Origin of the sequence: Pantoea sp. Ap-967 (assembly GCF_011752565.1) — a bacterium.
GTDB lineage: Bacteria > Pseudomonadota > Gammaproteobacteria > Pseudomonadales > Pseudomonadaceae > Aquipseudomonas.
Genome location: NZ_VWXK01000019.1, coordinates 1 through 57,671, shown reverse-complemented (window position 1 = coordinate 57,671; position 57,671 = coordinate 1). Strand labels below are relative to the sequence as shown.

The 57,671-nt window shown below is 65.2% G+C and carries 44 protein-coding genes (1 of these 44 running past the window's edge); 22 read left to right on the top strand and 22 right to left on the bottom strand.

Annotated elements, in window-relative coordinates:
• The 3 genes in view from pqqD to F3J45_RS30540 are tightly spaced (each overlapping or abutting the next) and all read left to right on the top strand, a layout consistent with a single transcriptional unit that may run on beyond the window.
• Positions 1-41, top strand: partial view of a pyrroloquinoline quinone biosynthesis peptide chaperone PqqD gene (gene pqqD, locus F3J45_RS19505; RefSeq protein WP_167066463.1) — the 3' portion only. It extends 235 nt beyond the left edge of the window; 41 of the gene's 276 nt are visible here — the last part of the coding sequence; its start codon lies beyond the left edge, outside the window; its stop codon occupies positions 39-41.
• Complete coding sequence (gene pqqE / locus F3J45_RS19500; RefSeq protein ID WP_167066460.1) at positions 13-1,161, top strand: pyrroloquinoline quinone biosynthesis protein PqqE; 1,149 nt, start codon at positions 13-15, stop codon at positions 1,159-1,161. The genes pqqD and pqqE overlap by 29 nt, the downstream gene beginning before the upstream one ends.
• A complete protein-coding gene (locus tag F3J45_RS30540; protein ID WP_205300604.1) occupies positions 1,142-2,950 on the top strand; it encodes a S9 family peptidase in 1,809 nt (602 codons plus the stop codon). Before pqqE ends, F3J45_RS30540 begins: the two co-directional genes overlap by 20 nt.
• A 102-nt stretch (positions 2,951-3,052) precedes the next feature.
• Here F3J45_RS30540 and F3J45_RS19490 read toward each other — a convergent pair whose 3' ends face one another.
• Together F3J45_RS19490 and F3J45_RS19485 are read right to left on the bottom strand one after the other, a co-directional pair.
• Complete coding sequence (locus tag F3J45_RS19490; protein ID WP_009681539.1) at positions 3,053-3,211, bottom strand: YqaE/Pmp3 family membrane protein; 159 nt, start codon at positions 3,209-3,211, stop codon at positions 3,053-3,055.
• Between the two features lie 194 nt (positions 3,212-3,405).
• Positions 3,406-4,683, bottom strand: coding sequence for an aspartate aminotransferase family protein (locus F3J45_RS19485; RefSeq protein WP_167066454.1), 1,278 nt, complete (start codon positions 4,681-4,683; stop codon positions 3,406-3,408).
• Between the two features lie 211 nt (positions 4,684-4,894).
• Between F3J45_RS19485 and F3J45_RS19480 the strand changes: the two genes are divergently transcribed.
• Positions 4,895-5,797, top strand: a complete 903-nt coding sequence (locus F3J45_RS19480) for a LysR family transcriptional regulator (RefSeq protein WP_167066451.1) — start codon at positions 4,895-4,897, stop codon at positions 5,795-5,797.
• A 312-nt stretch (positions 5,798-6,109) separates the two neighbouring features.
• Here the strand turns inward: F3J45_RS19480 and F3J45_RS19475 are convergent, their stop codons facing one another.
• From F3J45_RS19475 to bioB, 10 genes are all read right to left on the bottom strand, one after another.
• Positions 6,110-7,888, bottom strand: a complete 1,779-nt coding sequence (locus F3J45_RS19475) for an acyl-CoA dehydrogenase C-terminal domain-containing protein (protein WP_167066448.1) — start codon at positions 7,886-7,888, stop codon at positions 6,110-6,112.
• Positions 7,889-8,012: 124 nt separating this feature from the next.
• Complete coding sequence (locus F3J45_RS19470; RefSeq protein WP_167066445.1) at positions 8,013-9,296, bottom strand: diguanylate cyclase; 1,284 nt, start codon at positions 9,294-9,296, stop codon at positions 8,013-8,015.
• A 299-nt stretch (positions 9,297-9,595) separates the two neighbouring features.
• Positions 9,596-11,674 carry a cytochrome-c peroxidase gene (locus tag F3J45_RS19465; protein ID WP_205300603.1) on the bottom strand — a complete coding sequence of 693 codons (2,079 nt, stop codon included), beginning with the start codon at positions 11,672-11,674 and terminating at the stop codon, positions 9,596-9,598.
• 563 nt (positions 11,675-12,237) lie between these two features.
• A complete protein-coding gene (locus tag F3J45_RS19460) occupies positions 12,238-14,043 on the bottom strand; it encodes a phenylacyl-CoA dehydrogenase (RefSeq protein ID WP_167066438.1) in 1,806 nt (601 codons plus the stop codon).
• A 298-nt stretch (positions 14,044-14,341) separates the two neighbouring features.
• Complete coding sequence (locus F3J45_RS19455) at positions 14,342-14,638, bottom strand: pyrroloquinoline quinone biosynthesis protein PqqE (RefSeq protein WP_167066433.1); 297 nt, start codon at positions 14,636-14,638, stop codon at positions 14,342-14,344.
• Positions 14,639-14,805: 167 nt separating this feature from the next.
• Positions 14,806-15,486, bottom strand: a complete 681-nt coding sequence (gene bioD, locus F3J45_RS19450; protein WP_167066430.1) for a dethiobiotin synthase — start codon at positions 15,484-15,486, stop codon at positions 14,806-14,808.
• Positions 15,487-15,496: 10 nt separating this feature from the next.
• Positions 15,497-16,315: a malonyl-ACP O-methyltransferase BioC gene (gene bioC / locus F3J45_RS19445; protein ID WP_167066427.1), complete on the bottom strand. Its 819-nt coding sequence runs from the start codon at positions 16,313-16,315 to the stop codon at positions 15,497-15,499.
• Positions 16,308-17,039, bottom strand: coding sequence for an alpha/beta fold hydrolase (locus tag F3J45_RS19440; protein WP_167066424.1), 732 nt, complete (start codon positions 17,037-17,039; stop codon positions 16,308-16,310). Before F3J45_RS19440 ends, bioC begins: the two co-directional genes overlap by 8 nt.
• The gene (gene bioF / locus F3J45_RS19435) at positions 17,032-18,204 is read right to left on the bottom strand and encodes an 8-amino-7-oxononanoate synthase (RefSeq protein ID WP_167066421.1); all 1,173 of its coding nucleotides are present in this window, start codon (positions 18,202-18,204) and stop codon (positions 17,032-17,034) included. The genes F3J45_RS19440 and bioF overlap by 8 nt, the downstream gene beginning before the upstream one ends.
• Positions 18,204-19,262 (bottom strand): biotin synthase BioB, encoded by a 1,059-nt coding sequence (bioB, locus tag F3J45_RS19430; RefSeq protein WP_167066418.1) that lies wholly within the window; start codon positions 19,260-19,262, stop codon positions 18,204-18,206. The genes bioF and bioB overlap by 1 nt, the downstream gene beginning before the upstream one ends.
• 152 nt (positions 19,263-19,414) lie before the next feature.
• On the opposite strand from bioB, the gene F3J45_RS19425 reads away from it, so the two are divergent.
• From F3J45_RS19425 to rarD, 4 genes are all read left to right on the top strand, one after another.
• Positions 19,415-20,089, top strand: a complete 675-nt coding sequence (locus tag F3J45_RS19425; protein WP_205300602.1) for a ComF family protein — start codon at positions 19,415-19,417, stop codon at positions 20,087-20,089.
• 26 nt (positions 20,090-20,115) lie between these two features.
• On the top strand, positions 20,116-20,880 hold the full coding sequence (locus tag F3J45_RS19420) for a TOBE domain-containing protein (RefSeq protein ID WP_167066412.1): 765 nt from the start codon (positions 20,116-20,118) through the stop codon (positions 20,878-20,880).
• A gap of 126 nt (positions 20,881-21,006) precedes the next feature.
• The gene (locus tag F3J45_RS19415) at positions 21,007-21,981 is read left to right on the top strand and encodes a serine/threonine protein kinase (protein WP_167066409.1); all 975 of its coding nucleotides are present in this window, start codon (positions 21,007-21,009) and stop codon (positions 21,979-21,981) included.
• Between the two features lie 55 nt (positions 21,982-22,036).
• A complete protein-coding gene (gene rarD / locus F3J45_RS19410) occupies positions 22,037-22,924 on the top strand; it encodes an EamA family transporter RarD (RefSeq protein WP_167066406.1) in 888 nt (295 codons plus the stop codon).
• Positions 22,925-23,057: 133 nt separating this feature from the next.
• Here the strand turns inward: rarD and F3J45_RS19405 are convergent, their stop codons facing one another.
• Positions 23,058-23,576, bottom strand: a complete 519-nt coding sequence (locus F3J45_RS19405; RefSeq protein ID WP_167066403.1) for an ACT domain-containing protein — start codon at positions 23,574-23,576, stop codon at positions 23,058-23,060.
• Positions 23,577-24,028: 452 nt separating this feature from the next.
• Between F3J45_RS19405 and F3J45_RS19400 the strand changes: the two genes are divergently transcribed.
• The gene (locus F3J45_RS19400) at positions 24,029-26,206 is read left to right on the top strand and encodes a malate synthase G (protein WP_167066400.1); all 2,178 of its coding nucleotides are present in this window, start codon (positions 24,029-24,031) and stop codon (positions 26,204-26,206) included.
• Between the two features lie 80 nt (positions 26,207-26,286).
• Here the strand turns inward: F3J45_RS19400 and F3J45_RS19395 are convergent, their stop codons facing one another.
• Positions 26,287-26,730 (bottom strand): response regulator, encoded by a 444-nt coding sequence (locus F3J45_RS19395; protein WP_205300601.1) that lies wholly within the window; start codon positions 26,728-26,730, stop codon positions 26,287-26,289.
• A gap of 213 nt (positions 26,731-26,943) precedes the next feature.
• Here F3J45_RS19395 and F3J45_RS19390 point away from each other — a divergent pair, with 213 nt between their 5' ends.
• The 8 genes from F3J45_RS19390 to F3J45_RS19355 all read left to right on the top strand — a co-directional run bounded on the left by F3J45_RS19390 (position 26,944) and on the right by F3J45_RS19355 (position 38,364).
• Positions 26,944-28,881: a DUF294 nucleotidyltransferase-like domain-containing protein gene (locus F3J45_RS19390; RefSeq protein ID WP_167066394.1), complete on the top strand. Its 1,938-nt coding sequence runs from the start codon at positions 26,944-26,946 to the stop codon at positions 28,879-28,881.
• Positions 28,878-29,588 carry a PolC-type DNA polymerase III gene (locus tag F3J45_RS19385; RefSeq protein ID WP_167066378.1) on the top strand — a complete coding sequence of 237 codons (711 nt, stop codon included), beginning with the start codon at positions 28,878-28,880 and terminating at the stop codon, positions 29,586-29,588. Before F3J45_RS19390 ends, F3J45_RS19385 begins: the two co-directional genes overlap by 4 nt.
• A gap of 384 nt (positions 29,589-29,972) precedes the next feature.
• Positions 29,973-30,491, top strand: a complete 519-nt coding sequence (locus F3J45_RS19380; protein WP_167066375.1) for an RNA polymerase sigma factor — start codon at positions 29,973-29,975, stop codon at positions 30,489-30,491.
• Positions 30,488-31,444, top strand: a complete 957-nt coding sequence (locus tag F3J45_RS19375) for a FecR family protein (RefSeq protein WP_167066372.1) — start codon at positions 30,488-30,490, stop codon at positions 31,442-31,444. Before F3J45_RS19380 ends, F3J45_RS19375 begins: the two co-directional genes overlap by 4 nt.
• A 185-nt stretch (positions 31,445-31,629) precedes the next feature.
• Positions 31,630-34,071 carry a TonB-dependent siderophore receptor gene (locus F3J45_RS19370; protein ID WP_167066369.1) on the top strand — a complete coding sequence of 814 codons (2,442 nt, stop codon included), beginning with the start codon at positions 31,630-31,632 and terminating at the stop codon, positions 34,069-34,071.
• Positions 34,072-34,217: 146 nt separating this feature from the next.
• A complete protein-coding gene (locus tag F3J45_RS19365; RefSeq protein WP_167066366.1) occupies positions 34,218-35,330 on the top strand; it encodes a PepSY domain-containing protein in 1,113 nt (370 codons plus the stop codon).
• Positions 35,327-35,500, top strand: coding sequence for a hypothetical protein (locus F3J45_RS19360; protein ID WP_167066363.1), 174 nt, complete (start codon positions 35,327-35,329; stop codon positions 35,498-35,500). The genes F3J45_RS19365 and F3J45_RS19360 overlap by 4 nt, the downstream gene beginning before the upstream one ends.
• Positions 35,501-35,571: 71 nt before the next feature.
• Complete coding sequence (locus tag F3J45_RS19355) at positions 35,572-38,364, top strand: dermonecrotic toxin domain-containing protein (RefSeq protein WP_167066360.1); 2,793 nt, start codon at positions 35,572-35,574, stop codon at positions 38,362-38,364.
• Here F3J45_RS19355 and F3J45_RS19350 read toward each other — a convergent pair.
• The 8 genes from F3J45_RS19350 to glnE form a co-directional block, all read right to left on the bottom strand.
• Entirely contained in the window at positions 38,325-39,767 is a 1,443-nt protein-coding gene (locus F3J45_RS19350) for a lipopolysaccharide kinase InaA family protein (RefSeq protein WP_167066358.1), read from the bottom strand. The genes F3J45_RS19355 and F3J45_RS19350 overlap by 40 nt on opposite strands.
• Positions 39,767-40,519 (bottom strand): lipopolysaccharide kinase InaA family protein, encoded by a 753-nt coding sequence (locus F3J45_RS19345; RefSeq protein WP_167066355.1) that lies wholly within the window; start codon positions 40,517-40,519, stop codon positions 39,767-39,769. The genes F3J45_RS19350 and F3J45_RS19345 overlap by 1 nt, the downstream gene beginning before the upstream one ends.
• Positions 40,516-41,250, bottom strand: coding sequence for a lipopolysaccharide kinase InaA family protein (locus F3J45_RS19340; RefSeq protein WP_167066352.1), 735 nt, complete (start codon positions 41,248-41,250; stop codon positions 40,516-40,518). The genes F3J45_RS19345 and F3J45_RS19340 overlap by 4 nt, the downstream gene beginning before the upstream one ends.
• Entirely contained in the window at positions 41,250-42,056 is an 807-nt protein-coding gene (gene rfaP, locus F3J45_RS19335) for a lipopolysaccharide core heptose(I) kinase RfaP (RefSeq protein WP_167066349.1), read from the bottom strand. The genes F3J45_RS19340 and rfaP overlap by 1 nt, the downstream gene beginning before the upstream one ends.
• Positions 42,053-43,177 (bottom strand): glycosyltransferase family 4 protein, encoded by a 1,125-nt coding sequence (locus tag F3J45_RS19330; protein WP_167066346.1) that lies wholly within the window; start codon positions 43,175-43,177, stop codon positions 42,053-42,055. The genes rfaP and F3J45_RS19330 overlap by 4 nt, the downstream gene beginning before the upstream one ends.
• The gene (gene waaC, locus F3J45_RS19325) at positions 43,177-44,235 is read right to left on the bottom strand and encodes a lipopolysaccharide heptosyltransferase I (protein ID WP_167066343.1); all 1,059 of its coding nucleotides are present in this window, start codon (positions 44,233-44,235) and stop codon (positions 43,177-43,179) included. Before waaC ends, F3J45_RS19330 begins: the two co-directional genes overlap by 1 nt.
• Positions 44,236-45,285, bottom strand: a complete 1,050-nt coding sequence (gene waaF, locus F3J45_RS19320; protein ID WP_167066340.1) for a lipopolysaccharide heptosyltransferase II — start codon at positions 45,283-45,285, stop codon at positions 44,236-44,238.
• 184 nt (positions 45,286-45,469) lie between these two features.
• Entirely contained in the window at positions 45,470-48,403 is a 2,934-nt protein-coding gene (glnE, locus tag F3J45_RS19315; RefSeq protein ID WP_167066337.1) for a bifunctional [glutamate--ammonia ligase]-adenylyl-L-tyrosine phosphorylase/[glutamate--ammonia-ligase] adenylyltransferase, read from the bottom strand.
• Positions 48,404-48,786: 383 nt separating this feature from the next.
• On the opposite strand from glnE, the gene aceE reads away from it, so the two are divergent.
• The 5 genes from aceE (at position 48,787) to F3J45_RS19290 (ending at position 57,543) form a co-directional block, all read left to right on the top strand.
• On the top strand, positions 48,787-51,432 hold the full coding sequence (gene aceE, locus F3J45_RS19310) for a pyruvate dehydrogenase (acetyl-transferring), homodimeric type (protein WP_167066334.1): 2,646 nt from the start codon (positions 48,787-48,789) through the stop codon (positions 51,430-51,432).
• Positions 51,433-51,445: 13 nt separating this feature from the next.
• Positions 51,446-53,086, top strand: a complete 1,641-nt coding sequence (aceF, locus tag F3J45_RS19305; RefSeq protein WP_167066330.1) for a dihydrolipoyllysine-residue acetyltransferase — start codon at positions 51,446-51,448, stop codon at positions 53,084-53,086.
• A 339-nt stretch (positions 53,087-53,425) separates the two neighbouring features.
• On the top strand, positions 53,426-56,110 hold the full coding sequence (locus F3J45_RS19300; RefSeq protein WP_167066326.1) for a bifunctional diguanylate cyclase/phosphodiesterase: 2,685 nt from the start codon (positions 53,426-53,428) through the stop codon (positions 56,108-56,110).
• A 137-nt stretch (positions 56,111-56,247) separates the two neighbouring features.
• The gene (msrA, locus tag F3J45_RS19295; protein ID WP_167066324.1) at positions 56,248-56,916 is read left to right on the top strand and encodes a peptide-methionine (S)-S-oxide reductase MsrA; all 669 of its coding nucleotides are present in this window, start codon (positions 56,248-56,250) and stop codon (positions 56,914-56,916) included.
• 3 nt (positions 56,917-56,919) lie between these two features.
• Positions 56,920-57,543, top strand: coding sequence for a glutathione S-transferase (locus tag F3J45_RS19290; RefSeq protein WP_167066320.1), 624 nt, complete (start codon positions 56,920-56,922; stop codon positions 57,541-57,543).
• The last annotated feature ends 128 nt before the right edge of the window (positions 57,544-57,671 follow it).

The window sequence follows — 57,671 nt, the reverse complement described above, 5'->3', positions numbered from 1 at the left end:
TGGAGGTGGCCCGTGCCGAGCACTGGATCGTCCTCGCCTGAGGTACCGGTCGGCCTGCCGCTGTGGCTGTTGGCCGAGTTGACCTACCGCTGCCCGTTGCAGTGCCCGTACTGCTCCAACCCACTGGACTTCGCCGCCCAGGGCAAGGAGCTGAGCACCGAGCAGTGGTTCAAGGTGATGGCCGAGGCCCGCGAAATGGGCGCGGCGCAAATCGGCTTCTCCGGTGGTGAGCCATTGGTGCGCCAGGACCTCGCCGAACTGATCGGCGAAGCCCGCCGTCTGGGCTACTACACCAACCTGATTACCTCCGGCATCGGCCTGACCGAAGCGCGCATTGCCGCCTTCAAGGCTGCCGGGCTGGACCATATCCAGATCAGCTTCCAGGCCAGCGACGAGCAGGTGAACAACCTGCTGGCCGGCTCGAAGAAAGCCTTCGCGCAGAAACTGGAGATGGCCCGGGCAGTGAAGGCCCACGGCTACCCGATGGTGCTCAACTTCGTGACCCACCGGCACAACATCGACAAGATCGACCGCATCATCGAGCTGTGCATCGCCCTGCAGGCCGACTTCGTCGAGCTCGCCACCTGCCAGTTCTACGGCTGGGCCCACCTCAACCGCCTGGGCCTGCTGCCCACCCGCGAACAGCTGGAACGGGCCGAACGTATCACCAACCAATACCGGGAAAAGCTCAAGGCCGAGGGCAACCCGTGCAAGCTGATCTTCGTCACCCCGGACTATTATGAGGAACGCCCCAAGGCCTGCATGAACGGCTGGGGCAGCCTGTTCCTGACCATTACCCCGGACGGCACCGCCCTGCCCTGCCATGGCGCGCGCCAGCTGCCGGTGCAGTTCCCCAACGTGCGTGACCACGACCTGCACCACATCTGGTACGACTCGTTTGGCTTCAACCGCTTCCGTGGTTACGACTGGATGCCAGAGCCCTGCCGCTCGTGCGACGAGAAGGAAAAGGACTTTGGCGGCTGCCGTTGCCAGGCCTTCATGCTCACCGGCGATGCCAGCAAGGCCGACCCGGTGTGCGCCAAGTCGGCCGACCACGGCATCATTCTCAAGGCCCGCGAGGAGGCGCAAACCGCCACTCTCGCCATTGAACAGATGACCTTCCGCAATGAACGAAACTCCCGTGTCATCGTCCGCGGCTGACTTCAGCGCCGCCCAGGCCGTCGCCGCCGGCACCGACTTCGCCGAGCTCAAGGTCAGCGCGGCGGGGTTGTTCTGGAACGAGTTTCGCCCCGCCGACGGCGCTTGTCGCCTCTGGCACTGGCACGCCCACCAGGCGCGCTGCCTGACCCCAGACGGGTTCAGCGTGCGCAGCCGGGTGTACGAATACGGCGGCGGCAGCTTCTGCCTGGGCGGCGATGGCGTGCTGTTCGTCAACGAGAAAGACCAGCAGGTGTACACCCAGGCCCTCGACGCCAGCCCACCCCGCGCCCTCACAGCTGATGGCGCCTGCCGCTACGGCGACCTGCAGTGGCACGCAGGCCTGGTGCTGGCGGTCGAGGAGCGCCACGCCGAGGGCGCCGAGCACCGCCTGGTCGCGTTGGCCGAGGGCACCCGCCAGGTACTGGCCGAAGGCGCCGACTTCTATGCCTCGCCCGTACTCAGTGACGATGGCCGGCGCCTGGCCTGGGTCGAATGGGACCGCCCGGCCCAGCCCTGGACCCGCACCCGGCTGATGTGCCGCGAGCGCGACGCCAATGGCAACTGGTCCCAGGCACGCTGCATGGCGGGTGCGGACGAGTCGCTGCAACAGCCGCGCTTCGATGCCGAAGGCCGCTTGTATTGCCTGAGCGACCGCGATGGCTTCTGGCAGCCCTGGGGCGAGGTCGACGGCCATTGGCAAGCGCTGCCGGCCGAGCCGGCCGATCACGCGCCCGCCCCTTGGCAGCTTGGCGCCAGTACCTGGTTGCCGTCAGGCCCGCAGGGCTACCTGGCCACCTGGTTCGAAAACGGCTTCGGGCAACTGGGCCTGCGCGGGGAAGATGGCCGGGTCGAGCGCTTTGCCAGTGCCTATACCCGTTTTCGCAGCCTGGCGATGGACGCCGAGCACATTTATGCCGTGGCCGCCTCACCCATCAGCCCACCCGCCGTCATCGCCATTGCCCGCAGCCACCACGAAGTCAGTGTGCTGGCCGGGGGCGCCGAAGTGCTGCCCGCCGAGCGCATCAGCCTGCCGCAGCCGATTCACTACGGCAGCGGTGACACCACCGCACACGGGTTCTTCTACCCGGCACCGGGCAGCAAGCTGCCGCCGCCGTTGGTGGTGTTCATCCACGGCGGCCCTACTTCGGCCTGCTACCCGGTACTCGACCCGCGCATCCAGTACTGGACCCAGCGCGGCTTCGCCGTGGCTGATTTGAACTACCGTGGCAGCACCGGCTATGGCCGCGCTTATCGCCAGGCACTGCACCTGAGCTGGGGCGAGAGCGATGTGCAGGACGCCTGCGCCGCAGTCCGGCACCTGGCCGAGCAGGGCCTGATCGACCGCAGCAAGGCCTTCATTCGCGGCGGCAGTGCCGGTGGCTATACCGCGCTGTGCGCATTGGCCTTCCAGAACATCTTCCGTGCCGGCGCCAGCCTGTACGGTGTCAGCGACCCGGTCGCCCTGGGCAAAGCCACCCACAAGTTCGAAGCGGACTACCTGGATTGGCTGATTGGCGACCCACTGCACGACGCCGAGCGCTATCGCCAGCGCACGCCGCTGTTGCATGCCGGGCAGATCAAGGTGCCGGTGATTTTCTTCCAGGGCGAGCTGGATGCAGTGGTGGTGCCTGCGCAGACACGTTCCATGCTGGAAGCGCTGCAGGCCAATGGCATCGAAGCCGTCGGGCATTTCTACCCTGAAGAGCGGCATGGCTTTCGCAAAGCCGAGAACCTGGCGCATGCGCTTGAAGAGGAATGGAAGTTCTATTGCCGCGTGCTGGAGGGCTGATGCCCAAGCCCTTTCGCGGCGCAAGGCCGCCCCTACAGGAGATCGCGGTCCCTTGTAGGAGCGGGCTTGACCCGCGAAGGGCTGCAGAGCAGCCCCGGGCCCTCAACGCTTGGCAATGATATACACCGCATGCACGATCCCAGGAATGTACCCCAGCAGGGTCAGCAGAATATTCAGCCAGAACGCCCCGCCAAATCCTACCTGCAGAAATACGCCCAGCGGCGGCAGGATGATGGCGATGATGATACGAATGAAGTCCATGCGAAGTTCTCCTGAAGGGGTTACAAGAGTGACCCGCTTCGCTTGGCAGAGGTTCCGCGGGCCAATCGCAAATCGCGAGCTACGCTCGCTACGGGCGTTCCGCAGGTTTGGCGCATAGGCAAAAAAAACGCCCCGGGCCAAAATCAGGCCAGGGGCGATGCGCAGAAACGCCAGACGGTTCGTTGAATTCCAGATCAGGCCGGCATCACGCGGCGGGCCTGTTGTTGCGCATGCAGCCGGGCAAAGGCCCGGGCCAGGCGCAGCAGCATCTCGTCGATATTGCCCTTGCTCACGGTCAGCGCCGGCGAGAAGCGCACCACGTCAGCCTGCGGCGCGTTGATCAGCAGCCCCTCCTGCAAGGCAGCCTCGACCAGCTCCCGGGCCAGGTGTTCCTGCAACTGCAGCGCCCAGAGCAAACCCTGCCCGCGCACCTGGCCCTGGCCATAGCGGCCAGCCAGGCGGCTCAAGCCATCGCGTAAATGGCGGCCACTGTCCTGCACCTGCTCGAAAAAGCCCGGCTCCAGCACGGTGTCCAGTACGGCCAGGCCTGCGGCGCTCATCAGCGCATTGCCATGGTGGCTACCATCGAGCTCACCCGGCTCGGCGCAGCACGCCGTGCCACGGGCCAGCAGCGCCGCCAGCGGCACACCGCCGCCCAGGCCCTTGCCCAGGGTGACGATGTCGGCGCGCACGCCATAGGTTTCTTCGGCCAGCAACGCGCCGCAGCGGCCAATGCCTGTCTGCACCTCGTCAAGAATCAGCAGGATGCCCAGCTCGCGGCACAGTTTCTGTACACCTTGCAGGTACTCGCGGGTGGCCGGAATCACCCCGGCCTCACCTTGAATCGGTTCGAGCATGATCGCCACGGTGCGCGAGTCGACTTCGGCATGCAGCGCCGCCAGGTCGTTGAACGGCACCTTGCTGAAGCCTGGCAAACCCGGTTCGCAGCGGTTGCACGGCAACGGGTCGGAGGCCGACAACGCCCCCAGGCTGCGGCCATGGCAAGCCTGGCTGGCGGTAATGATGTGGTAGGCGCCATTGCGATGCAGTTGGCCCCACTTGCGCGCCAGCTTGATCGCCCCTTCACAGGCTTCGGCGCCGCTGTTCAGCAGGTAGGCCTGGTCGCTGCCAGTGCTCTGGCACAGGCGCTCTACCAGGGCCAGCAACCCCCGGCTGAGGTAGCCAGCACCGGGGTTGATCAATGCCTGCGCCTGGTTGCCCAGCGCCTTGGCCAGTGCACTCGGGCTATGCCCAAGGCTATTGACCGCCCCACCCTGGGTGAAGTCCAGGTAGGCATGCCCGGCGTTGTCCCATAGCCACGAGCCCTGGCCCCTGACGAACACTTGGGCCGCACGCTCGCTGCCGGCCATCAGCCGCTCACGCGCCAACGGCGCATCCGCCTCCAGCACAGGCGCAGGCTTGCGCTCGGCAACCGCGGCGGGGGCCGAACGGCGCAGGTTGAACAGGTTCATCGGGGCTCCAACCAATCACGGTAAGGGGGGGCCAGGGGTCCGGTCTTGTTGCCGGCGCTGGATATTTTGTCTTGCCTATCAAAAGTGTTTCTCAAACGCGGTAACAATGCACCGATCGGCTGCTGTAACCCGTTGGAATACGGCGATAGACTAGGCGTCGGCGGCTATGCCGGCCATTTCGTTTTCCCAGCTTTTTCGATAAGTGTTACTTATGGATTTTCGCCAACTGCGTTATTTCGTCGCGGTGTATGAAGAAGGCCATGTGGGCCGCGCCGCCGAGCGCCTTTCCCTGTCCCAGCCTGCGCTTTCCCAGCAGATCCGCCAGCTGGAGCACAGCCTGGACCTGAGCCTGTTCGAGCGCAGCAACAAGCGCCTGTTGCCCACCCTGGCCGCGCACACGCTGTACAACCACGCCCTGCCCCTGCTCGACGGCCTGCAGCGCGCCCACGAGGCTATGCGCAACTTCAAGGGCCAGTCACTGCGCACCTTGGCCATCGGCGTGCTGCAGACCGTGCGCCCGAGCCTGGTGCCGCAATTGCTTGAACGCCTGCGCAAGGCCCAGCCGCACCTGGTGGTGCAGATCTACGAACTGTCGGGGCTGGAGATCGAACGGCGGCTGCTCAACGGCAACCTGGATATCGGCATCAGCTACCTGCCCCCGCGCCAGCCGGGGCTGCACGGGTTGCTGCTGTACGAAGATGAACTGCAGGTTGTCATCCCCGATACCCACCCCCTGAAGGAATTCAAGAAGGTTTCCATCAAGCAGGCGGCCGAATTGCCCATGCTGATGCTGGGTGAGGAGTTTCAGATCCGCCAGATCTGGAAAGAGCAGTTGGCCGCCCAAGGGCGCCGGCCCCAGGTGCAGGCCGAGATGAACAACATGGCGGGGATTCTCGACAGCCTGGCGCACACCTCGCTGGCCACCATCCTGCCGGGCCGGGCCAAGGATGCCGCCGAGGACGACCAGGGGCTGCTGTGGAAGCCGCTGAGCGAGCCGCGGGTGCCGTTGAAGGTGGGCCTGGTGTTTCGCGATGCCCAGCGCCAGCAGGCATCGGTGGAGTTGCTGCGCACGCTGCTCGAAGAGGAAACCGATGCTCGCCTGCCGGGCAGCTGAAACACGCGCACAAAGAAAACCCCGCCGAAGCGGGGTTCTCTAGACTGTTTCCCTGTGACATCCCTATCGCCCCGCCGTCCTGGCAGGAAATCCTTCGTTGTCCCTGTTCTGTCCTTTGCGCTTCCTGCGCAACGTCCATGTACAAAGATTAACCGTGGATCCAATCTGACACCAGTGGCGAAAAAGCACCGCGTCATGTAGGAAAAAGCTTACAAGGGGTAATCATTCTCAGATACCCCAGGAAAGCCCGTTCGCGCTAAACCGCGCCCTGTAGGAGCGGGCTTGCCCCGCGAACGGCCCACCCCCGACCTATCAGAACTGCTCCGCATCCAGCAAATACAGCGACTCACTGCCCGCCTTCACCGACGCCACCAGCGAGTTCACCCGTGGCAGCAGCCGCGCAAAGTAGAACCGCGCCGTGCCCAGCTTGGCCGAGTAGAACGCCTCATCCCCCTCCCCCGCTTGCGCCGCGCGCGCCATCAGCGCCCACATGTAGGCGTAGGCCACATAGCCGAAGGCATGCAGGTACTCCACCGACGCCGCACCAATCTCGTTGGGGTTGCCCTTGGCCTGCTGCAGCACCCATTCAGTCAGCCCATCGAGCTGGTCCAGCGCAGCCCCCAGGGGTTTGCTGAACTCGGCCAGCTGGCTGCCGGCGCCACCGATGAACTGGCGAATCTCGTCGGAGAACAGCTTGTAGTAAGCCCCGCCGCTGGCCACCACCTTGCGGCCCATGAGGTCCAGGGCCTGAATGCCATTGGTGCCCTCGTAAATCTGGGTGATACGCACATCGCGCACCAACTGCTCCTGGCCCCACTCACGAATGTAGCCATGGCCACCGAAGACCTGCTGGCCATGCACCGTGCACTCCAGGCCCAGGTCGGTGAGAAACGCCTTGGCCACCGGCGTCAGCAACGCTACCAGCTCTTCGCTGCGCTTGCGGGTCGCCGGTTCTTCGCTGTACTTGGCGCTGTCGAGCTGCATCGCCACATAGGTGGAGAACGCCCGGCCACCTTCGATCAGCGCCTTCATGGTCAGCAGCATGCGCCGCACGTCCGGGTGCACGATGATCGGGTCGGCAGCCTTGTCCTTGGCCTGCGGGCCGACTGGGGCACGGCTCTGCAGGCGGTCGCGGGCGTACTCCACGGCGTTCTGGTAGGAGCGCTCGGCCGAGGCCAGGCCCTGGATGCCAACGCCCAGGCGCTCGTAGTTCATCATGGTGAACATCGCCGCCAGGCCTTTGTTCGGCTCGCCGACGATGTAGCCCACGGCCTCGTCGAAGTTCATTACGCAGGTGGCCGAGGCCTGGATGCCCATCTTGTGCTCGATCGAGCCGCAGGTGGCGGGGTTGCGCGCACCCAGGCTGCCGTCAGGGTTCACCAGGAACTTCGGCACCAGGAACAGCGAGATGCCTTTTGGCCCCGCCGGGGCATCTGGCAGCTTGGCCAGCACCAGGTGAATGATGTTCTCGGTCAGGTCGTGTTCACCGCCGGTGATGAAAATCTTCGTACCGCTGACCTTGTAGCTGCCATCGGCCTGTGGCTCGGCCTTGGTGCGGATGATGCCCAGGTCGGTGCCGGCATGGGGCTCGGTCAGGCACATGGAGCCGGCCCATACACCGGCGTACATGTTCGGCAGGTAACGCGCCTTCAGCGCTTCGCTGGCGTGGGCATTGATCGACAGGCAGGCACCGGCGGTCAGCATCGGGTACAGGCCGAAGGCAAGGCTGGAAGCGTTGACCATCTCTTCGACCTGGGCCGAAATCGCCTTGGGCATGCCCATGCCGCCGAACAGCGGGTCACCGCCCACCCCTACCCAGCCGCCTTCGGCGTAGGTGTTGTAAGCCTCGATGAACCCGGCCGGGGTGCGCACTGCGCCTTTGTCCCAGCGGCAGCCTTCTTCATCGGCGGTGCGGCTGAGCGGGGCGATGGTCTTGCTGGTGACCTTGCCGGCTTCTTCCAGCACGGCCAAGGCGGTGTCCGCATCCACGGCCTCGGCCAGCTCGGGCAGTTGCGCCCACAACTCGGCCACCTTGAAGACTTCATTCAGAACGAAGCGCATATCGCGCAGGGGCGCTTTATAGTCAGCCATCACAACCTCTCGCTAATCGGGTCGGGGCGGCCACCAGGGGCCGCGGCACGGGGGTTGAATCCAGTGTAACCGAACAACTTTTGCGAGACATAGGGTCATCACGCGACCGTATGGTCTAATATGGTCACGCCATCCGCACCGCCCCGCGTCGTGATTGTTGACCATAGACCATGACGCAATTGCGCCCGGCGCCTTTGGCGCTGTAAAGCGCCTGGTCGGCAGACTTGAGCACTTCCTCGGGGTTGCGGTGGTCGACCTGGCGCTCGGCCACGCCGATGCTGATGGTCACCGAAACGGTGGCCGCAGCGCTGCCAGTACGGCGCTGGCGCCCGGCCGTATCGTCCTGGGGGCGATTGTTCTGGTCACGCAGGTGCATGGTGTAGTTGGCGATCATCTCGCGCACGGCCTCCACGTGGGGCACGCACTCTTCGGCCGTCTTGCCGGCGAACACCAGGGCGAACTCCTCGCCGCCGTAGCGGTAGGCTCGCCCACCGCCGGTCACCTTGGACAAGCGGCTGGCCACCAGCCGCAGTACCTGGTCACCAACATCGTGGCCGTGGGTATCGTTGAATTTCTTGAAGTGGTCGACGTCGGTCATGGCGATCACATAGTTGCGCCCCAGGCGCTGCATGCGCTCGTTGAGCGCACGGCGCCCCGGCAGGCCGGTAAGCTCATCGCGAAAGGCCATCTGGTAGGCCTCGTGGGAAACCGCCGCTGCGATCATCAGCATCACCTGGCTGCACATGATGTTCAGCGTGAAAGGCAGGATGAAGGTCTTGGGCAGCATCCAGAAAATGCCGATCAGGCCGATCAGCTGGGCGGCATGCAAGGGCCGCGGCTCGCGCAGGTACTGCACCACCAGCAGGATCAGCACCAGCAGGAACACCGGGTACACCATCTGGATCAGGCTCATCCACTGGCCATGCAGCGCCGGCCAGCGGATTTCCGCCAGCCAGCTCAGCAGCGCCTGGGGAAAGCTCTGCTCCAGGGCCACGGCCACACTGCCGACGGCGAACAGCACGGCAAAGCGCGCCAGCAGGTCCTGGGCCAGGTGGGTTCGCTCCTGCCAGGCGCCGAACAGGCCATACAGCGTGGGCAGCAGCAGGCACACGAGGTGGAAGATCACCGCCGCGTCCTCGCGCACGCGGCCGTTGTCACGGTAGTAGTCGGTCTGGGTGTCCAGCAGGAAGTAGGCGATGTACACCGTCACCATCAGGAACAGCTCGCGCTGGCGACGATACACGGCGCAGTAGGCCCCGCCCAGCAGCAGTACCAGGGTGGGCAGGACATTGAACAGGGATGTGAAAAAGACACTGAGGTCTCTTACATAAGCCGCCGCAAGCCCTGCCAGCAACAGTAACAGCGAGGGCAGGAAGTGGCTCGTGCGTACAGCGTTTAAACGAAACAAGGGTAATCTCCGACCCGGCAGATCAATAGTAGCATTGTGCCTTCACTGCATCGGCAGCACACGTGAATAGATGAATACACGGGAGGGTTAACGGCAGCTGGGGGGCAGGGCTTGAGCTTTTCTTACGCCCAAGGGAGCAGTTCAGAACCCCGTAGGAGCGAGCAAAGCTCGCGATGGGACGCGCAGCGGCCCCAGGGTTTCAGCTTCGCGGCTGATAACGCCGGGGCTGCTTTGCAGCCCATCGCGAGCTGCGCTCGCTCCTACAGGGAGATCGCGGCGCGACAGCGCGGTGATGACCGCTACAGGTCGTTGTTGAACGGCTGCAGCGGCCCTTGCTGGGCGGAGCGGCCTTCGGCCCCCACCGCATTGAGCTGGAACGTGGCATCCAGTGCCTGGCGCGAGCCGGCTTTCTGCGCCACGGCATTTTCATCGCCCTTCTGCCCCTGCGGCAGCATCAGTGACGGGTGATCGAACGGCGCCCGTTCCCAGGCGACACGCGGGTCGGTCAGGCTGACCTCCATGAATTTCACCAACGCATCCACTTCATCGCTGGTGAGATTCAACGCCGTCATGTCCGGGTCCAGGTTCGAACTGTTGTGCTGGTTGACGGCCGGGTGGTCGAAGCCGCTGGTGTTGCTGGCATCCTCGCCACGCCGGTCACCGCCGCGGTTGTAGAACTCCATCACCTGTTGCAGCGTGGCCCGGCTGCCGTTGTGGAAGTACGGCCCGGTCAACGCGATGTTGCGCAGGGTCGGCGTTTTGAAGGCACCATCGACCGCGTCGCGGAAACCGATACTGGGCTTGAGTGAAGGGTCGCAAGGAACCGCTGCGCTCAGCGGCACTTCGAAGGTGCAGACATCCACATCCAGCGGGTCGGGAATATTCCCCCCTTGCAGCAGGGTGTTGTACTGGCGGGTGAAGGACAGCGGATTGCCCCAGGCATCCGAGCCACCCAGCGCCAGGTCTTCGGACGTCGGGCGCACGCCGGTGTTGTAGAAGCCGTTGTCGTAGAGGGTGGTCAGCCCGTCGGCCATCACCATGCGCTCGATGCGTTCACGGGGCTGGAACAGCAGCCGGCTACCGGCATTGGTCAACTCCGCGCCACCATGGCAGGCGATGCACTTGCCCTTGCCCAGGAACAGTTCCATGCCTTGCACCTGCTGGGCGTTCATGGCGCTGTGGTCACCCTGCAGGTAGGCATCCAGCGGCGCCTGGTCGGAGATCAGCGTGGCCTCGTACATCTGGATCGCCAAGCCGAAGAACAGCGGGAAGTTCGCCTCCATCTGGCTGTAGGGCTCGCCGCCCAGGGCAACCTGCTGGGTGGCGTTCCACAGGCGCGGCTGGAAGGCATTCTTGATCAGCTCGCGGTAGGTGGGCCGGCGGGCGCTGGAGACAGGCCCGAGTACCGAGTCGGTCGGTGAAATCTTCTGCCCCTTGAGCATCATGGTGTCGAGCATGCGCCGACCAATGTCGGCGAAGGTACGCCCACCGCAGGACATCTCCACCGTGCTGCCGGGTGGGCCGACCGCTTGCGAGGCCGCCGAGGCATCCCTGAGGGCCAGGCGCACCTTCACCGCCACGCCGCTACGGTCGTTGGTCACGAAGATCCCCGCATCCGGGTCACGATTGCCGAACGGCGAGAAACCGTTGAACACGTTGTTGGCCCGGCCATCCCAGAAGTTGCGCACGTTGAAGGCGGCGTTGATCACCGACGGCGCGTTGCGGCCGGTGCCGCGGCGCACGTTGATGCCGCCCACCTGGAAAATGCCGTCCGGTTGCTGGGTGCACTTGTCGTACCGCGACTGGTGGGGTTTGACGAAGTTGGCATCGAACACGCCCTGGGAGCCGATGACGTCATCGCTCGAATAGACGATCGCCGAGTTGCGGTCCAGGGGGTTGGCCAGTACGTGGGTCGGGAAGTCGCCCTTGAGCAGGGTGTAGTTCGGGCCACCTTTGCCCCCGGAGCGGGTGGCGTAGCTCGGCACGTCACCGGGGATGTCGCCGGCCATGAAGGGCTTGTTGAAAATCGACGCCACATTGGCATTGGTGTTGGCCTGGCCAGGGTTGATCTGGTTGGTGACCCGGTGATCGACACCGGCATGGTAATGGCAAGAAGCGCAGGCGGTGGCACCGTCGCTGCCGATGGCCATGTCCCAGAACAGCGCCTTGCCCAGCAGCACTGCCGCCACGCGGTTGGTGACGTAGTCCGACATCAGGTCGACCTTGCGCCCACCCTCGGTGCCTGAGGGGTCTGGCGGCGTCATGCCGCGCAGCGAATTCAGTGTGGGCACCTCCGGCACCACCGGTTCAGTGCCGGCCGGGTCTGCGGCCCGGGCACCGGTGAACGGCAACCCGACGGCGCAGAGGGCCACGGCCATCGCACAGACCAGGCGGGGTATTCGCAAAGCACTCCAATACGTAACCATGATGGACTTCCCGATTCAGTACGGAGTAGCCAGGCTCCGTAGTTGCCCTGTTACGAGATGTTGATCCTGCAGTTCACATGGCCATGCACTTCTGGTTGAAGTTGCGCGGGCACGGCAAGCCCTCACTGGCAAAGCAATCTCTTGGCTCAGGTTTTCAAACTGATTGGTCGCGCAGTTAGGTGCGCTTAATGCCACCATAGCTGTAACAAAGCATTTCAACAGTAGAGGAAGGGGATTTTTTTATACCGGTTTATTTAGGGAGGCATACCGATAAATACTGAGCTGGGGAATTCCTCAGTGTTGGTGGCGAGGTGGGCCCATTAGTGGGTTTTATGGCCCGAAAGCATTGCTTTAGGGAGGCTGAAAGCTGGCAGGGTGTTTGCTGATAGAATTTTTATTTGGCTGAAAGTGCATCGCGAGCTTTGCTCGCTCCTACCGGTGAAGTTGTGTTTTTGCGCGCGTACAAAAACGCCGCTCACTGGGGAGCGGCGCTTTGTCAAACTTCTTACTCGGTATCAATAACCCAGGGAGAAGTCTTCTTCTTTCATGTCCATCAGGTTGTTTGCGCCCGACAGCATGGTAGCCACATGGGTACGGGTGCGCGGCAGAATGCGCTGGAAGTAGAAGCGCGCCGTTTGCAACTTGGCGTTGTAGAAAGCTTCCTCGCTGGTGCCAGCGGCCAGTTTCTCGGCGGCCAGGCGGGCGATGTCGGCCCAGAAGTAGGCCAGGCAGGCATAACCGGAGTACATCAGGTAATCCACCGAAGCAGCGCCCACTTCCTCGCGGTCCTTCATGGCGGCCATGCCCACTTTCATGGTCAGTTCGCCCCATTCCTTGTTGATGGCGGCCAGCGGCTCGACGAATTCCTTGAGCGCATCGACACCCTCCTGCGCCTGGCAGAACTTGTGCACGATCTTGGTGAAGCCCTTGAGCGCTTCGCCCTGGGTCATCAGCACCTTGCGGCCCAGCAGGTCGAGGGCCTGGATGCCAGTGGTGCCTTCGTACAGCATCGAGATACGGCTGTCGCGCACGTTCTGCTCCATGCCCCACTCGGCGATGAAGCCATGGCCACCGTAGATCTGCACGCCGTGGTTGGCGGCCTCGAAACCGACTTCGGTCATGAACGCCTTGGCAATCGGGGTCAGGAACGCCAGCAAGGCGTCGGCCTTCTTGCGCTCTTCTTCGTCCTGGCTGTACTTGACGATGTCGACCTGCTTGGCGGTGAAGTAGACCATGGCGCGGTTGCCTTCGGCGAAGGCCTTCATGGTCAGCAGCATGCGGCGCACGTCTGGGTGGACGATGATCGGGTCAGCCGCCTTGTCCGGTGCTTTCGGGCCGGTCAGCGAGCGCATTTGCAGGCGGTCGCGGGCGTATTTCAGGCCACCCTGGAACGCCACTTCGGCATGGGCCAGGCCTTGCAGCGCGGTCCCCAGGCGAGCGGTGTTCATGAAGGTGAACATGCAGTTCAGGCCTTTGTTGGCCGGGCCGATCAGGTAGCCGGTGGCGCCGTCGAAGTTCATCACGCAGGTGGCGTTGCCGTGAATGCCCATCTTGTGTTCGATCGAACCGCAGGTCACGCCATTGCGCTCGCCTACGCCGCCTTCGGCGTTGGGCAGGAACTTCGGCACGATGAACAACGAGATACCTTTGGTGCCGGCCGGTGCATCCGGCAGGCGGGCCAGGACGATATGGACGATGTTGTCGGCCATGTCGTGCTCACCGGCCGAGATGAAGATCTTGGTGCCAGACACCTTGTAGCTGCCATCGGCCTGTGGCTCGGCCTTGGTACGCAGCATGCCCAGGTCGGTGCCGCAGTGCGGCTCGGTCAGGCACATGGTGCCGGTCCACTCACCAGACACCAGCTTGGTCAGGTAGGTGTGCTGTTGTTCGGCAGTGCCGTGGGCGGAAATGGTGTTCATCGCGCCATGGGACAGGCCCGGGTACATGCCCCACGACCAGTTCGAACCACCGACCATTTCGCTCAGGGCCAGGCCCAGCGACTCTGGCAGGCCCTGGCCGCCGTGCTCGACGTCATGGGCCAGGCTCGGCCAGCCACCTTCGACGAACTGCTGGTACGCCGCCTTGAAGCCGGTTGGGGTCTTCACCCCCGACTCGCTCCAGGTGCAGCCTTCCAGGTCACCGACGCGATTCAGCGGGGACAGCACCTGCTCACAGAATTTCGCGCCCTCTTCAAGGATCGCGTCGACCATGTCGGGCGTTGCGTCCTGGCAACCCGGCAGGCTCTGATAGTGCGCCTCGTAGCCGAGCAGCTCATCGCGCACGAAACGAATATCACGCAAGGGGGCTTTGTAATCAGGCATTGCGATGAACCTCTGTGATGAGTTCGGTGGGGGACCGCTGATACCGACCAGCTCTTGGTGGCTTTCGGTCAAACAGTTGTTTGAAACTTACGTTTAGGACCGCCCGATGTCAAGGAGGGACTATGGTGCCATTTTCGCCGCGAAAGATGGCGTTTGTGCCATTCGACATTTTGGGCACCCACAAACGACTGTAGGAGCGGGTTTACCCGCGAAAGGGCCCGCCCAGACAACAGAGATGTCTGAGCGGACGCATTCGCGGGTAAACCCGCTCCTACAGGGGGCTGCGTGCAGGCTGGTATCAGGCGTAGGTGTCGATGAACCGCCCGAGCATTTCGTCGGACGCCTTGGCGACCTTGGCGCCGGCTTCGACTTCGGTCTTGCCCAACGCCAGTTGCACGGTGCTGGTGGCCATGTCCATCTGCTGGCTGCGGTCCACTGCGCGCAGGCGCTCGGCCTGAAAGTCGCTGGACTGGCTGGTGGCGGCGCGCTCGACCGAAGCGTTGGCGATCTGGCCGGCGGCCTGATCGACACGGTTCTGGCCGTTGTAGATGGCGTTGAGGCCCGCGTAGTACGCGGTGCTGCCGGTGATTTCCATGTCAGAACTCCAATGACGCTGGATAGGAACTGGCCCAATTAAAGCAGCCCAGGGGCGAAAAGGCCCGTTTAAATCCCTAATGGCTCGGTGCTAGCTGATAGGCCATGGGTATTCCTGGGCCGGCCTCTTCGCGGCGCAAGCCCGCGCCTACAGGCGCGAAGGGGCGGTCAATCCAGCAGGTCCAGTTGCAGATGCTCGGCCACCGCATCGGCCGTGGCCAGCTTGAGCTTGGGCACCCGCCCCAGGCATGGCGCCGGCAGGCGCTCCGCAAGGCTGGCCAGGTTCTCTTCCAGCCGAGCGGTCTTCGGCTCGATGATGTTCGCCACCCACCCCGCTAATTGCAGGCCGTCCCGGTCGATGGCTTCGGCGCTGAGCAAGGCATGGTTGATGCACCCCAGGCGCACGCCCACCACCAGGATCACCGGCAGCCGCAAGGCAATGGCCAGGTCCGACAGGTTGGCATGGGCAGACAGCGGCACTCGCCAGCCCCCCGCACCCTCCACCAGAGTGAAATCCGCTTCCTGGGCCAGCACGTGGCGCATGGCCTTGAGCAGCACCGGCACATCCAGCGTAACGCCCGCCTCGCGCGCCGCCACATGCGGGGCGATGGCAGGCTCGAAGGCAAACGGGTTCACCTCCGCATAGGGCAGCTTGATCGAACTCTCATCGATCAGCGCCTGCGCATCGCTGTTGCGCAGGCCCTTGGGGGTCATGCTGCAGCCCGAGGCAACCGGCTTTGCCCCCAACGTACTCAGCCCCTGCAGGCGCGCCGCATGCAGCAACCCGGCGGCGATGGTGGTCTTGCCGACATCGGTGTCGGTCCCGGCGATGAAATAGGCCTGGCTCATGTCGCTCCTCTCATGCCTGTGGCTTGCGCAACACACCATAGACCACCTGATAGGTGGCCGGCAGCCCCTGGGGCTGGCGGAACGCTTCATACGCCTGCAAAAGCCCCTGCATCCGGGCCCGCCCGGTCAGGCCCGCAGGGCGCCCCGGGTTCAGGTTGTGGGCACCGAGGGCCTTGAGTTCATGGGTCAGGCTGCGCACGTCCGGGTAGTGCAGCACATGGGCCAGGCGTTGCAGGCCGAGCGTTTCGAAGCCACTGGCGGCGCACAGGCCCTGGTAGTCCTCGAAACGGCGGAAGCGGTTTACATGCACCATGCCGTCAACGGCCTGCCAACTGGCACGCAGTTCATCCAGGGTGCCCACGCACAGGCTGCTGAAGGCCAGCACTCCGCCTGGGCGAAGCACTCGCAGCGCTTGCTCAAGCACGCTGGCGAACTGGCTGCACCACTGCACGGCCAGGCTGCTGAACACCAGGTCGACACTGCCATCGCGCAGCGGCAGCCGTTCGGCATCGCCCGCCACATGGTAGCGGGCGCCGCCCTGCTCGGTGCGGGCATGGCGCAGCATGCCCTCGGCGATGTCCACCGCCACGCCGCTGGCCGGGGCGAAACGCTCGGCCAGCACCCGGCTGAAATGCCCGGTGCCGCTGCCAAGGTCGAGCCAGCGCGATGGCGCCAGGCCCTCCGGCAACTGCTCCAGCAGGCTTACGCCCACCGCCCGCTGCAGGGCCGCCACGCTGTCGTAGCTGGCTGCGGCGCGGGAAAACGAAGCGGCCACCTGGCGCTTGTCTGGCAAGGCGCCGGGCAGGGTTGGACGGGAAAGGTCAGTCATCGCCACTCTCATGCAGGAAACTCTTGATGCCCGCCGCCAGCTCTTGTGGGTATTCCAGCAAGAAGGCGTGGGAACTGTCTTCGACCAGGCCAACCTCGACGTCCGGCAGCAACTCGCTCAGCGCCTTGGCCGCCTCGGCCGGCACCAGCGCGTCGCTGCCGGCGAACAGGTGCAGTTGCGGGCCAGCATAGGCCTGCAGCGCTTCACGGGTATCGAGCTGGGCCAGCACCTCCAGGCCGTTTGCCAGGTACAGCGGGTCGGTATCCGGCACGCCAACGCCCAGCTGGCGCAGCAGCGTGCGCGGCTGCAGGGCGCCGTCGCTGCACAAGCTGCGAAAGCGCTTGAGGGTGACCGAGGTGTGGCTGCGGCAACCGTCGAGGAAGGTGCCAAAAGTGTCGTCGGCCATGCCATGCGGCCAGTCGGCGCGCGCCACGAAACTGGGGTTGCTGCCCAAGGTCAGCAAGCCGCAACAGTGGTCGCCGCGCTTGCGCGCCAGCTCACTGGCCAGCATGCCGCCCAACGACCAGCCGCCCAGCCAGGTATCGGTGGGCAGCTTGCGGTCCAGGTAGTCGACCCAGGCCTGCACATCGGTGTCGGCCAGTTCCGGCAGGGGCATCAGCTCAACGTGCAGGCGCGCATCCTGGGCGCGCAGGCTGGCGGCCAGCGGCTCCAGGGCGGCGGTGCCCAAGCCCCAGCCGGGCAGAAGGATCATTCGGTTACGCATCGGCGGCCTCCAGCTGTGGATAACACTCGGCCAATGCATTCAACAATAGCTGCACCTGCGCCGCGCTGTGGGCGGCGCTCAGGGTTACCCGCAGGCGTGCACTGCCCGCTGGCACGGTGGGCGGACGAATGGCGGTTACCAGCAGGCCGCGCTCGCGCAACAGGCGGGACAGTTTCAAGGCCTGGGCACTGTCGCCGATCACGATCGGCTGGATCGGCGTGGGGCTGTCCATCAGCTGCAGGCCGATCTGCGCAGCGCCCTCGCGGAACTGGCGAATCAGCGCGGCCAGGTGCTCACGGCGCCAGGTTTCCCGGCGCAGCAGCTCCAGGCTCTTGAGCGTGGCGCAGGCCAAGGCCGGGGGCTGGCTGGTGGTGTAGATGTAAGGCCGGGCGAACTGCACCAGCGCCTCGATCAATTCCTCGCTGCCAGCCACGAAGGCACCGGCCGTGCCGCACGCCTTGCCCAGGGTGCCGATCAGCACCGGCACATCGTCCACGCCCAGGCCGAAGTGCTCGACGATACCGCCACCCTGGGCGCCCAGGGTGCCCAGGCCATGAGCGTCATCGACCATCAGCCAGGCGCCACGGGCACGGCTGGCAGCAGCCAGCGCCGGCAAATCGGCAAGGTCGCCGTCCATGCTGAACACACCATCGGTGACCACCAGGGTGTTGCCGGTGGCTTTCTCCAGGCGGCTGGCCAGGCTTGCCGGGTCGTTGTGCAGGTAACGGCTGAAGCGGGCGCCACTGAGCAGCCCGCCATCGAGCAGCGAGGCATGGTTCAGGCGGTCTTGCAGAACGGTATCGCCCTGCCCCAGCAACGCGGTGATGGCCCCAAGGTTGGCCATGTAGCCGGTGGAAAACAGCAGCGCGCGCGGGCGGCCGGTGAGTTCGGCCAGCGCCTCCTCCACCTGGTGGTGCGGGGTGCTGTGGCCAAGCACCAGGTGCGAGGCGCCACCGCCGACACCCCAGCGCTCGGCACCGGCCTGCCAGGCGGCAATCACGTCGGGGTGGTTGGCAAGGCCCAGGTAGTCATTGCTGCAGAAGGCCAGCAGGCGCTGGCCATCGACCACCACCTGCGGCCCTTGCGGGCTTTCCAGCATTGGCCGCTGCCGATGCAGGTCTGCGGCGCGCCGTTCGGCCAGGCGCGCCGCGAGGTCGAAGGCCATCAGGCCGTCGCGGCGTTGTAGAACAGCTCGCTGCTGCGTTGTTCCACCAGGGCCTGCTCGATGGCCGCCTGGTGCACTTCATCGGCGTGCTCTTCACGGGCTTCGGGCTTGATGCCGAGGCGGGCGAACAGCTGCATGTCCTTGTCGGCCTGCGGGTTGGCGGTGGTCAGCAGCTTCTCGCCATAGAAGATCGAGTTGGCGCCGGCCATGAAGGCCAGGGCCTGCATCTGTTCATTCATCTGCTCACGGCCGGCGGACAGGCGCACGTGCGACTTGGGCATCAGGATGCGGGCAACCGCCAGCATGCGGATGAAGTCGAACGGGTCGACATCTTCTTCATCGGCCAGGGGCGTGCCGGCCACTTTCACCAGCATGTTGATCGGTACCGACTCCGGGTGCTCGGGCAGGTTGGCCAGCTGGATCAGCAGGCCTGCACGGTCGTCCAGCGACTCGCCCATGCCCAGGATGCCGCCAGAGCAGATCTTCATCCCGGCATCGCGCACGTAGGCCAGGGTTTGCAGGCGCTCGCTGTAGGTGCGGGTGGTGATGATGCTGCCGTAGAACTCAGGCGAGGTGTCGAGGTTGTGGTTGTAGTAGTCAAGGCCGGCCTGGGCCAGGGCCACGGTCTGCTCCTGGTCGAGCTTGCCGAGGGTCATGCAGGTTTCCAGGCCCATGGCCTTGACCCCTTTGACCATCTCCAGCACGTAGGGCATGTCCTTGGCCGACGGGTGCTTCCAGGCCGCGCCCATGCAGAAGCGCGTGGAGCCGATGGCCTTGGCCCGGGCGGCTTCCTCCAGCACCTTCTGCACTTCCATCAGCTTTTGCTTTTCCAGCCCGGTGTTGTAGTGGCCGGACTGTGGGCAGTACTTGCAATCTTCCGGGCAGGCGCCGGTCTTGATCGACAGCAACGTCGACACCTGGACGCGGTTCGGGTCGAAATGCGCGCGGTGCACGGATTGCGCCTGGAACAGCAAGTCGTTGAACGGTTGCTGGAACAGTGCCTTGACCTCAGGCAGGGACCAGTCGTGACGTGTTGTTGCAGTTGTGCTGGCGCTCATCGGCGTTTCCTTGTTTAGGCTGTAGCTGGCGCCGAGGCACAAGTGCCTGCCAGCGCATCACGGATAGCTCGCATAGTCATGGAAGGCCTATGAACTGTCAACCTTGGTTAAAAGCTCTGGTTTACAAGTGTACGAATATTAACCACACCTGTTTGCTCTGCGACGAACTCGCCGAACAGCCCCACCCTATCTGCGCCGCCTGCGAACAGGCACTGCCGTGGCTGGACGAATACTGCCTGCGCTGCGCCCTGCCGCTGCCCATGGCCGGCCTGACCTGCGCCCATTGCAGCCGCCGCCCGCCGGCCTTCGAGCAGGTCGTGGCGCCCTGGCACTACGGCTTCCCGCTGGACACCCTGGTCAGCCGCTTCAAGCACAACCGCCAATGGCCCCTGGGCCGCCTGCTGGCGCAAATGCTCAGCCTGAACTTGCGCCACCGTTATGCCCAGGGCCTTGCCTGCCCCACCTTGCTGCTGCCGGTGCCATTGGCCAGGCGCAGGTTGCGTGAACGCGGCTTCAACCAGGCCGGCATGCTCGCCCGCTGGTTGGCCAAGGAGCTGGGCATCGCCTGCCAGGAAAGTGTGTTGCTGCGCACCCGGGACACCCCGGCCCAGCAAACGCTCGATGCCAGGGCCCGCAGGCGCAACCTGCGCCAGGCCTTTAGCGTGGCCGACCAGGGCGCCTGCGAGGGCCGCCATGTGGCCGTGGTGGATGACGTGGTAACCACTGGCGCCACCGCCCAGGCCATCGCCCAGGTGCTGCGCCAGGCGGGCGCAAGCCGGGTGGATGTGTATTGCCTGGCACGCACGGCAAAACCGGGGCAAGCTTGACAGGTCCCCTACCCCTAGGCGCCCACATGTCCCTGCCCACCGTCCTTACCCAACACATTGCCCGCCGCCCACAGCGCATCGCCTTGCTGCAGCACATTGCCGAACAAGGCTCGATCACCCGCGCGGCGAAGGCCGCCGGCATCAGCTACAAGGCCGCCTGGGATGCCATCGACGAACTCAACAACCTGGCCAGCCAGCCCTTGGTCGAGCGCAGCACCGGTGGCCGGGGCGGCGGTGGTGCCCGGCTGTCGGCGGAGGGCGAGCGGGTGCTGCGCCTGTACCAGAAAGTGCAGGCCCTGCAGGCACAAATTCTGGAAGCGGCTGAAGAGTCCAGCGACCTCGACCTGCTGGGCCGCCTGATGCTGCGCACCAGCGCCCGCAACCAGTTGCAGGGGCAGGTCAGCGGGCTACGCCGCGAAGGCCGGCATGACCGGGTAAGCCTGGCCCTGGGCGGCGGGCTGGAGATCGAGGCGCTGATTACCCACGACAGCACGGCGCGCCTGGAACTGACCCTGGGTACCACGGTGATGGCGCTGCTCAAGGCTGGCTGGGTACGGTTGCTGGGTGATGATGAACAGGCCGAGGCTGGCAGCAATGTGCTGAACGCGACGGTCGAGCAAGTGCTGCCCGATGCCCAGGGCGACAGCGAGGTGCGGCTGGCGCTGGGCAATGGGCAAACATTGTGTGCGTTTGCCGATGCCGAGTGGTTGGCTGGGCAGTCGGTAGGTGAAGGGCGCAGAGTGCGGGTGCAGTTTCATCCGTCCTATGTGTTGCTCGGGGTGCCGGTTTAGCCAGTGCCGGCCCTTTCGCTGATGTAGGAGCGGGCTTGCCCCGCGAAAGGGCCGGCACAGGCAACCCCCAGGCCAGACCATGGAATGGGTTACCATGCCGACATGCCGCCCACCCCCGGAGCCCCCATGTCCCACCCCTTCGACACCCTCACCCCCGACCTGGTCCTGGACGCCGTGGAAAGCCTCGGCTTTCTCAGCGACGCGCGGGTCCTGGCGCTGAACAGCTACGAAAACCGCGTCTACCAGGTCGGCATCGAAGGCGCGCAACCCCTGATCGCCAAGTTCTACCGCCCAGGCCGCTGGAGCACCGAGGCGATCCTCGAAGAACACCAGTTCACCGCCGAACTCGCCGATTGCGAAGTCCCGGTGGTGGCCCCGCTGCAGCATGAAGGCCAGAGCCTGTTCGAACACCAGGGCTTTCGCTTCACCCTGTTCCCCCGCCGCGGTGGCCATGCGCCGGAGCCCGGCAACCTCGACCAGCTCTACCGCCTGGGCCAACTGCTCGGCCGCCTGCACGCCGTTGGCGCCGCACGCCCGTTCGCCCACCGCGAGGCGCTGGCTGTGGACAACTTCGGCCATGCCTCGCTCAACACCCTGCTCGAAGGCAACTTCGTGCCCAAGGAGTTGCTGCCTGCGTACGAATCCGTGGCCCGCGACCTGCTCAAGCGGGTCGAGGACGCCTACGCCCGCACCCCGCACCAGGTGATCCGCCTGCACGGCGACCTGCACCCCGGCAACCTCATGCACCGCGACGAGGTGTACCACGTGGTCGACCTCGACGACTGCCGCATGGGCCCGGCCGTGCAGGACCTGTGGATGATGCTGGCCGGCAGCCGCGAGGAGCGCCTGGGCCAACTGGCCGAGCTGATTGACGGCTACAACGAGTTCCACGACTTCGACCCGCGCGAACTGGCCCTGATCGAACCCCTGCGCGCCCTGCGCCAGCTGCACTACAGCGCCTGGCTGGCACGGCGCTGGGATGACCCGGCGTTCCCGCCGAGCTTCCCGTGGTTTGGCCAGCCACGCTACTGGGGGGACCAGGTGCTCGCCCTGCGCGAGCAAATGGCCGCACTGGATGAAGCGCCGCTGAAATTGTTCTAGATGCAGGCGCGCCTCTGTCTACAATAGGCGTCGCTTTGTTCAGCAAGGACTCTCCATGCAAGCTGCAAACCCGCGCCGCGGGTACCTCCTGGGCCTTGGTGCCTACATCATCTGGGGCCTGTTCCCGATTTATTTCAAAGCCATCCAGAGCGTTCCGGCGGTGGAGATCATCGTCCACCGGGTGCTCTGGTCGGCCCTATTCGGCTCGTTGCTGTTGCTGGTGTGGAAGCACCCCGGCTGGTGGCGCGAACTGCGTGAAAACCCCAAGCGCCTGGCCATCCTGGCCCTGAGCGGTACCTTGATTGCCGGCAACTGGCTGACCTATGTCTGGGCGGTGAACAACGGCCGCATGCTCGAAGCCAGCCTGGGCTACTACATCAACCCGCTGGTCAACGTGCTGTTGGGCATGCTGCTGCTCGGCGAGCGCCTGCGCCGCCTGCAATGGCTGGCCGTGATGATGGCGGCGGTGGGCGTGGCGCAGCAGGTGTGGCAAGTGGGCAGCCTGCCCTGGGTGTCGCTGGTGCTGGCACTGACCTTTGGCTTCTATGGCCTGATTCGCAAGAAGGCACCGGTGGCCGCCTTGCCCGGCCTGGTGGTGGAAACCTGGATGCTGGTGCCACTGGCAGCCGGCTGGCTGCTGCTGCACCCGACGGCGATGAGCGCCCAGGCTGATTTCTACACCAGCAGCGAAGCGCTGTGGTTGATGGCAGCGGGCCCTGTCACCCTGGTGCCGCTGGTGTGCTTCAACGCAGCGGCGCGCCACCTGCCCTACACCACCCTGGGCTTCCTGCAGTACCTGGCGCCTACCCTGGTGTTGCTGCAGGCGGTGCTGCTGTTCGATGAGCACATGTCGCCGAGCAGCCTGATGGCGTTCGTGTTCATCTGGGCGGGGCTGGCGGTTTACAGCGTCGATGCCTGGCTGAATTTGCGCAAGCGCGCTTGATCAATAAATGATCAAAGATCTACAGGCCACGAGGGTTGTGGCCTGTAGCATTGTCTCCAAAGGTTATCCACAGGGCCTTCCCCGGTAAAACGGGATAACCCTGGGGGCGCGAAGCGGCCCCGGCATTCCCAGCTCAATCTTCCGCCCGCAGCGTCAACTCCACCATCAAATCATCCGCCAGGCTCTCTAGCTTCTGCTGCAGGTCATCCAGCGACAGCGTCAACGGCAGCGCCAGCAAGGCATCGGCATAGAACAGCGGCTCGCTGCTCATCGGCGCCGGGCGCACGCCGGTGGTGAAGCGCTCCAGGTTCACCCCCTGCTCTGCCAGCAGCCGGGTGATGTCGCGCACGATGCCCGGCCGGTCATTGCCCACCAGCTCCATGGCAATTGGCTTCCAGGTACAGGACGGCTCGATACCGCTCTGGGCGATCAGCACCCGTATGTCATGCTTGCCCAGTGCCTGCAGCGACTTCACCAGTTCGTCGTAGTTTTCCGCAGGCACCGCCACCCGCAGGATCCCGGCGAACTGCCCGGCCATGCGCGACATGCGGCTCTCCAACCAGTTACCGTTGTGGTCGGCGATGCACTGGGCAATGCGCTCCACCTGGCCGGCCTTGTCCGGGGCGATCACGGTCAGTACAAGATGATCCACAGGGCCTTTCCTCTGCGTCGGGCCGCCCGGGGCGGCGAAAATACGGGGGATCGGTTCAGTATAGGCAAGGCGCGGCAACCTGCCGCAGGGCAACCCGCACAAACAATCGTGTACTGTTTCAAGATTTATCTGGAACAATCCACTGGTTTTTTGCGAACATACGCACTCCCAGCGTGACCATACGCGACCAGCCGGTCGCATAACGGCGCTTTTAGTCTGATGTTGCCTCGCCTACTGCATCATGTAGTATCCCGTGGCGCGGACTACAAAACGTCGTTTGGATGTCTGCCAAGGCGCCTGTGAAAATACGCACACTGTCTGCCAGATTGCCTGGCAGGCTGCACCCAGCCGCCCTCGGGTCTAGTCCGTTGGCATGCACTGGTACGTGTTTAGAGAAGCGCTACAGGCTTAATACAGAAGAGCGAAATAGCTGAGCAGAGGTGAGGCAAGCAATGACTGGATACGTTCAAGTCGGTGGCCTTCAGGTCGCCAAGGCCCTGTACGACTTCGTCAACAACGAAGCCATTCCTGGAACCGGCATCGAAGCCGAGAAGTTCTGGGCCGGGGCGGCAGAGATCATTAACGACCTCGCTCCCAAGAACAAAGCCCTGCTCGCCAAGCGCGACGAGCTGCAAGCCAAGATCGACGCCTGGCACCAGGCGCGCAAAGGCCAGGCCCACGACGCCGCCGCCTACAAGACATTCCTTCAGGAAATCGGCTACCTGCTGCCACAAGCCGACGATTTCCAGGCCACCACCCAGAACGTGGACGAAGAAATCGCCCACATGGCCGGCCCGCAGCTGGTGGTGCCGGTGATGAACGCCCGCTTCGCCCTGAACGCCGCCAACGCCCGTTGGGGCTCGCTGTACGACGCGCTCTATGGCACCGATGCCATCAGCAATGAAGGCGGCGCCGAAAAAGGCCAGGGCTACAACAAGGTGCGTGGCGACAAGGTCATCGCCTTTGCCCGCGCCTTCCTCGACGAAGCCGCGCCACTGGCTGCCGGCTCCCACGTCGACTCCACCGGCTACCGCATCGAAGCCGGCAAGCTGGTGGTCACCCTCAAGGGTGGCAGCAACAGCGGCCTGCGTGACGATGCCCAGCTGATCGGCTTCCATGGCGATGCCAAGGCGCCGACCGCCGTGCTGCTCAAGCACAACGGCCTGCACTTCGAAATCCAGGTCGACGCCAGCACCCCAGTGGGCAGCACCGACGCCGCTGGCGTGAAAGACATCCTGATGGAATCGGCGCTGACCACCATCATGGACTGCGAAGACTCGGTGGCCGCCGTCGACGCCGACGACAAGGTGATCGTCTACCGCAACTGGCTGGGCCTGATGAAAGGCGACCTGGCCGAAAGCGTGAGCAAAGGCGGCAAGACCTTCACCCGCACCATGAACCCGGACCGCGAGTACGCCGCTCCCAACGGTGGCAGCGTTACCCTGCACGGCCGTTCGCTGCTGTTCGTGCGCAACGTTGGCCACCTGATGACCAACCCGGCGATCCTCGATGGCCAGGGCAATGAAATTCCCGAAGGCATCCAGGACGGCCTGTTCACCAACCTGATCGCCCTGCACAACCTCAACGGCAACACCACCCGCAAGAACACCCGCAGCGGCAGCGTGTACATCGTCAAGCCGAAGATGCACGGCCCTGAAGAAGTGGCATTCGCCGCCGAAATCTTCAGCCGCATCGAAGACCTGCTGGGCATGCCGCGCAACACCGTCAAGGTCGGCATCATGGACGAGGAGCGCCGCACCACGGTGAACCTGAAGTCGTGCATCAAGGCTGCTGCCGAGCGCGTGGTGTTCATCAACACCGGCTTCCTCGACCGCACCGGTGACGAAATCCACACCTCGATGGAAGCCGGCGCCGTGGTGCGCAAGGGCGCCATGAAGAACGAGAAGTGGATCGGCGCCTACGAGAACAACAACGTCGACGTGGGCCTGGCCACCGGCCTGCAAGGCCGCGCGCAGATCGGCAAGGGCATGTGGGCCATGCCGGACCTGATGGCCGCCATGCTTGAGCAGAAAATCGCCCACCCACTGGCCGGTGCCAACACCGCCTGGGTACCGTCGCCAACTGCCGCCACCCTGCACGCCCTGCACTACCACAAGGTCGACGTGCAGGCCCGCCAGCGCGAGCTGGCATCGCGCACCCCGGCATCGGTCGATGACATCCTGACCATCCCGCTGGCGGCCAACACCAACTGGTCGGCTGAAGAGATCCGCAACGAGCTGGACAACAACGCCCAGGGCATCCTCGGCTACGTGGTGCGCTGGATCGACCAGGGCGTGGGTTGCTCGAAAGTGCCAGACATCAACGATGTCGGCCTGATGGAAGACCGCGCCACCCTGCGCATCTCCGCCCAGCTGCTGGCCAACTGGCTGCGCCACGGCGTGGTCAGCCAGGAGCAGGTGCTGGAAAGCCTCAAACGCATGGCCGCGGTGGTGGACAAGCAGAACGCCGGCGATGCCCTGTACCGCCCGATGGCGCCGAACTTCGACGACAACGTCGCGTTCCAGGCGGCCATCGAGCTGGTGATCGAAGGCGCCAAGCAACCGAACGGCTACACCGAGCCGGTGCTGCACCGCCGTCGTCGCGAGTTCAAGGCGCGTAACGGGCTGTAATCGCACGGGGCCGCTTTGCGGCCCAATCGCGAGCTGTGCTCGCTCCTACCCGTAGGAGCGAGCACAGCTCGCGATTGCCATTACTCGATCTTCAATTCCTTCTTCACCAGCTCCAGCAGTTTCCCCAAATCCACTGGCTTGAGCAGAAAATCCACCACCCCCAGGTGCATCACGTCCACCGCCTCCTTCACATCGGTGTCGCCCGACACCACGATGATCGACAACGCCGCTCGCTCCGTTTCACGAATCCGCCGGATCAGTTCCAGGCCATCGTTGGGCTGCATGCGCAGGTCGGTAATCATCAAGGCGATACGCGGTTCGTAATGCAACTTGAGCATCGCCTCCTGCGCCCCATCCGCCGTCATGCATTCGATGCCCCGGCTTTTCAGGTACAGCTTCAGCGCCTCGCTGTTGACCGGATTGTCATCGACAACCAGCACCACCGGGCTCGGCGCCACGGGTGCACTCACCACGGCCAAGGCTTCACGTTCTGCGTCACTCAGGATTTGGTCATGCTCAGCCATGGTCATCTCGTCAAAAATATCTCGCTCATCGGGTAGGACCGCAAAAGCCGTGTAACCCTGTTCGCCTTTCGTCGGGTCTTTGACAGGGCCGCTCCTAGACTTACGTCCAATGGGCACCATGGCGCCGCCAGCCGACCATGGGGACCGAGAACAACAAGGCCGCACCTATATATAGATATATATATAGTTCGGCGTAGCGATACGGTCAGTGTCATGAGCAAAAAGGACGCCTACAGCCAGGCGGGCAGAACGGCAGTGCTGCAGAACATCCAGGGCACCTTACAGCTCCTGCAACGCTTTGCGCCGTTCAACCAGATGGAACACAGCCACCTGGCCTACCTTGTGGAGCAATGCCAGCTGCGCTTCTATGCCAGCGGCGAAAGCATCATCAAGCCCGCCGACGGGCCGGTTGAACACTTCTACATCGTCAAGCAGGGCCGGGTGGTGGGCGAGCGCCAGCACCTGGTCAAGCCCGGCGTGGAAACCACCTTCGAGATCACCAGTGGCGAGTGCTTCCCGCTGGCGGCGCTACTGGGCGAACGCGCCACGCGCACCGAGCACCTGGCCGGCGAAGACACCTTCTGCCTGCAACTGAACAAGGCGGCGTTCATCCGCGTGTTCTCCCTGTCGGAAGTGTTCCGCGACTTTGCCCTGCGCGGCGTCAGCAGCCTGCTCGACCAGGTCAACCAGCAGGTGCGCCAGCGCGCCGTGGAAACCCTGGGCAGCCAGTATTCGCTGAACACCCCGCTGGGCGAGCTGGCCATGCGCCACCCGGTGGTCTGCGCGGCGGATACCCCCCTGCGCGAGGCCGTGCGGCTGATGCACGAGCAGCAGGTGGGCAGCATTGTCGTGGTCGACCCGCAGCGCTACCCGGTGGGCATCTTCACCCTGCGCGACCTGCGCCAGGTGGTGGCCAGCGCCGACACCGACCTGGGCGCGCCCATCGAGCGCCACATGACCCTGCAGCCGTTCTACCTCAGCCCCCAGGCCAGCGCGTTCGACGCCGCCATGGCCATGACCGAGCGGCACATCGCCCATGTGTGCCTGGTGGAAAACCGCCGCCTGTGCGGCGTGGTGTCCGAGCGCGACCTGTTTTCCCTGCAGCGGGTCGACCTGGTGCACCTGGCACGCACCATCCGCCATGCACCGCGCCTGGAGTCGCTGGTGCAACTGCGCGGCGAGATTGGCCAGCTGGTCGAGCGCATGCTCGCCCACGGCGCGTCGTCCACGCAGATCACCCAGATCATCACCCTGCTCAACGACCACACCGTGTGCCGGGTGATCGAGCTGGCCATCGCCGAGCGCGGCGACCCTGGCGTGCCGTTCAGCTGGTTGTGCTTCGGCAGCGAAGGGCGCCGCGAGCAGACCCTGCACACCGACCAGGACAACGGCATCCTGTTCGAGGCCAGCAGCAGCGCCGAGGCCGAAGCCATTCGCGCGCGCCTGCTGCCCCTGGCCCAGGCCATCAACCAGGGCCTTGCCCAGTGTGGCTTCACCCTGTGCAAGGGCAACGTCATGGCCAGCAACCCCGAGCTGTGCCTGTCGCGCAGCGAGTGGTCGCGGCGCTTTGCCGGGTTCGTGCGTGAAGCCAGCCCGGAAAACCTGCTGGCGTCGAGCATCTACTTCGACCTGCGGGTGGTCTGGGGTGACGAGCGCGGCGGCGAGCAACTGCGCGCGCAACTGCTGGAGCAGGTGGCCGACAACCGGATTTTCCAGCGCATGCTGGCCGACAACGCCCTGCGCCAGAAGCCACCGGTGGGCCGCCTGCGCGAGTTCGTGCTGACGCGCCAGGGCAACGACAAGGCCGCCACCCTGGACCTCAAGGTGCAAGGCCTGACGCCTTTCGTCGATGGCGCCCGGCTGCTCGCCCTGGCCCATGGCATTGGCGCCTGCAACACCCTGGAGCGCCTGCGCCAGCTGGTCGCCAAGGGGGTGATCGAGGCCCTGGATGGCGCCGCCTACGAAGAGGCCTACCACTTCATCCAGCAAACCCGCATGCAGCAACACCAGCGCCAGAGCCGCGACAACCTGCCGTACTCCAACCGCCTCGACCCCGACAGCCTCAACCACCTGGACCGGCGCATCCTGCGCGAGTCCCTGCGCCAGGCCCAGCGCCTGCAAAGCAGCCTGGCCCTGCGGTACCAGCTATGAGCCTGTTCGCCTGGCTGCGCCCTGCGGCCCCCGAGCTGGACGCTGGCCAGCGCCAGCGCCTGGCACGCCTGCCCAAGGCCAGGCCGCTAGGGGTGTGTTCGCTGCGCGAGCAGCGCTGGGTGGTACTCGACCTGGAAACCAGCGGCCTGAACCCCAACCGCGACCAAGTGCTGTCGGTCGGCGCGGTGGCCATCGAGGATGGTGCCATCGACTTTGCCCAGCAGTTCGAGCGCACCCTGTGCCGGCCGGCGCAGAAAACCAACGCCAGCGTGCTGATCCACGGCCTGGGGCCAAGCGCCCTGGCGGCTGGTTGCGACCCGGCCGAGGCACTGCTGGACCTGCTGGAGTTCATCGGTGACAGCCCGGTGCTGGCCTTCCATGCGCCGTTCGACCAGCGCATGCTGGCCCGTGCCCTGAAGGAAAGCCTGGGCCAGCGCCTGCAACTGGCGTTTCTCGACGTCGCCGAACTGGCGCCGATGCTCAACCCCGACACCGTGCTGCGCGAGGCCGGGCTGGATGACTGGGTGGCGCGCTTTGGCCTGCAGGTGCAGGAGCGTCACCACGCCAGTGCCGACGCCCAGGTGACGGCGGAACTGGCGTTGATCCTGTTCAGCCAGGCCCGCCGCCAGCAGCTCGACAGCCCGTTGCAGCTGGAACAACGGCTGGGCGGATGGCGGCGGCGCAAGGTGCACAATCACGGGCTTTAGGGGTTTACGGCTTTAGCAATTCTGCGCCTATGAGACCGAGCGCCGCCCGCGCGGCGCATCGCAGGCAAGCCTGCTCCTACATCTGTTTCGGGCCAATGTTCATGTTGCCTGCGCGCGCGACCCCGTGGTGTACGACGCGACATCGAAGGGAACCACAAGGCGGTCGCGCGCGATTGCATAGGCTTAACTGGCCCGAAACAGATGTAGGAGCAGGCTTGCCTGCGATGCGCCGCGCGGGCGGCGCTCGATCTCACACCAGCAACATACTAAAGCCAGCCACCATGATGGCAATCCGATAAGCGTCCATTGCACCCACCCCCTCGGCTCTGTAACAATCGCGAATAATTATCGTTAGTTAATGCATTCGTTCCGGGGGGACGCTGCATGCCTTCTGCCAACAGCCCACATGCCGATCTGGTCGGTTCGCTCTACCGCGACCACCGCAGCTGGTTGCTCGCCTGGCTGCAGCGCAGCATGGCCTGCCGCCAACGCGCCGAAGACCTGAGCCAGGACACCTTCGTGCGCCTGCTCGGCCGCGAGCAGCTCGACACCCCGCGTGAACCCCGCGCCTTCCTGGCCGCGGTAGCCAAAGGCCTGATGTTCGACCACTTCCGTCGCTCGGCGCTGGAACAGGCCTACCTGGCGGAACTGGCCGTGCTGCCGGAAGCCGAACACCCCTCACCGGAGCTTCAGCACCTGATCCTCGAAGACCTCAAGGCCATCGACCGCCTGCTCGGCAAGCTGTCGAGCAAAGCCCGCGCCGCCTTCCTGCACAACCGCCTGGACGGCCTGGGCCACGCCGAAATCGCCGAACGCCTGGGCGTCTCGGTTTCCCGCGTGCGCCAGTACATCGCCCAGGGCATGCGCCAGTGCTACGTGGCGCTGTACGGGGAGCCGACGTGAACAACGCGCCCGTCTCGGCCCAGGTGCTGGAAGCTGCCATTGCCTGGAAGATGAGCCTCGATGAAAGCAGCGGCACCCCGGGTGAACGCAGCGCCTTCATGCGCTGGCATGCCGCCAGCGAAGAACACGCCCGCGCCTGGCGCCAGCTCGGTGCACTCGACCAACGCGTCAGCGCCGCCGCAGGGCCGGCACGCCAGGCCTTGCTGCAATCGCGCGTCAGCCTGCGCCGGCGCATCGGCAAAGCCGGCAGCGGGCTGGCCGGCATGTTCGTGCTCGGCGCGCTGCTGGCCTGGGTCGGCGCCCCGTCGCTGGCGCCGAGCTATTGGCTGGCCGACCAGCGTACCGCCACCGGCGAGCTGCGCACCCTGCGCCTGGAAGACGGCACCCTGCTCAGCCTCAATACCCACACCGCCGTAGACATCGACTACAACGGCGACCAACGCGTGCTGGTGCTGCACCAGGGCGAGATTTCCGTGGAAACCGGCCACAACGACCCACGCCCGTTGCTGGTGCGCACCGACGACGGCCGCCTGCGCCCGCTGGGCACGCGCTTCCTGGTGCGCCGCGAACAGGCCGGCACGCGCCTGGAGGTGTTGCAGTCGTCGGTGGCCGCCATGGCGCACAACAGTGGCGACGAACAGGTGCTGCACGAAGGCCAGCAAGTGCTGATGACCGCCGATGGCCTGGGCCGGGTAAGCCCGGTGCAGGCCGGTGCCGATGCCTGGACCCGCGGCATGCTGGTGGTCGACAACGTGCGCCTGGCTGACCTGCTGGCGCAGTTGGGGCAGTACCGCAGCGGCCACCTGGGCGTCGCCAAGGAAGTTGCCGACTTGCGTGTAACCGGCAGCTTCCCGCTGACCGACACCGACCTGGCGCTGGCCTCGCTGGTGCCGGCGTTGCCGGTGAAGGTCGAGCAGCGTACGCCTTGGTGGGTGACTGTCGTTTCCAAGTGAACCTGTGCCGGCCTCTTCGCGGGGCAAGCCCGCTCTTGTAGGAGCGGGCTTGCCCCGCGAAAGGGCCGGCACATGAAAATCCCAACCTCAAATAATTCTCACTTTTTTTCCGATTCCCCCCTGTCACTTTCCAATTCTCGTGCGGCAAGGAAGCAGTTAGCACTTATCCCTTGAGGAGCCGCTGAATGTCCCGTGCCGTTGATCGTATCCTGCGTCCCAGCCTGATGGCCCTGGCCGTCGCCCTGGCCGCACCACTTGCCAGCCCTGCCCTGTTCGCCGCCGAGCAGTCCGCACCGCGCGCCTACAACCTGCCCGCCGCGCCGCTGGCCACTACCCTCAACCAGATCGCCAGCCAGTCGGGCATCGCCCTGGCCATCGACCCGGCGCTGGTCAGTGGCCGTACGTCGGCCCCGGTCAACGGCCAGTACACCGGCCTCGGCGCGCTGCAGGCCGCCTTGCTCGGCACTGGCTTGCAGCTGCAGCAGAGCAGCGTTGGCAGCTACAGCCTGGTGGCCGTGCCCGAGGGTGCCCTGGCCCTGCCGGAAACCACGGTGAATGCCGCCAGCGTTGGCGAAAGCGCCTGGGGCCCGGTGGATGGCTACCTGGCCAAGCGCACCGCCGTCGGCACCAAGACCGACACCGCCCTGGTGGAGGTGCCACGCTCGATCTCCGTGGCCACCCGCCAGCAGATGAGCGACCGTGGCGTGCACAGCCTGGACGACGCGGTGAAATACATGCCGGGTATCGTTTCCGCCAGCTTCGGCAGCGACACCCGCTACGACTGGATGCGCGTGCGTGGCTTCGAGCCCACCCAGTTCCTTGACGGCCTGCCTTTGCCGCGCGGCGTGTACGCCAACCCGAAAGCCGAAACCTGGAACCTCGACCGCCTCGCCCTGCTGCGCGGCCCGGCCTCGTCGATCTACGGCCAAACCCCGCCCGGCGGCCTGCTGGACATGGTCAGCCGCCGCCCGCAAGCCGAAGCCTCCCATGAAATCGAGGTGCAGTACGGCAGCGACAACCACCGCCAGATCAACTTCGCCAGCACCGGCAAGATCGACGACCAGGGCCAGTTCCTGTACAGCGTCAGCGGCGTGATCCGCGACGGCGGCACGCAAATCGACCATATCGACGACAAGCGCTACAACATCGCCCCGAGCCTGACCTGGAACATCGACGAGGACACCTCGCTGACCTTGCTTACCCAGTTCACCCGTGACGATACCGGCGTCACCAGCCAGTTCCGGCCGATCCAAGGCACCAAGATCGACATGCCGTTCGGCAAGATCTCGCACCACAAGAACCTGGGCGACCCGAACTACGAATACTACGACCGCACCTACTACGCCCTGGGCTATGCCTTCGAGCACCGCTTCAACGACGTTTGGCAGTTCCACCAGAACCTGCGCTATACCAAGTCGGAGCTGTCGTTCCAGACCATTACCGTGAACAGCTACATTCCGGCCTTTGCCGCCTTTGGCTACGTAGTGGACGACGAGGGCAACACTGGGCGTGGCACCACCAACGTGGACGAGGACATCAGCCAGTTCGCGGTTGATAACAACTTCCAGGCCGATTTCAAAACGGGCGACATCAGCCATACCCTGCTGATCGGCCTGGACCACCAACGCACGAACAACAACTTCCTCACCATCTATGGCACTGCGCCAAGCATCAACGTAAACAACCCGGTGTATGGCTTGCCCATCACCCGGCCGCCACGCTCCGATGCGTACTATGACTACGACCAGAAAACCAACCAGACCGGCCTGTACGTCCAAGACCAGATGGCGCTCGGCAACTGGCGCCTGACCTTGGGCGGTCGAGAAGACTGGGTACATACAGGTACCAAGTTCTTCAACAAGGGCGATGCCACCAACACCCAGCGCGACAGCAACTTCAGCGGTAACGCGGCAATCAGCTACGTCTTCGACTCGGGCTTCGTTCCTTATCTGTCGTATGCCGAGTCCTTCCAGCCATCAAGCAAGGCGGAAGCTGACCCGGTCAATGCGTTCAAGCCCACCGAAGGCAAACAGTGGGAACTGGGCATCAAGTACCAGCCACCAGGCTCCAACACATTGCTGTCGGCAGCGGTGTATGACCTGACCCAGAAGAACGTCTCGGTCACCAACAACGTGGGCAACGTCACCGTCACCAGCCAAACCGGCGAAGTGAAGGTACGCGGCCTTGAACTGGAAGCCGTTTCCGACGTCACCGAAAACCTCAAGTTGACCGCCGCCTACACCCTGGCCAAATCGGAAGTACAGGACGGCCTGTACAAAGGCAACCGTCTGCAACTGATGCCTAACCAGCAAGCCTCGCTGTGGGCCGACTACACCTGGCACAGCGGCATCCTCGATGGCTTCGGCATCGGCGGTGGCGCGCGCTACACCGGCAACACCTACGGCGACCAGGCCAACACCTACCTGGGCAAGGCCAACGCCTACACCGTGTTCGATGCCTCCGTGCACTACGACCTGGGCCGCCTGAGCACCAGCCTCAAGGGCGCGACGGTGGCGGTCAACGCCACCAACCTGTTCAACAAGGACTACATCTCCACCTGTGACTCGTACTACTGCTACTACGGCGACGAGCGCAGCGTCGTGGCCAGTGCTTCTTATAAGTTCTGAGTGAGCCGGGGCCGCCTTGCGGCCCAATCGCGACCTTTGGTCGCTCCTACCCGGGGAAAACACATCGCCCCCCTGTAGGAGCGACCAAAGGTCGCGATTGGGCTGCAAAGCAGCCCCCCGCTCCAACAGACAAAAACGGTACCGTGATGAAAAGCCCAACCATCCGCCGCTGGTCCGTGATCCACACCTGGAGCAGCCTGGTCTGCACCCTGTTCCTGCTGTTGCTGGCACTCACCGGCCTGCCCCTGATCTTCCACCACGAACTCGAACACCTGCTCGGCGACGCCGCCGAGTTGCGCGAAATGCCCGCCAACACCCCCCACCTGGATTTGCAGCAACTGGTCATCAAGGCCGAGCAGCATCGCCCCGGCGAAGTCATGCAATACTTCGGCTTCGACGAAGACGAACCCAACGGCGTCGTGGCAATCACCGCGGCCACCGCCGGCACCGAACCCAATTCGTCGCACACCTTCATGCTCGACGCCCGCACCGGCGAAGCCGTGGCCATGCCCGCTGCCAACGGCGGCTTCATGATGCTCATGCTGCGCCTGCACGTGGACCTGTTCGCAGGCCTGCCCGGCAAGCTGCTGCTGGCCTTCATGGGCGTGCTGTTCATCGTCGCGATCGTCTCCGGCACCGTGCTCTATGCGCCCTTCATGCGCCGCCTGGAATTCGCCACCGTGCGCCATGACAAGTCCCGGCGCCTGCGCTGGCTCGACCTGCACAACCTGATCGGCATCGTCACCCTGGCCTGGGCGCTGACCGTCGGCGTCACCGGAGTAATCAGCGCCCTGTCCGACCTGGTGATCGCCGCCTGGCGCAACGACAGCCTGGCGGCCATGGTCGCCCCCTACCAAAACGCCCCGCCGCTGGCCGAGCGCGCCCCCGCCAGCGGCCTGCTGGCCATCGCCGAACAGGCCGCACCCGGCATGCGCGCGGACTTCATCGCCTTCCCCGGCACACGCTTTTCCAGCGAGCACCACTACGCGGTGTTCATGAAAGGCGCCACGCACCTGACCTCGCACCTGCTCACCCCCGTGCTGATCGATGCCCGCACCCTGGCAGTCACCGCCGTGGGCGAGCGGCCCTGGTACATGGACGCCATGGGCCTGTCGCAACCGCTGCATTTCGGTGACTACGGCGGCCGCCCGATGCAGGTACTGTGGGCCGTGCTCGACGTGCTGACCATCATCGTCCTGGGCAGTGGCCTGTACCTCTGGCTGGGCAAGCATCGCCGCCCCCGGGAGGCGAAAGCATGAGCCACCGTTCGCAATCCACCGCCAAGGTGTTCGCCTGGCCCGCCGCCATTGCCTTGCTCGGGGCGCTGGGGCTGTTCGCCGCGCTACTGGGTGACGGCGCCTGGGACATGCTCGCCTGGCTTGGCCTTGGCCTTCCGGCGTGGTTCAGCCTGCGCGGCCTGTGCAAATGAGGTAGCCGGTTACCCCCCGGCCAGTACACGCCCCTTTCAGCATGCCCGCTCCCTCATCCAAGGAGCGGCGCATGCTACCCCTGCAACGCATCAACTTCCTGCACCAACAGGCCCTGGCCCTGCTCGACGCCATGCCAGGCATTCCCTCACCCTTGCCAACACGCCAGCAGCTGCATGGCGACCTCGCCGCCTTTTGGGCCGAGGCCGACAGCCAGGGCCGCTCACGCACGACCCGGCTGGCCGACATCCGCCGGGCGATGATGCAAGCCGAAGCCGACCTGCGCCTGGCCGACCAAACCTTGAGCGCAGCACTGGCCAACACCCTCAGCCTGTTTCTCGACCTGCCCTACGCCTGGCAGCGCCGGCATCAACCGCTCGCCGGGCGTGCCCAGGCCTACCGCCCGGTGCTCTCACGCAGCCGCCCTGCCTGGCGTGCGGCATTGCCTGGCATGTTCGTGATCGTCAGCGGAACCGAGGAAGGGCAAAACCTTGAAGCCGACCAGGCCACCGGCCCGGTGCTGCTCTGGGGCCTGGCCCAGGGCCTGGAGGCCTACCCGACCCTGGGCCACCTGCACCAGGAGCTGTGCGAGCGCCTGGATGACCCGCTGCAAGGTGCCCCCTTGTTGCGCCTGCTGGTGGACCCGGCGCAGATCGAACAGGCCGGCCAGGCCGACCGCCTGCGCTATGAATGGTATGCCGACGACCCGCTGCACGCGCAGGTCGAGCACTTGCTGGAAGCCCAGCGCCTGCGCCTGAACCAAGCCTGGGCAAGCGAACCTGCGCCAACCGCTGAACAGCTGCGCAAGGCCATGGCGCTGGAGCTGGAAGCCGGCAGCAAGGTACTGCTCGACAGCCGCTATGCGGCCCTGCTCGAACAGAACCTGCCCAACTGGCTGCGCTCGGCCAGCCCGCAAGCACTTGCCCATATCATGCAAGGCATGCAGGAACTGGTGGCGGCCGGTGAGCAGGTCGCGGCCCCCGGTATCCTTACGTTGCGCCAGTTCCAGCAGCGTGAAACCCTGCAACGCTGGGCGCGGGAGCGGGTGCAAGAACAGCTGCGCAACGACCTGGGCCTGGCCATCGAGCCTTCCGCCATTTACATCACGGTCACCCACACCCGCCAGACCGGCCCCTGGCTCAACCCCTTGCAACCCTCCTCCTATGTAACCTGGCGTGGTTTCGAGCGCGTAGGCGGCGAGCTGGTCGAAGCCTATCGCGCGCGCTACCCACTGGACGAACTGGCCGTGCGCAATGTGGCCTGGTTCGACTACGACTACTGGCTGACAGCGCGGGTAAGCACCGCCGACGGCACTGCCCTGCCGGCCGGATTAACCCCGGGCTACGTCAAGGCGCTGGTCAGGAACCTGAATGTCGGCGACAGCTACGCCAGCTACCTGCGCACCCAGTTGCTCGATTCACCACTGGGCATCTGGCGGCTGCAGGCCCACCGCAAGGTCAACTACGCCCGCATGCGCGCCGAAATGGCCAAGGCACGCTATGCTGGGCACCTGGCCCCGGACTGGGCCGAGCGGCACTACCGTTGGGTGCAGCAGGTGCTGGCACAACCGCACAACGCCCTACGGCCACGGGTAGACGGCCACCCGGTGATTGCCCGGCAATTGCTGGTCGATGGCAACACGCTGCAAGGCCTGTTACTGCTCGCCAGCGAATCGCCCAACGACACCTCGTTCGTGCTCTACACCCCCGACGCCCCCGACCGGCGCGCCTGGCGCTCGTTCGCCAACACCCGCGCCCTGCTGCGCCTGCTGCGCAACAAGCCGGCGCTGCGCACCTACCTCGCCCAGCGCCTGCCCCTGCTGCCCAGCGCACAGGTCGAGGGCCTGTTGCTCAAGGGCCGCCTGGGCAAAGTGCTGCAAACCCCAGCCATCACCGACGAGCTGTTCCTGGCCTGCTACAGGGCCGAAGTGCGCGCCATGCTGGCCGCCGCCGACGCCAACAGCCACAGCACCGCCGAGTCCGATGCCGAACAGGCGTTGAAGCTGGGCTGGACCCTGCTCGATCTGATCAGCATCTTCCTGCCGGTGAAAGTGATGATCCCGCTGGCCCTGGGGCGCATGGCCCTGGAAATCTGGAACGGCGTGGCGGCCTACCGCAATGAAGACCTCAACGAAGTGCTCAGCCACGCCTACAACGCCCTGAGCCATTTCAACGATGCCGGCACCAGCCTGCTCAGCACCGGGCTGATGCGCCGGGTACTGCGCGGCATGCCCAAGCAACCGCCCTTGCCATTGCCGCTGCGCTTCGCCGTCACACCTGAAACCAGCAACCTGCGCTACCGCATCGACGGGCTGTATGGCGAAGAAGTCTACGAGAAGGCCTCGACGGTCGAGGGGTTGTCCGAGTATTTCGTGCAGGATGCCCAGGGGCGCTATTTCAAGGTGTCGTTCGACGGCAGCCGCTGGCGGGCCATCGACCCCGACCGCCCGGATGCCTACCTGACGCAGCCGGTCAAGCGCCTGGCCGATGGCAACTGGGTCATCGACTCGCCCTTGCTCTGGCACGACGGCCTGCCAGACCTTAAGCGCCTGTTCGACGATTGCCGCCTGCCCGAGCCGATTACCGACGCCACCGCCAGCGATGCCAGCGGCCTGTTCAGCGTCGATGGGCAGCTTTACCTGCAAACCCCGGGCGGCCAGCTGCCGCTACGCCGCCACCTGCTGCCCGGGCACTACCACTTGCCCATTCCCCAGGCCACGGGGGCCGGGGTGGTGCCTTGGGCGGTGCTGCGCTGGCAGGACGCGCAATGGCGCATTCGCGTGCGCCAGGCGGGGCGCAGCAGCAGTTGGCTGGCGCTGCCCGGCGCTTACTCGGCCAGCCGTGGCAACAGCCGGTCGAGCCGCTGATGCAGGGCACTGCTGCTCGGCCAGTTGCGCAGCAGCCGCGCCCGGTCACGGGCAAAGGCCGGGGCGAAGCTGAGCTGGGTTGCATGCTGGCACATCGCATCAAGGTCGATCAGCGACCACTGGCCGTTGTGCCAGAACAGGTTATGGCCCTTGAAGTCGCCATGGCTGATGCGCTCGCGAATCAGCTGCTGCATCACCTGCACCAGGGCATCGACCTGCTCTTCAGGTGCATCGCCGTTTTCCACATAGGGCGCAAAGCACGCGGTGAGGTCCGGGCCATCGACGTACTCGGTCACCAGGTAGGCGCGGCTGCGCAGCCCCATCACCCGCTGCTCCAGCACGGCCAGCGGGCGCGGCGTGGCGATGTCGAGAAATTCCAGGCGATGCCCTTCGATCCAGGAATGCCAGGCCCGGCTCGGGCGCCAGAAGCGCTTGAACCAGTGGGCGGTGTTCTTGATGTTGTAGCGCTTGAGCACCAGCGTGCGGCCATCGACGTCGATGCGGGCCACGCTGGCGGCGCCGCCGGTCTTGTACAAATGGCCCTGGTCGATCAATTCGTCGGCCCGCGCCAGCACCGGGAGCATGGCCTCGACCTCGCCACGGCGAATCGCCCGCAGGCCTGAAAGGCTGCGCTCGACACTGAACAGGCTGCACTCACGGCCAGCCTTTTCCAGGTAGTCCTTCTGGCGCCAGTTGCGCACCTTGTCCACCTGCTTCTGCAGCGCTTCCATCGGCAGCGCATGCTCGGCGTTAGCCAGCAGGTAGTGCACCAGCAACTCCTCGATGAACGGCTCCAGGCGCTTGGGCAACTGGGCGAAGAATACCCCGAGGTTTTCCAGTACCCGTGGCCGCGACAACTGCTGGCCGGGGGTTTCGGCCTTGATGCCGGCGCCGTCGATCAGGTACAGCTTGCCGCCATGGCGCAGCAGGTTGTCCAGGTGCAGGTCTTCCTGCCACAGGCCCTGGGCGTGCATCTGGGCAACGGCGGTCAACGCTTCGCCCAACACCAGGTGCTGCTCGTCGGCCAGCACCGGCAACTGCTCTACCGCCGCCCAGGCATCGGCCAGGCTTTGCGCACCGTCGAGGTATTCGAACAACAGCCAGCCGCCCTCGCCTTCCTTGAGGCCATCGGCCAGCAGTTGTGGGGTGGTCAGGCGCTGCTCGGCCAGCCGCTTCACGCCGTCCAGCTCACGCTGGAAATGCCGGGCGGCGCTGCTGCCGACCAACAGCTTGGCCAGCACTGGGGTGCCGCGCCAGACGCCGGCGCCGACATAGCGCTGGCCGGGCAACACGCGCAACAGGCTCAGCAGTTGCAGGTCGGCTGGGCCTGCGGCATCGGCCAGGGTAATGCTCAGGGGCAAGGACGGGCTGCGGCCAGCGTCCTTGAGTTCAGACAAACGCATCAGCGGGCCTCTTTTTCACGACGGCGTTGCGTCAGGCGCTTGAGCCAGGTGCCCACCAGCGGGCTGCTGGCGGGTTGTTCCAGGTAGGCAGCCAACAGCTCGCGCACCTGCGCCTCGGCCCATGCCGGCGCGCGGCGTAGCAGCGGCTCCAGGTCCTTGAGGCGGTCACGCATGCCAAACAGCAGCGGCCGGGTCTTTTCCAGGTCGATCAGCTGGGCTTCCCAGCCTTCGCGGCGCTGGCGCAGGAAAATATGCTTGGGGTAGAAGCAGCCATGCACCTGGCCAGCCCCGTGCAGGGTGCGCGCCAGCCGGCCACAGGCCTTGAGGATGCCGGCACGCGCGCCAGCGTCCAGCTGCGCCCACTCGGCCAGCAGGCCGTCCAGGTCGCGCCAGTCGTCCAGGGCGCGGGTCATGAGGATAGCCCGGTGCTTGCCGCCCTGCTTGCGCTCACCGTAGAACACCGCCTGCAGCGCTGGAATGTGCAGCTTCTGGTAGCGGCTGATGTTGCGGAACTCGCGGGCGAAGGTGGGCTCGCCGAACGGGCTGTGCAGGGTGCGGGTCAGGTAGTCGCTCTGGCGCTTGAGGTAGTACCCCTTGCCCTCCAGCTCCAGCCGATAGACGCTGCTCCAGCCGCCACGGCCGGTGTTGGGTTCGTCCACGGCGTCGAGCTGCAGCGCCCACAGCGCCTCGAAGTCGTTCAAGCCATGGCGTTTGAGCAGCGCGAGCTCCGCGCTGGCCAGGTAATCGGTCATTCCCTTCCCTCGAAGAAGCTCAGCACCTGGCGGATACGCCGCTTGTCGCGAGCGTTCAGGCGTTGGCGCCCGCGGTACTGCAGGTAGAAGCGCAGCCGCTGGGTCGCCGACAGGTGGTATTTGGCGACCTTGTCCAGGCACGCCAGGTCCTTGATCATCCGGTGGCGCCACATGAAGCCGCGCCAGAAATCGCCGGTGGGGCAATCGATGAAGAATAGCGTGCCCAGGTCGTCGACCAGCAGGTTGCGCCACTTCAGGTCGTTGTGGGCGAAGCGGTGTTCGTGCATCACCCGGGTATGGCGCGCCAGCTGGCGGCTGAGCTTGTCGACCCAGAGGCGGTCGGCCAGCCGCGGGTCGTTGCGCTCGGCCAGGGCCGACAAGTCTTCGGTGTGCGGCAGCTCGCGGGTGACCATGGCGCCCCGGCCAAAGGCCAGGCCATTGCGCTCCAGGCCCCAGGCCACCACTTCGGCGGTAGGGATGTCCCACTTGGCGAACTGCTTGAGGTTCTGCCACTCGGCCTTGATCCGTGGGCGGCCCAGGTAGCGGCGCATGTGCTTGCCAGCGCCGGTGTAGCGCTTGACGTAATAGTTGACCCCGTCGCGCTCGATGCGAATGACCTCGCTGAGCGGGTCACGGGTCAGGCGTTCGCCCTTGATGGCGAACACCGCATCGAGGCTGCCGAAGTCCGCCGCCAGGTGCTCATAGCCCGGCGCCAGTGTCCAACCCGCCATCAGAGTGCATCCCCATAACGTAGCTTGCGGTCGTAAAGCTTCTGCGCCTTGCGCTCCAGCCAGGCGAGCAGCGCCGCTTCCTCGGCCAGCACCTGGCGCAGCGGGCGCTGGAAGTAACCGCGCAAGAAGCGCAGCTTGTCGCGCCGGGTAAGGCCGATGTCCAGCGCCGAGAAATACAGCGCGGCCAGGTCCTTGTCGCGCCAGCGGCGGCTGATGGCAGGGCGGGTCTGGGCGCGGTGCAGGTCGATCACCGACAGCTTGAAGTCGTCCGGCGTCACCGGGCGGTCGGTGTGCAGCAGGAAATGGCAGATGTAGCAGTCGCGGTGGTTGACCCCGGCGCGGTGCATGGTGCCGATCATTTTCGCCACCTCGGCGATCAGCGCACGCTTGAGGCGTGGCTCAGGCGGCTGGCGGACCCAGTCGATGCTGTAGTCTTCCAGGCTGATGGTCGGCGCCAGCTCCTCGGTGACGATGAACGAGTGCTGGGCAGCCGGGTTGCTGCCCCGCTCGCCATACGCCACGGCGGTCATGGTCGGCACGCCCACTTCATGCAGGCGCTCGATGGCCTGCCATTCCTGGCCGGCGCCCAGCACCGGCAGCTTGGCGGTCAGCAGGTTCTTGAAGATCTCGCCCCAGCCGATGCCCCGGTGGATCTTCACGAAGTAGCCTTCGCCCTCCACTTCGGTACGCAGCGTGCGGCGGCCTTCCAGTTCGCGGAACACCTCGCCCTGCAGCGCCTCCACAGCCTCGAAGGGGTCGCGCCCGGCCCACAGGCGCTTGAACGGTTCGGCCAGCTTCAGCTTCATGCAGTCTCCTGCCCCAGAATCACATCGGCAGCATGCTGGGGCATGCTGTACAGGTCGGCGGTGTCGGCGAAGGCCAGGCCATTGCGCGCCCAATCGGCACGCGCCTGCGGGTCTTCGAGCATGCGCTGCAGGTGGCCGTTGAGCTGTTCCTGCTCGAACGGCTCGTCCAGCACCAGGCCGCTGTTGGCCTCGGCAATGTAGTGGGCATAACCGCACACCTTGGACACCAGCACCGGCAGCCCGGCCACCAGGGCTTCAAGCAGCACGGTGCCGGTGTTCTCGTTGTAGGCTGGGTGAATCAGCAAGTCGGCGCCCAACAGGAAGCGTGGGATGTCGCTGCGGCCCTTGAGGAACTGCACCTGCTCGCCCAGCCCCAGGGTGGCGCTTTGCAGCTGGAACACCTTGGGGTCGTCCTGGCCGATGACCATCAGCCTGGTGCGCTTGCGCAGGGCCGAGGGCAGCGCGGCCAGGGCCTTGAGGCTGCGGTCGACGCCCTTGGTCTTGAACCCGGAGCCAATCTGCACCAGCAGCAGGTCGTCATCGCCCAGGTTGAATTCCTTGCGGAACTCGGCGCGGATCTCGGCGGCGTTGGCCGGTGCCCGGCGGTCCTGGGAAATGCCCGGCGGCAGCAGGTGGAAGCGCTCCACGGGGGTGCCGTAGTGCTTGATGAACAGTGGCTGCTGCACTTCGGAAATCATCAGCACTTCGGTGTGTGCGTCCTTGGCGAACACGGCGCGCTCATACTCGGCAAAGTGCCGGTAGCGGCCCCAGCGGCGGTACAGGCCACCCCGCAGGGTCTGGGCCTTGTCCTCGAAGCAGCCGTCGGCGGCGTAGTAAACGTCCAGCCCCGGCATCTTGTTGAAGCCGATCAGGCGGTCGACCGGGCGCTTGGCGAGGTCGGCAGCCATCCAGGCGCTGAGCTTCTCGTTGCGGCGGTGGTTGAAGATCGCCTTCACCGGCGCCACCAGCACCTCGAAGCCCGGCGGAATGTCACCTTCCCAGATCAGCGTGTACACACGGATCTGGTGGCCACGTTTCTGGCACTCCAGGGCAATGCGCATGAAGTCGCGCTGCAGCCCGCCGAAGGGGAAATATTTGTAAAGCACGAAAGCCAGTTGCATCAACGAACATCCTCAGCCAGCAGCAGCGCGCTCAGGCGGCTCGCCACATGCTCGGGATTCAGGCGAGTGAAGCACAGCGGCCACTCGCGTTTGATATCGAACCGGCGCAGGTCGTCGGCGCTCGGTTTGTAGGTGCACTTCTTCTGCAGGCACGGGGCGCAGGGGAAGTCGCTGGCCTGGTGCACCTGCACCCGGCCATAGGCGCCGGTCAGGCCCGGGTTGGTCGGGCCGAACAGCGAAATGGTCGGCACGTCCAGCGCCGCGGCCAAGTGGCCAAGGCCGGTGTCCACGGCAACGCAGGCCTTGGCCGCCGCCAGCACGCGGGCAACGCCTGCCAGGTTCAACTTGGGGAGCACCTGGCAATTGTTCAAGCCCTGGGCGATACGCTCGGCACGGGCTTTCTCCGCCGGGTTGCCCCAGGGCAGGCGCACTTGCAGCTTGCGCTGGCCCAGGCGCTCGGCCAGCTCGCGCCAGTAGGCTTCGGGCCAGTGCTTGGTGGCCCAGGTGGTACCGTGCAGGAACACCACGTAGGGCGCCGCCGGCGGCAGTTGCAGGCGGTCGAGGTCCAGGCCGTAGTTGCCGATGCCCTCGGGCAGGTCGTAGGCCAGGGCCATGGCGAACAGCTGGCGCACACGCTCCACGGCATGCTGGCCAACGGCAACCGACAGGCGCCGGTCGTAGAAACGGCTGGCCCAGCCTTCACGGGCCGAATAGCGGTCAAGGCCAGCCACCGGCGCCTTCACATAGCGGGTCAGCCAGGCCGACTTGACCAGGCCCTGGGCATCGATCACCAGGTCGTAGGTGTGCTCGCGCAGGCGCTGCTTGAACGCCTTCCACTCGCCGCTCTTGATGGTCTGCCAGAGGTTCTTGCGCCAGCGGCGAATCGCCACCGGTATGACCTTGTCCACCGCCGGGTGCCAGCTGGGGATCTCGGCGAAGCCTTCTTCCACCACCCAGTCGAAACGGATGCCCGGGATGGCGTGGGCGGCATCGGTAAGCGCCGGCAGGGTGTGAATCACGTCACCCAGCGACGAGGTCTTGATAATCAGTACCCGCACTTAGTCGGCCTCGGCCAAGGTGTCGATCAGGTTCGGCCCGCCCAGGCTGTGCAGGGCGGCAATGACTTTGCCCGGCTCCAGCAGGCGCAGGCAATTGTAGTGGCCGAAGCGGCAGGTGCGGTCGAAGCACGGGCTGCACTCGATGCCGGTGCGCACCACTTCAACCTGCTCGGCCAGCGGCGGGGTGAAGCCCGGCGAGGTCGAGCCGTACACCGCCACCAGCGGCCGGTTGAGCGCGGCGGCCACGTGCATCAGGCCCGAGTCGTTGGACACCACGGCATCGGCGCAGGACATCAGGTCGATGGCCTCGGCCAGCGAGGTTTCACCCGCCAGGTTGTAGGACTCTTCACGCAAGCCTGGGATCAGGCGGTCGCGAATCTGCTCGCCCACCGGATGGTCCTTCTTCGAGCCAAACAGCCACACCTGCCAGCCCTGGCGAATCATCGCGTCGGCCACGGCGGCATAGTGCTCGCTCGGCCAGCGCTTGGCCTCGCCGAATTCGGCGCCGGGGCACAGGGCCAGCACCGGGCGGTCCAGGGCCAGGCCGAACTTGCCCAGGGCCGCCTCGCGGCTTTGCGCTTCGATCTGCAGGCTCGGGCGTGGGTAAGGCTGCGGCAGCTCGGTGCCGGGCGCGTAGGCCAGGGCCATGAAGCGCTCGATCATCAGCGGGTAGCGTGCCTTGTCCAGCTTGCGCACGTCATTGAGCAGGCCAAAGCGCATTTCGCCGCGCCAGCCGGTGCGTTTGGGAATGCCGGCAAAGAACGGCACCAGCGCCGACTTCAGCGAGTTGGGCAGCAGGATGGCCTGGTCGTACTGGCCGGCCAGGGACTTGCCGATGCGCCGCCGCGTGGCCAGCTCCAGCGCGCCGTGGCCGAGCGGGAAGCTCAAGGCCTGGCGCACCTCGGGCATGCGTTCGAGGATCGGCCGGCTCCACTCGGGGGCGAGCACGTCGATCACGCAGTCGGGGTGCTGCTGTTTCAGGCACTGGAACAGGGTCTGCGCCATCACCATGTCGCCGACCCAGCTGGGGCCAATGATCAGTATTCTCATGCTTAGTCCAGAAACGCTCGGGGAGGCTACAGGCTGCATACAGCCTGGCCTCCCCTCTTTATATTCAGGCTATGTGGCGGACAGTGTACCACTCGCAGGGTCCGTTCGCGGGGCAAGCCCGCTCCTACAGGCCGGTGCGGTCCCTGTAGGAGCGGGCTTGCCCCGCGAAGAAACCAGCACGGTATCAGCTCAGGCCCAGTTCCCCCCAGATCCGCCGCACTTCACGGCGCTCATCGGCAAACTGCGCCGCGTCGATCAACCCGGCCTGCTTCTGCAGGGCCTGGCGGTGCGACGCCGAGCGAAACGCCTTGTACACCTCACGCAACAGCACCGCGTCACTGGCCGGCATCAAACCTGCCTGCTCCAGCTCTTCCAGAATGCGGATGTTATCGGTCCATCGGAGTATGGCCGGGTGGTCGTGGGACCAGGCCAAAGCGGCGTATTGCACCATAAATTCGATATCCACGATACCGCCGGCATCCTGCTTGATATCGAATGCCACCCCGGCATCGAAGGCATTGGCCGCGGTGCCGGCAACGGTTGCCTTGGTGCCCAGGTTGTCGCGCATCTTGGCGCGCATTTCGCTCACCTCGGTGCGCAGCTTGCCGAGGTCGCGGGCCTGGCCCAGCACCTTGGCACGCACGCCCTCGAACGCCGTTGCCACCTGCTTGCAGCCCACCAGCACGCGGGCGCGCACCAGGGCCTGGTGTTCCCAGGTCCAGGCCTCGTTCTGCTGGTAACGCTCGAACGCGCCCAACGAACTGACCAGCAGCCCGGCCGCGCCCGAGGGGCGCAGGCGCATGTCGACTTCATACAGCTGCCCGGAGTTGGTCTGGGTGGTCAGCAGGTGAATGATGCGCTGGCCCAGGCGGGTGAAGAACTGCGCGCTGTCGATGGGCTTGGCGCCGTCGGTTTCGGCCTGCGGGTCACCGTCGTGGATGAACACCAGGTCCAGGTCCGAGCCATGGCCCAGTTCCAGGCCACCGACCTTGCCGTAGCCAATGATGACGAAGCCTGGGTCGCACAGGCTGCCGTCGCTGCGCTTGGGCTGGCCGTGGCGGGCGACGGTCTGGCGCCAGGCCAGGGCCAGCACCTGGTCGAGAATGGCCTCGGCCAACCAGGTGAGGTAGTCGCTGACTTTCATCAACGGCAGGTTGCCGCTGATTTCAGACGCCGCCACACGCAGGCTGTGGGCCAGCTTGAAGTGGCGCAGCGCTTCCATCTGCTGCTCCAGGTCGTCCTCGGGAATGCGCGTCAGCCGCTCGCGCAGCTCGGCGGCCAATTCCGGCGCCAACGGCGGGCTGAACAGCCGGCCCTCGTTGAGCAATTCATCGAGCAGCAACGGGTAGCGGGCGATCTGTTCGGCGATCCACGGGCTGGCCGCGCACAGCGTCAGCAAACGGCGCAGGGCACCGGGGTTTTCGGTGAGCAGCACCAGGTAGGCCGAGCGCCGCGCCACGGCCTCGACCAGCGGCAGCACACGCTCCAGTACCAGGTCTGGGTTGGCATGTTCCACGGCCTGGGCCAGCAGGCGCGGGATGAAGGCGTCCAGGCGTTCGCGGCCGATGCGCTGCATCGAGCGCAGCTGCGGGCTTGCGCGCAGCGCGGCCAGGCGGCGCAAGGCTTCGGCGGGCTGTTTGAAGCCGGCTTCCTCAAGCTGGCGGCCTGCCGCTTCTTCATCCTGGGCTTGCTCCCACAGCGGCGACCATTCGCCGCCCACCACCAGTTCGCCCTCGCCTTCTTCGTCGTCCGGGTCGGCAATCACTTGGCGGAAGTGCCAGTCCACCCGGCCACGCCAGTAGGTCAGCTGGTCCTGGAAGCCCTGCCAGTCGGCAAAGCCCAGGATGTAGGCCACACGCGCGCGATCGAGCTCGCTGTCCGGCAGCATCTGCGTCTGGCGGTCGGCGATGGCCTGAATGGCGTGCTCGGTGTAGCGCAGGAACTCATAGCCTTCGCGCAGCTCCGCCACCACCGCCGCCGGCAGGTAGCCCTGGCCTTCCAGGGTCGCCAGCACCTTGAGCAGCGGGCGCTGTTGCAGGCTCAGGTCGCGCCCGCCGTGGATCAGCTGGAACGCCTGGGCGATGAACTCGACCTCGCGGATACCACCGGCACCGAGCTTGATGTTGTCGGCCATGCCCTTGCGCCGCACTTCCTGCTGGATCAGCTGCTTCATGGTGCGCAGCGCCTCGATGGCCGAGAAGTCCAGGTAGCGGCGGTACACGAACGGGCGCAGCATTTCCTGCAGTTGCGCACCGGCAGCCTGGTCGCCGGCCACCACCCGCGCCTTGATCATCGCGTAGCGTTCCCAGTCGCGGCCCTGGTCCTGGTAATACTGCTCCAGGGCATTGAAGCTGAGCACCAGGGCGCCGGCCGAGCCGTAAGGGCGCAGGCGCATGTCGACACGGAACACGAAACCGTCGACGGTCACCGGGTCCAGCGCCTTGATCAGCCGCTGGCCCAGGCGGGTGAAGAACTCCTGGTTGTCCAGCGAACGCTTCACGCCCTCGGTTTCACCGCCCTCGGGGAAGGCGAAGATCAGGTCGATGTCCGACGACAGGTTCAGCTCCACCGCGCCCAGCTTGCCCATGCCCAGCACCACCATCTGCTGCGCCTGGCCGCTGCGGTTGCCGATGGGCGTGCCGAACTGCTGGCAGTGGCGCGGGTACAGCCACTGGTAGGCTTCGTCGATGGCGGCGTCGGCCAGGTCGGACAAGTCGCGGCAGGTTTCCCCCAGCTCGGCCTGGCGGGTGACATCGCGCCAGATGATGCGCAGTTGCTGGCGGTTGCGCTCACGGCGCAGGTTGCGCGCCAGCTCCTCCTCGCTTTGCGCCGCCTGCGCCGCTGCGGCGATTTGCCCGCGCAGCTCGCCCGGGCTGTAGCGGCGCGCCAGCTCGCCACTGGCGATCAGACCAAACAGCAGCGCAGGCTCACGTTGCACCAGGCCCAGCACGAAGTCGCTGGCAGCGGCCACCTGGTCGAACTGCAGGCGCAGGGCCTGGCTCCAGGCCTGTGGGTCGAGTTCGGCGTGGCCGGCCACGGCATCGCTGAGGAACTGCTGGTTGCGAGCGACCAACGGTTGCAGGGTGAGGGGCAGTTCGGGCGGCAAAGGTAGGCGCATGGTCTATCCTTGATCGGCGTGAAATGGAGGGGAAATTGCGGCCAAGGGGAAGCCGGACCACGGTTGGACTGTCATACAAAAGTTGGAAATAGCTGAAAAAAACGAATCATTGGCATGAAACATCAAGAACCACCTGTTCGCGACACATCGCCAACCAACATGAACGTTTTTCCTCACAAGCCGAGGTGCGACCAAACGTCGCATTTGTGTAGTATTACTACTACCCATGGCGCGCAAAAGCATGAAATGCCAAAGCAAATGTAGTAAAACTACACGGCGCCGGAAGACACACCGGCAATCCAAGAATTCACGACGTCTGCCCATAAGGCCAGTCGCAAACTCAGGCCCCCGATTCTGGTGGCCTTTCCGCCCTGGAGCAAGCCATGCAAGACCTCGATCCAATCGAAACCCAGGAATGGCTGGATGCCCTGGAGTCGGTCCTCGACAAAGAAGGCGAAGACCGCGCTCATTACCTGATGACCCGCATGGGCGAGCTGGCCACCCGCAGTGGCTCCCAGCTGCCGTACGCAATCACCACGCCATACCGCAACACCATCCCTGTCACCCACGAAGCACGCATGCCTGGCGACCTGTTCATGGAACGCCGCATTCGCTCGATGGTGCGTTGGAACGCGCTGGCCATGGTGATGCGCACCAACCTGAAGGACTCGGACCTGGGCGGCCACATCTCCAGCTTCGCTTCCAGTGCCACCCTGTATGACATCGGCTTCAACTACTTCTTCCAGGCCCCGACCGAAGAACACGGCGGCGACCTGATCTTCTTCCAGGGCCACGCTTCGCCAGGCGTCTACGCCCGTGCCTTCATGGAAGGCCGCATCAACGAAGAGCAGATGAACAACTTCCGTCAGGAAGTGGACGGCAACGGCCTGTCTTCGTACCCACACCCATGGCTGATGCCTGACTTCTGGCAGTTCCCGACCGTATCGATGGGTCTGGGCCCGATCCAGGCCATCTACCAGGCTCGCTTCATGAAGTACTTGGAAGCGCGCGGCTTCATCCCGGCCGGCAAGCAGAAAGTCTGGTGCTTCATGGGCGACGGCGAGTGCGACGAGCCGGAATCCCTGGGCGCAATCGCCCTGGCCGGCCGCGAGAAGCTGGACAACCTGATCTTCGTCATCAACTGCAACCTGCAGCGCCTCGACGGCCCGGTTCGCGGCAACGGCAAGATCATCCAGGAACTCGAAGGCGTGTTCCGTGGCGGTGGCTGGAACGTCAACAAAGTCGTCTGGGGCCGTTTCTGGGACCCACTGCTGGCCAAGGACACCAACGGTGCCCTGCAGCGCCGCATGGACGAAGTCATCGACGGCGAGTACCAGAACTACAAAGCCAAAGACGGCGCGTACGTTCGTGAGAACTTCTTCAACACCCCAGAGCTCAAGGCCATGGTCGAAGACCTGTCCGACGACGAGATCTGGAAGCTCAACCGTGGCGGCCACGACCCGTACAAGGTCTACGCGGCGTACCACCAGGCTGTGAACCACAAGGACCAGCCAACCGTCATCCTGGCCAAGACCATCAAGGGTTACGGTACCGGTGCCGGCGAAGCCAAGAACACCGCGCACAACACCAAGAAGGTCGACGTCGACAGCCTGCGTCACTTCCGTGACCGCTTCGACATCCCGGTCAAGGATGCCGACCTCGAGAACCTGCCATTCTTCAAACCAGAAGAAGGCTCCGCCGAGGCCAAGTACCTGGCCGAGCGCCGTGCTGCCCTGGGCGGCTTCGTGCCTCAGCGCCGCGCCCAGAGCTTCAGCGTGCCCACCCCGCCGCTGGAAACCCTGAAGGCGATCCTGGACGGCTCGGGCGACCGCGAAATCTCCACCACCATGGCCTTCGTGCGCATCCTGGCGCAGCTGGTCAAGGACAAGGACATCGGCCAGCGCATCGTCCCGATCATCCCGGACGAAGCCCGTACCTTCGGTATGGAAGGCATGTTCCGCCAGCTGGGCATCTACTCCTCGGTCGGCCAGCTCTACGAGCCAGTCGATAAAGACCAGGTGATGTTCTACCGCGAAGACAAGAAGGGCCAGATCCTCGAGGAAGGCATCAACGAAGCCGGCGCCATGTCGTCGTTCATCGCTGCCGGTACCTCGTACAGCTGCCACAACCAGCCGATGCTGCCGTTCTACATCTTCTACTCGATGTTCGGCTTCCAGCGTATCGGCGACCTGGCCTGGGCCGCTGGCGACAGCCGCACCCGTGGCTTCCTGATCGGCGGTACCGCCGGCCGTACCACCCTCAACGGTGAAGGCCTGCAGCACGAAGACGGTCACAGCCACATGATGGCGGGCACCATCCCGAACTGCCGCACCTACGATCCAACCTACGGCTACGAGCTGGCGGTGATCATCCAGGACGGCATGAAGAAGATGACCGAAGAGCAACAGGACATCTTCTACTACATCACCGTGATGAACGAATCCTACCAGCAGCCAGCCATGCCGGCCGGTGTCGAGGAAGGCATCATCAAGGGCATGTACCTGCTCGAGGAAGACACCCGCGAAGCCGCGCACCACGTACAGCTGATGGGCTCCGGCACCATCCTGCGCGAAGTTCGCGAAGCGGCGAAGATCCTGCGTGAAGAGTTCAACGTCGGCGCCGACGTGTGGAGCGTCACCAGCTTCAACGAACTGCGTCGCGACGGCCTGGCCGTGGAACGCGCCAACCGCCTCAAGCCTGGCCAGAAGCCACAGCAGACCTACGTCGAGCAGTGCCTGAACGGTCGCAAAGGCCCGGTTATCGCGTCCACCGACTACATGAAGCTGTTCGCCGAGCAGATTCGCCAGTGGGTGCCGAGCAAAGAGTTCAAAGTCCTGGGTACCGACGGTTACGGTCGCAGCGACAGCCGCAAGAAGCTGCGTCACTTCTTCGAAGTCGACCGCCACTTCGTCGTGCTGGCTGCCCTGGAAGCCCTGGCTGACCGTGGCGAGATCGAACCCAAGGTTGTGGCTGACGCCATCGTCAAGTTCGGCATCGACCCGGACAAGCGCAACCCACTGGACTGCTGAGGAGTATTTTTAAGTGAGCGAACTCATTCGCGTACCTGACATCGGCAGCGGTGAAGGTGAAATCATCGAGCTGTTCGTCAAGGTCGGTGACCGTATCGAGGCTGACCAGAGCCTGCTGACCCTGGAGTCCGACAAGGCCTCCATGGAGATCCCGGCCCCCAAGGCCGGCGTCATCAAGGAACTGAAGGTCAAGCTGGGCGACCGCCTGAAAGAAGGCGACGAGCTGCTGGTTCTGGAAGCCGAGGGCGCCGCTGCTGCGGCCCCTGAGGCTCCGGCTGCCGCCGCTGCTCCAGCCCAAGCGTCTGCGCCGGCTCCGGCCGCCGCAGCCGCCCCTGCTCCGGCAGCAGCCCCGGCTGCCGCCAGCGTGCAGGACATCCACGTGCCGGACATCGGCTCGTCGGGCAAGGCCAAGATCATCGAAGTGCTGGTCAAGGTCGGCGACACCGTCGAAGCCGACCAGTCGCTGATTACCCTGGAGTCCGACAAGGCCTCCATGGAAATCCCATCGCCAGCCGCTGGCGTGGTCGAGGAAGTGCTGTGCAAGCTCGAAGACGAAGTTGGCACTGGCGACCTGATCTTCAAGCTCAAGGTGGCTGGCGCTGCACCGGCTGCCGCCCCGGCGCCGGCCGCTGCTGCACCGGCCAAGGCTGAAGCGGCTCCAGCCGCCGCGCCTGCCGCTGCCGCCCCGGCTGCTGCTCCTGCTCCGGTTGCTAGCGCACCGGCTGCCGGCAACAACGCCAAGGTTCACGCAGGCCCGGCGGTTCGCCAGCTGGCCCGCGAGTTCGGTGTCGACCTGGGCGCAGTCGCGGCTACCGGTCCGCACGGCCGCATCCTGAAGGAAGACGTGCAGGTTTACGTCAAGTCGGTCATGCAGAAGGCCAAGGAAGCACCAGCAGCCGCTGGCGCAACCGGCGGCGCCGGCATCCCGCCGATTCCAGCCGTGGACTTCAGCAAGTTCGGTGAAGTGGAAGAAGTGGCCCTGACCCGCCTGATGCAGGTCGGTGCTGCCAACCTGCACCGCAGCTGGCTGAACGTGCCGCACGTGACCCAGTTCGACTCCGCCGACATCACCGAGCTGGAAGCCTTCCGCGTTGCGCAGAAAGCCGTGGCCGAGAAGGCTGGCGTTAAGCTGACCGTGCTGCCGCTGCTGCTCAAGGCCTGCGCCTTCCTGCTCAAGGAACTGCCGGACTTCAACAGCTCGCTGGCACCAAGCGGCAAGGCTGTGATCCGCAAGAAGTACGTGCACATCGGCTTCGCCGTGGACACCCCGGACGGCCTGCTGGTCCCTGTGATCAAGAACGTCGACCAGAAGAGCCTGCTGCAACTGGCTGCCGAAGCTGCGGCGCTGGCCGAAAAGGCCCGCACCAAGAAGCTGTCGGCCGACGACATGCAAGGCGCTTGCTTCACCATCTCCAGCCTCGGCCACATTGGCGGCACCGGCTTCACGCCGATCGTCAACGCGCCGGAAGTGGCGATCCTGGGCGTCTCCAAGGCGACCATGCAGCCAGTCTGGGATGGCAAGGCCTTCCAGCCGAAGCTGATGCTGCCGCTGTCGCTGTCCTACGATCACCGTGTGATCAACGGCGCTGCCGCCGCGCGCTTCACCAAGCGCCTGGGCGACGTGCTGGGCGACATTCGTACCATGCTGCTGTAACACGCAGCCAACCTGCCTTCCCCTGGGGAGGCAGGTACTTTTTCGAGCTGCCACGCTCGTACCTCAACCCCGCCAATTGGCGGGGCTTTTTTTGCGCCTGGCGGCGCATCGCGAGCTGCGCTCGCTCCTACCGGTTCCGCATAAGCCTGGTAGGAGCGAGCGCAGCTCGCGATGCGCCGCCAGGCGCCAATTTCCGTCCGCCGATTCAAGGTTTTCAGCCCAACGGCCGAAAACATATACATGAACCCAAACGGCCGCTTGCCAGCCTTCGGGACATGATGCAACCTTGCCGAATGTGCCGCCGCTCCAGGCCGCCTCCCCTCTTCAAGCGAGTCTTCGATGAAAAGCCAACCCGATGCCGCCAGCCGTGTGGCGGCCGAGGTCGTCACGCAGCTTCCCGTGCCCTCGCGGCTCGGCATGCTGCGTTTCGAAAGGCTCAACGAAGCCACCTGGGCAATGCTCTTCCTGGACCCAGCCTGCGAGCGCCAGTTCGGCCTGCCCGCGTCCGAACTGTGCGCCTTGATCGACTCGCCCTATGCCAGCCTGATGGAGCCCGAGGCGCGCTACCGGCTGCACGACGAAATCCAGCAACAGCTCGGCAAGCGCGGCTACTACCGCGTGCGCTACACCCTGCACGCCCAGCCCCGCGCACTGCGCGTGCTGGAAGCCGGCGAAGCCTACAAGCAGCACAACCGCCAGCTGCTGCGCGGTTTTCTCACCGTGCTCGATGACGAAGACGAAGCCGAGCAGGACGCCACCGACCTTGAGTCGCGCAACAACCGCCTGCAACTGGCCCTGCAGCTGAACCAACGCGCCCAGCAGGAACAGCTTGAACACCTGGAACGTGTGCGCGGCCAGCAGGACCTGATCCTGCGCCTGGCCCGCCAGCGCTACAGCGCGGAAAACTCACTGCTCGAAGCCGCCCAGCTGATAACCCGCAGCGCCTGCGAAATCTACAAGGTCGACAGCGCCAGCATCTGGCACCTGGAGGGCCAGCGCCTGGAGCCGATCAGCGCCTGGCTGCGCAACGAGCAAATGCACCGCCTGCCCGAGCCCATCGACGCCAGCCAGTTCCCCGACTACCTCGAAGCCCTGCACGCCAGCCGCGCCATCGACGCCCACAACGCCCACCACGACCCACGCACCCGGGCGCTGGCGGCAAGCCTGTACGAAGGCAACAACGCCATGCTCGACGCCAGCGTGCGGGTCGACGGCCAGGTGGTGGGCGTGCTGTGCCTGGAGCAGACCGGCCAGCCGCGGGCCTGGCAGTCGGATGAAATCGCCTTCGCCGGCGAGCTGGCCGACCAGTTCGCCCAGGTAATCACCAACCACAACCGGCGCACCGCCGCCAGCGCCCTGCACCTGTTCCAGCGCGCGGTGGAGCAAAGCGCCAACGCCTTCCTGCTGGTGAACCGCGACGGCGTGGTGGAGTACGTCAACCCAAGCTTCACGGCCATCACCCAGTACAGCACCGAGGAAGTCCAGGGCCATCACCTGGGCGAGCTGCCGGCCCTGGAAAACCTGAGCGAGCTGCTGTTCGACTCGCCGTCCAGCCTGGCCATGGGCAACAGCTGGCAAGGCGAATTCAAAAGCCGGCGCAAGAACCTCGAACCCTACTGGGGCCAACTGTCGATCTCCAAGGTGTACGGCGACAACCGCGAGCTGACCCACTACATCGGCATCTACGAAGACGTTACCCAGACCAAGCTCGCCCAGCAGCGCATCGAGCGCCTGGCCTACACCGACAACCTGACCAACCTGGGCAACCGCCCGGCGTTCATCCGCAGCCTCGACGAGCGCTTTGCCCGCGACGGCGAAAACCCGATGTGCCTGCTGCTGGTGGACATCGACAACTTCAAGCGGATCAACGACAGCCTTGGCCACCAGACCGGCGACAAGCTGTTGATCAGCCTGGCCCGGCGCCTGCGCAACAGCCTCAGCCCCAACGGCATCCTCGCCCGCTTCGCCAGCAACGAGTTCGCCGTGCTGCTCGACGACACCAGCCTGGAAGACGGCCAGGGCGTTGCCCAGCAGCTGCTGCGCACCCTCGACAAACCCATGTTCGTCGACAACCAACTGATCAACGTCACCGCCTCCGTGGGCCTGGCCTACGCGCCGCTGCACGGCAGCGACCCGGCCAGCCTGATGAAGAACGCAGGCCTTGCCCTGCACAAGGCCAAGGCCAACGGCAAGCACCAGGTGCAGGTGTTCACCGAAGTGCTCAACGCCGAGGCCAGCTACAAGCTGTTCGTGGAAAACAACCTGCGCCGCGCCCTGACCCAGAACGAGCTGGAGGTGTTCTACCAGCCCAAGCTGTGCCTGCGCAGTGGCCGCCTGCTGGGCCTGGAGGCGCTGCTGCGCTGGAACCACCCCGAGCGCGGCATGATCCGCCCCGACCAGTTCATCAGCGTGGCCGAGGAAACCGGCCTGATCATCCCCATCGGCAAGTGGGTGGTGCGCCAGTCCTGCCGCATGAGCCAGCAGTTGCAGGAAGCCGGCATGGGCTGCCTGCACGTGGCCATCAACCTGTCGCCCAAGCAGTTCTCCGACCCCGACCTGGTGGCCTCGATCGCCTCGATCCTCAAGGAAGAAGGCCTGCCGCCGCACCTGCTGGAGCTGGAACTCACCGAAGGCCTACTGCTCGAAGCCACCGAGGACACCCACCGCCAGCTCGACGAGCTCAAGGCCCTGGGCCTGACCCTGGCCATGGACGACTTCGGCACCGGTTACTCGTCGCTGAGCTACCTGAAGAAATTCCCGATCGACATCATCAAGATCGACCGCAGCTTCATCAACGAAATCCCCGACAACCAGGACGACATGGAAATCACCTCGGCGGTGGTGGCCATGGCCCACAACCTCAAGCTCAAGGTGGTGGCCGAGGGGATCGAGACGCCGGAGCAGCTGGCGTTCCTGCGCCGGCACCGCTGCGACGTTGGCCAGGGCTACCTGTTCGACCGGCCGATACCGGGCCGCGAGCTTACCGAAAAACTCAAGCGCTACCCGCGCGGTCCAATGGCCTGACAGCTGCTTCAAGGTCGGGCACACTAGAGCCCATTCGGGCCCTTTCGCGGCTATCCCACCCTGTGGAGCCCTCTGTGGGAGCGGGCTTGCCCGCGAAGGCCCCACCACCCATTCAACTGACATACTGAGGAACGGCCATGGTCCTGCGTTCGGAAATCCTGGTGAACAAAAACGTCATGCCAACCGCGGAACAGGCCCTGCCTGGCCGCGAAACGCCAATGTCCCTGCCCGAATTCCACTACGTATTCGAAGGCACCCCGCTGCTGGGCCCATTCTTCGAGGGCAGCATCGACTTCGCCATCTTCGGCCTGGGTTGCTTCTGGGGCGCCGAGCGCCGCTTCTGGCAGCGCGAAGGCGTGGTCAGCACCGTGGTCGGCTATGCCGGCGGCTTCACCCCGAACCCCACCTATGAAGAAGTCTGCTCGGGCCTGACCGGCCACACCGAAGTGGTGCTGGTGGTGTTCGACAAAGACAAAGTCAGCTACCGCGAGCTGCTGGCGATGTTCTGGGAACTGCACAACCCGACCCAGGGCATGCGCCAGGGCAACGACATCGGCACCCAGTACCGTTCGGCCATCTACTGCACCAGCCCGGAACAGCTGGAGCAGGCCAAGGCCAGCCGCGACACCTTCCAGGCCGAGCTGAACAAAGCCGGTTTCGGCGAGATCACCACCGAAATCGACCAGGCCCCGACCGTGTACTTCGCCGAGGCCTACCACCAGCAGTACCTGGCCAAGAACCCCGAAGGCTACTGCGGCATCGGCGGCACTGGCGTGTGCCTGCCGCCCAGCCTGCAAGGCAATTGAGCCATGGGCACCATGACCCTGTTCCACTCGCCGTTGTCGCCGTTCGTGCGCAAGGTGATGGTGGTGCTGCATGAAACCGGCCAGCTTGGCCGGGTGACCCTGCACCCGGTGAACGTCAGCCCGGTAAACGGCGATGCCCAGCTCAACCAGGGCAACCCGATCGGCAAGATCCCGGCCCTGCGCCTGGAAGACGGCACCGTGCTGCACGACAGCCGGGTGATCTGCGAGTACCTCGACCTGCAGCATGTCGGCCTGCCGCTGCTGCCGCGCGAGGGCTCGGCACGCTGGCGGCGCATGACCCTGGCGTCCCAGGCCGATGCGATCATGGATGCGGCGGTGCTGAGCCGTTACGAAAGCTTCCTGCGCCCTGAGGACAAGCGCTGGGACGCTTGGCTTGAGGCGCAAAGCGAGAAGATTCGCCGCAGCCTTGCGAACCTTGAGCAGGAGCACCTGGCGGAGATCGCCTCCGGGTTCGATATCGCGGCGATTGGCGTTGCCTGTGCACTGGGCTACCTGGACCTGCGCCAGCCGGAGTTTGGCTGGCGTGAGCGCCAGCCTGGGTTGGCGGCGTGGTATGCCGAGGTGGCCAAGCGGCCGTCGATGGTTGCCACCGTACCGGTAGCCTGAAGGGCCTCTTCGCGGGGCAAGCCCGCTCCTATGTATGGACTCGCCAACATTGTCTAGCTGCTTTTGAACATGGTTACCCGGTTGCATCTATGTATCAGGCCTGTTCGAGGAAGCTATTCGCTTCTGGC

Coding starts and splice junctions, on each gene's coding strand:
- F3J45_RS19490 (WP_009681539.1), bottom strand. CDS start 3,211: ATGGACTTCATTCGTATCATCATCGCCATCATCCTGCCGCCGCTGGGC.
- F3J45_RS19485 (WP_167066454.1), bottom strand. CDS start 4,683: ATGAACCTGTTCAACCTGCGCCGTTCGGCCCCCGCCGCGGTTGCCGAG.
- F3J45_RS19480 (WP_167066451.1), top strand. CDS start 4,895: ATGGATTTTCGCCAACTGCGTTATTTCGTCGCGGTGTATGAAGAAGGC.
- F3J45_RS19475 (WP_167066448.1), bottom strand. CDS start 7,888: ATGGCTGACTATAAAGCGCCCCTGCGCGATATGCGCTTCGTTCTGAAT.
- F3J45_RS19465 (WP_205300603.1), bottom strand. CDS start 11,674: ATGGCCGTGGCCCTCTGCGCCGTCGGGTTGCCGTTCACCGGTGCCCGG.
- F3J45_RS19460 (WP_167066438.1), bottom strand. CDS start 14,043: ATGCCTGATTACAAAGCCCCCTTGCGTGATATTCGTTTCGTGCGCGAT.
- F3J45_RS19455 (WP_167066433.1), bottom strand. CDS start 14,638: ATGGAAATCACCGGCAGCACCGCGTACTACGCGGGCCTCAACGCCATC.
- bioD (WP_167066430.1), bottom strand. CDS start 15,486: ATGAGCCAGGCCTATTTCATCGCCGGGACCGACACCGATGTCGGCAAG.
- bioC (WP_167066427.1), bottom strand. CDS start 16,315: ATGACTGACCTTTCCCGTCCAACCCTGCCCGGCGCCTTGCCAGACAAG.
- F3J45_RS19440 (WP_167066424.1), bottom strand. CDS start 17,039: ATGCGTAACCGAATGATCCTTCTGCCCGGCTGGGGCTTGGGCACCGCC.
- bioF (WP_167066421.1), bottom strand. CDS start 18,204: ATGGCCTTCGACCTCGCGGCGCGCCTGGCCGAACGGCGCGCCGCAGAC.
- bioB (WP_167066418.1), bottom strand. CDS start 19,262: ATGAGCGCCAGCACAACTGCAACAACACGTCACGACTGGTCCCTGCCT.
- F3J45_RS19420 (WP_167066412.1), top strand. CDS start 20,116: ATGTCCCTGCCCACCGTCCTTACCCAACACATTGCCCGCCGCCCACAG.
- F3J45_RS19415 (WP_167066409.1), top strand. CDS start 21,007: ATGTCCCACCCCTTCGACACCCTCACCCCCGACCTGGTCCTGGACGCC.
- rarD (WP_167066406.1), top strand. CDS start 22,037: ATGCAAGCTGCAAACCCGCGCCGCGGGTACCTCCTGGGCCTTGGTGCC.
- F3J45_RS19400 (WP_167066400.1), top strand. CDS start 24,029: ATGACTGGATACGTTCAAGTCGGTGGCCTTCAGGTCGCCAAGGCCCTG.
- F3J45_RS19395 (WP_205300601.1), bottom strand. CDS start 26,730: ATGGCTGAGCATGACCAAATCCTGAGTGACGCAGAACGTGAAGCCTTG.
- F3J45_RS19390 (WP_167066394.1), top strand. CDS start 26,944: ATGAGCAAAAAGGACGCCTACAGCCAGGCGGGCAGAACGGCAGTGCTG.
- F3J45_RS19385 (WP_167066378.1), top strand. CDS start 28,878: ATGAGCCTGTTCGCCTGGCTGCGCCCTGCGGCCCCCGAGCTGGACGCT.
- F3J45_RS19380 (WP_167066375.1), top strand. CDS start 29,973: ATGCCTTCTGCCAACAGCCCACATGCCGATCTGGTCGGTTCGCTCTAC.
- F3J45_RS19370 (WP_167066369.1), top strand. CDS start 31,630: ATGTCCCGTGCCGTTGATCGTATCCTGCGTCCCAGCCTGATGGCCCTG.
- F3J45_RS19365 (WP_167066366.1), top strand. CDS start 34,218: ATGAAAAGCCCAACCATCCGCCGCTGGTCCGTGATCCACACCTGGAGC.
- F3J45_RS19360 (WP_167066363.1), top strand. CDS start 35,327: ATGAGCCACCGTTCGCAATCCACCGCCAAGGTGTTCGCCTGGCCCGCC.
- F3J45_RS19355 (WP_167066360.1), top strand. CDS start 35,572: ATGCTACCCCTGCAACGCATCAACTTCCTGCACCAACAGGCCCTGGCC.
- F3J45_RS19350 (WP_167066358.1), bottom strand. CDS start 39,767: ATGCGTTTGTCTGAACTCAAGGACGCTGGCCGCAGCCCGTCCTTGCCC.
- F3J45_RS19345 (WP_167066355.1), bottom strand. CDS start 40,519: ATGACCGATTACCTGGCCAGCGCGGAGCTCGCGCTGCTCAAACGCCAT.
- F3J45_RS19340 (WP_167066352.1), bottom strand. CDS start 41,250: ATGGCGGGTTGGACACTGGCGCCGGGCTATGAGCACCTGGCGGCGGAC.
- rfaP (WP_167066349.1), bottom strand. CDS start 42,056: ATGAAGCTGAAGCTGGCCGAACCGTTCAAGCGCCTGTGGGCCGGGCGC.
- F3J45_RS19330 (WP_167066346.1), bottom strand. CDS start 43,177: ATGCAACTGGCTTTCGTGCTTTACAAATATTTCCCCTTCGGCGGGCTG.
- waaF (WP_167066340.1), bottom strand. CDS start 45,285: ATGAGAATACTGATCATTGGCCCCAGCTGGGTCGGCGACATGGTGATG.
- glnE (WP_167066337.1), bottom strand. CDS start 48,403: ATGCGCCTACCTTTGCCGCCCGAACTGCCCCTCACCCTGCAACCGTTG.
- aceE (WP_167066334.1), top strand. CDS start 48,787: ATGCAAGACCTCGATCCAATCGAAACCCAGGAATGGCTGGATGCCCTG.
- F3J45_RS19300 (WP_167066326.1), top strand. CDS start 53,426: ATGAAAAGCCAACCCGATGCCGCCAGCCGTGTGGCGGCCGAGGTCGTC.
- msrA (WP_167066324.1), top strand. CDS start 56,248: ATGGTCCTGCGTTCGGAAATCCTGGTGAACAAAAACGTCATGCCAACC.
- F3J45_RS19290 (WP_167066320.1), top strand. CDS start 56,920: ATGGGCACCATGACCCTGTTCCACTCGCCGTTGTCGCCGTTCGTGCGC.